A 57671-nucleotide genomic window follows, 5' to 3' on the forward strand; every position below is an offset into this window, starting at 1 on the left:
TTTTCAAATTCGCATCCGGGAGCAGGATATTAGGTGATTTTCCGCCCAGTTCCAGGGTGACCCGCTTAATGCTTTTTGCCGCTGTGCCCATGATTTTCTTTCCGATTTCTGTTGATCCGGTAAAGGCAATTTTATCAACCGCTTCATGGTTGGTAAGTGCTTCTCCCGCATCCTCACCGAATCCCGGAATGATATTGATGACACCGTCGGGGAAACCTGCTTTATCAATTAACTCAGCCAAATAAAGAGCTGAAAGCGAGGTTTGCTCAGCAGGCTTAAGCACAATGGTACAGCCGGTTGCAAGAGCCGCACCCATTTTCCACATCGCCATAAGAAGCGGGAAATTCCATGGGATGATTTGCCCGACGACGCCGACAGGCTCATGGCGTGTGTAATTAAAATAGGAGCCGGAAACAGGGATTGTCTGCCCTGTTATTTTTGTACACCAGCCTGCGTAATAGCGCATATGCTCAATAGCCAGCGGAATATCTCCATTTGTTGTTTCGTTTATTGGTTTTCCGTTATCAAGGGTTTCAAGCTGGGCAAGCTCAGTTTTATGCTCTTCCATTAAATCTGCCAGCTTATACATCAGTCTGCTTCTCGATGCTGGAGACATTGTTCTCCACTCGCCTTGATCAAAGGCTTTGCGGGCAGCTTTAACGGCTTTGTCCACATCCTCTGCCTGGGCTTCATACAGCGTCATTAAGGTTTCGCCTGTCGCCGGGTTGGGCGTGTCAAAGGTTGCCCCTGAGGCACTCGGAACAAACTTTCCATCAATATAAAGCTTCTTTGTTCCCTGTAAAAATGTCTCCAGCCTTTTACTCACTTGCATCGTTAAAGAACTCATTCGTAACAAACCTCCAGTCATTTTTATGGTCTGTTCTGAGATTCTTGGTGATAGTATGGATATTGCTTCATTGAAGAGCAGGAATTAGCTGCGATCGTTACTGTGGAAGTAAGCGTATACAAACATTCTATACTAGAAAACAAGGCAAAATCAATGAATAACCGATATTGCAATTTACAAAAGAAAAAAGCTACAATAGGCTTATAGACAAGTAAAGGAGATTTCATCATGATACATAAAAATTGGCTTGAAAAAGAAACCATTAAAAAAGTAAAGTGTGTTCAGACAAACGCAAAAAAATACATTGTAAATCGCGTATTAACTCCAGGGAAAGAATATGAAGTGAAGAATGAAACAGAGGAATTTCTGTTTGTCGTCGATAATACAAATAAAATCGGCGGTTACTATAAAGAATATTTTGAAGAGGTATAATCACCGATCGAATTCCTGAGGGAGAAGAAACAGAAGATGTCACAATTGAAGATACGGATGGTTATGCAAAGGACCGCAGCTAAGCTGCGGTTCTTCTTTGATTCAAAAAGGGAAAATAAAACAGATACACAAAAGAAACATTAAAAAACTCATTTTTCAAAAAATATTTACGGAAAATGAAACTTTTTTCTCTTTTGGTGCGTACTACATGATGACAACAATTCAAAAGACAAGAAACAAATCAAAAATTTGAAAAATGTAATCTGTTCGTAATGGTTTAAATGTCTTCTATGTCGTATTCTTATATAGGGATAAAGGACTTATTTTATTTAATGTAATCTCGTCATAAGAAAAATAGATAAATGCAGAAAGAGGGGTTCTTCATTGGGTATTTTTTCTGTTAGCAGATCAACTGACGCAAAGAAGCTTGAAGCTTTGCTCGTTGAAGGGGAAAGAATAGAATCGATTTATAAGCTCCGGGTTGACCAAATTTGCTTTACAAACAAACGTATCATTTTCTTTGATAATAAGGTGTTTTCTAAAAAGAAGGTTCGTGTATTTCTTCCATATAAAACGATTGAAAGCTTTGCCATTCAAGAAGCGGGAATGTTTGATCCCGATACTGGACTTTTATTAATGACAAGAAGCAAAACCTTTGAATTAGAATTTGCGAAAGATACCGATTTAAGCGAAGTGCAAGCGGTGCTGACAAAGTATTTATGCAGCTGAATAAAACTGACTGAGGCCAGCCGTCCCAAAGAATGGTTTGGCTTTTTTTGTGCCATAAAAACGCTTTTTTGGTTTGTCAGTATTCAAAACTGGGAACAGAGAAAAAAAAGGAGAGGATACACATGGCACTGACTAAAGAACAAACTCAGCATCTCTACCATAAATTGCTTGATATGCAAAAAGAATTGTCTGGCGAAAAAAAGAAAACACAATCAATGACTGAAGAAGTAGGAGAGCTGTCTAATGGGGTCGATAACCATATGGCTGACCACGGAACGCTTGTAACAGACCGCATGACAGACCAAACGGTAAAAGAAATAGACCGGGAACTTTTGGAGGAGGTTAATCAGGCTTTACAAAAGATAAAAGACGGAACGTACGGCATTTGTGAAAAAACAGGTCAAGACATTCCGTACGAAAGATTGGAAGCTGTTCCGTACGCAAAAATGACAGTGGAAGCCCAAGCTGATGTAGAGGACGATTTGGAAACGGATGCTCCGTCATTCGAAAGGGAGTTTCATGAACAGGTCAAAGATCTATCTAATAAAGAAACAATTGATCAAAAAAGCTCTCAAACGTATGAGATTTTAGACCGTGAGCAGGATTCAAACTGAAAATGGCAAGCAAGTACACCGATATGAAGTGTACTTGCTTTTTTTTATGAAAAAAATCTCATATTCGAAATAAAGTGATTGACTTTGCATAAAAAAGAAAGTAACATACTATTTGTAAGTTAATATAAAAAGTTTACCGGGAGGAATACAAATGTCTACAGTTTTATTTGTAAAATCAAGTGACCGTACAGCTGAAGAAGGTGTTTCAGTTAAACTATACGAAGCATTTCTAACTGCATATAAAGAAAACAACCCTAATGATGAAGTGATTGAATTAGATCTTCATAAAGAAAACCTTCCTTACCTTGGAAGAGATATGATTAATGGAACATTTAAAGCAGGTCAAGGTATGGAAATGACTGAGGAAGAGAAAAAACAAGCTGCAACAGCTGACAAATATCTGAACCAATTTGTAAAAGCTGATAAAGTGGTGTTCGCATTCCCGCTTTGGAACTTCACAGTGCCAGCAGTGCTTCATACTTATGTGGATTACCTGTCTCGCGCAGGCGTTACATTCAAATACACACAAGAAGGACCAGTTGGTTTAATGGGCGGCAAAAAAGTTGCACTTCTTAACGCGCGCGGCGGCGTTTATTCAGAAGGGCCAATGGCTTCACTAGAAATGTCATTAAACTTCATGAAAACAGTTCTTGGTTTCTGGGGTGTTCAAGACTTGCACACAGTTATCATCGAGGGACATAACGCAGCTCCTGATAAAGCACAAGAAATTGTTGAAAAAGGTTTACAAGAAGCGAAAGAGCTTGCTGTTAAATTTTAATGAATGAAGACTCCTATCCGTGAGATAGGAGTTTTTTTGCGTGTACATATTATATAGAAGAAAGTGATGACTTCTTGCCGCCAAAAAACGCCGTTTTTTTATCGTAATATATTTTTTGTTTGTCGAGTTATTAGATATACTAGCGAAAAAAACAGTTTTATGGACGCAAAAAAGTTTTTCTGAACAATTGATCTACCCCTTGATTAAATATGTCCGATGGTGTACTATATAAAAGAAGCTACTTTGTACGTATTGTTAATTAAGTTTTAACCTTTAAGCTGTAATAGGGAGTTTTATATCGAAGCCGGAATGTCATGCCTCCATTGTAGAGGACGACAGGAACGTTTCTGCAAACACCCACTTTGAGGAGTGGTGGTTTAAAACTTTCTTACTTGCATACGGCAAGATGTAGCGAAAGTCATTTCCTTTATGGAAATGGCTTTTTATTTTATCTGAAAAAGGATTTTTATATCGAAAATTCAATTTCCATCCGAGAAGAAATGCAGGGTTATTTTTTGTGATATGATGGGAGAAATTGAAGGAAAAGCGAGGGTTACACGTTATGTTACATAAAGCCCAATCTCTTTTGTCGCATTATTTCGGCTATGAAAAGCTGCGCAGAGGGCAGGAGGAAGCCATCCGTTCGGTGACAGAAGCGAGACAAAACACGGCCTGCATCATGCCGACGGGCGGGGGGAAATCAATTTGCTATCAAATTCCGGCTTTGATATTTGAAGGAACAACTATTGTCATTTCACCGTTAATTTCCTTAATGAAGGATCAGGTTGATGCTCTTGAAGAAGCGGGAATCAAAGCCGCTTACATCAACAGTTCGCAAACCAATCAAGAAATATATGAAAGGCTGAACGGCCTGAAAGAAGGGGCCTATAAGCTTTTTTATATTACACCAGAGCGGTTAACCTCAACAGAATTTATTCGTATTTTGCAAAGCATTGTCGTTCCTTTAGTAGCAATAGATGAAGCGCACTGTATTTCTCAATGGGGCCATGATTTCAGGCCAAGCTACAGAAACATTGAAATTCTGTTTCGTGAGTTAAATGACAAACCCGTCATCATGGCATTAACGGCAACAGCAACACCTGAGGTGCATGATGATATATGCAGCCAGCTGCATATTCAAAAAGAAAACACGGTGTATACCGGTTTCTTCCGTGATAATCTGACTTTAAAAGTTGCAAAAGGGGAAAACAAAGATCGTTTTATTGAAGAGTATGTAAAAAGAAACAAACATGAAGCAGGCATTATCTATACCGCGACAAGAAAAGAAGCAGATCGGATATATGAGCGATTAAAACGAAATCAGGTCAGCGCAGGGCGGTATCACGGGGGCTTACAGGACGAAGTCAGAAAAGAACAGCAGGAAAGGTTTCTGAACGATGAGCTGCAGGTCATGGTTGCCACATCTGCTTTCGGCATGGGCATCGATAAATCAAATATCAGGTTTGTTCTTCATGCACAAATCCCGAAAGATATGGAAAGCTACTATCAGGAGGCAGGACGAGCTGGCCGGGATGGCCTCGACAGTGAATGTGTGCTTTTATTTTCTCCGCAGGATATTATGGTACAGCGCTTTTTAATCGAGCAATCGGAAAATGAAGAGAAGCAAAAGCAGGACTTGAAAAAACTGCGGCAAATGGTTGACTACTGCCATACGGAAGATTGTCTGCAGCGATTTATTCTGATGTATTTCGGAGAAACGCAGCCTGAAGCCTGCGGACAGTGCGGAAACTGCACAGATACAAGAACAGTCCATGACGTGACGAGAGAAGCGCAGATGGTCTTATCGTGTATCATTCGCATGAATGAACGTTTTGGGAAGACGATGGTTGCGCAGGTGCTCGCTGGATCAAAAAATAAAAAAGTACTCGAAAACGGCTTTAGCAGCCTTTCAACATACGGAATATTAAAGCACCGATCAGTCGGTGAAATCAGCGACTTCATTGAATTTCTGATCGCTGACGACTTTATTAGGATGTCAGATGGAACATTTCCGACTCTTTTTGTAAGCGGCAAAGGGAGAAATGTGCTGAGAGGCGAATTATCGGTAGCGAGAAAAGAAGCATTAAAAGCAGAAGCCATTACGGAAAATGACGAGCTATTTGAACGGCTGCGCACCTTACGCAAGCAAATTGCGGCGGAGCAGGGTGTTCCACCTTTTGTCGTTTTTTCTGATCAGACGCTGAAAGATATGTCAGGAAAACAGCCTGTAAATGATGAGGAACTTTTGTCTATAAAAGGAGTCGGAGAACAAAAAAGAGCAAAATATGGCCGGCTTTTTTTAGAAGAAATACAAGCTTATGTACAGGTGACAGACTCAAAAAAAGCATAAATCAACCTTTTTTCTTTGAAAAACACATTTTCTTTTCTTTTTTTTGACCCAAACTTAAAAGACTTGAAAAGCCTATTATATCAAGGGTTCAGTAAGACTTTCCAACGGAGAGAAATCCTTCATGTAAAGGAACTGTAATCTAAATCATATCTTTTTGTTATTGATTTGACATTTACATGTGTTACGATATCACCTGTTAGCCGCCAATAAAAAGCTAACAAGGGAGGATTTACTTATGAAGAAGACGATTATGTCCTTTGTAGCAGTTGCAGCACTTTCAACAACTGCATTCGGAGCTCACGCTTCTGCAAAAGAAATCACGGTGCAAAAGGGTGATACGCTCTGGGGGATCTCTCAGAAAAACGGAGTGAACCTAAAGGACCTAAAAGAATGGAACAAGTTAACTTCTGATACAATCATTGCGGGAGAAAAACTGACCATTTCTTCAGAAGAAACAACCACTTCTGGGCAATATACAATTAAAGCGGGAGATACGCTTTCTAAGATTGCTCAAAAATTCGGTACGACAGTTAACAACCTGAAAGTTTGGAATAACTTAAGCTCTGACATGATCTATGCTGGATCTGCACTTTCAGTAAAAGGTCAGGCAACAGCAACAAACACAGTGACTGAGAATGCGCAAACAAGCGCACCTCAAACTGAAACAAAACAAGAGGCTGTGCAAAAAGAGCAACCAAAACAAGAAGCTGTTCAACAGCAACCAAAACAAGAAACAAAGGCTGCAGCAGAAACTTCTGTTAAAACAGAAGAAAAGGCTGTTGAATCTAATACAAATCAACAAGAAGCGGCAAAAGAACTAACTGTTACTGCTACTGCTTACTCTGCTAACGACGGCGGCATTTCCGGCGTTACAGCAACAGGCATCGACTTAAACAAGAACCCGAATGCTAAAGTTATTGCGGTTGATCCAAACGTGATTCCGCTTGGTTCTAAAGTCTATGTTGAAGGTTATGGAGAAGCAACAGCAGCAGACACTGGCGGCGCAATAAAAGGAAATAAAATTGACGTATTTGTACCAAACAAAAGTGATGCACATAATTGGGGCGTCAGAACAGTAAGTGTAAAAGTGTTAAATTAATAGAATAGATGAAGATAAAGGACATGTAGCTCTAAGCTCGTGTCCTTTTTTTGTTTTTTAGAGACGTAAAACATAATACGCTGATAAAAGAAAAATTGTGCTCCTTCTGATTTCGATGAATAGAAGGTAAACGCTCCTGTCATCTACTGTCTTTGCAGAAGGTGTGCTGGCTTTTACTTTGATTAATGGACAAAGCTACGCGGGCTCTATGACAGCATGTCTTGGGAAGCAAGTGCGCCGCCCGCGTTACTTAAAAACAGGAGTCATGGCGATACCTGATTTTTTGGAGCAGCGATCATAGGTTATGCTGTTTCATTCCAGCAACAGTGCTGTATTCAAGGCTCTTGTCTTCCGCATTACGGAGACGTTTGGCATCAGCACGTTCATGGCGGTTTAGCTGATTTCCTTCATTATTGCGTAACGACTGCTACATTTTTTTGGCGGGCTGATAGCAGCTGCTTTTAGCAGATGTGATATACGGAATTGGTTTAATTTTAGGCGATTTTTTTATTGTGGTTCTCGGTGTTCTTGCAGTCGAAGATGGCAGCTTTGGGAGCAGAATTGCAAGACTGACTGCATTACATAATTGAAAAACCCAATCAATCGATATTCGTAATTCGGCAGATGTATCCCGGCCGACGATTTGAACAGGTTTATTAGTGAATCACCTGTATTATGAACCATGCAATTTGTTCAGCGTGCGTTAGACGCTAAACATTCAGATGAAGGCCAGAAGGGGGCTTTTAAACTGATCGGAGTGTATTATATAGTAGTTCCGGGAGTGACTGCCTTTTCATTTGTATGGCTTCGGAATAGAAATGCTGACAGTGTATACCCTCGATTGATCATCGACTTATCGCCAGCGTCACTTACTGGTGTTTTTGCCGCTATTTTATTCAGGGCGATTTTAAGCTCTTTCAGTGGGGCTTTAAACAGTACAGTTACCTTGTTTACATTAAATATATACAAGCCAATGTTCAAGCCAGATGATGGTAAAGGTGAAATTGTCAAATCAGGGCGCATTTTTGTTGCAGCCTCGGGATTGTATCCATGTCATAGCACCATTTGTTTTATACGCGCCATAGAGCTATACAGCTATCATCAAGAGGTGGACGGTATGTCAATGAACAATGAATGGCGAAAATGACGCCTTGGTTTATCAAAGAAAACACCAGACTATGAAGAAGTGAAGAGGCAAGAAACTAATTAGAGGAGTAGATCATGTGTTTACTCCTCTTTTCTTCTGTCTATAAAAGTTCCGTGTGTTATGCCTTCCAGTATAGAATCTTCAAGAGATGATCAGGTTCTTTAATGTCCCCGTGGCTTCTTTACGAAAAAAGTACCGGCATTTGCTGCGGTTTCAAAATTGAATACAAGCCTGATTATGACCCGCAGGTTGATATTACACCATGGAAGCACGTCAAGCTGGCGTCATGTGATGTGTTATTTTCATTCTTGGAGCGGCAACATATCTCCTGTTTCAGCGTGGGGAGTAGCAGATGAACAAAAGAGGATTTTGGACATATGCCAAGATCCTCTTTTACTTAAACCAGCCTTTTTCCTTTGAGCGCGTAATGGCTTCTATACGGTTTTTCACTTCAAGCTTTTCCAGAATCATAGAGATATAATTTCGCACCGTCCCGCTTTTAATGCTGAGTTCTTGGGCGATTTCTTTTGTGTTTTTTCCGTCAGCCACAAGTTCGAGCACTTCTTTTTCTCTATCTGTGAGAGGGTTGGCCTCGCTATACATATCCTCCATCAGCTCAGGTGCGTAGATACGCTTTCCGTTCATGACGCTTCGGATGGCGCTCGCGAGCTCTTCACTCGGACTGTCCTTCAACAAATAGCCTTTAACACCGGCTTTAATGGCTCTCTGAAAGTAGCCGGGGCGGGCAAAAGTGGTTAAGATAATAATTTTGCAGCCTGTATCCTTTAACTCCTCAGCAGCTTCAAGGCCTGTCTTTCCGGGCATTTCAATGTCCATAATGCATACATCGGGCTGATGTTTTTTTGCGAATTCGACAGCATCCTGTCCGGTTGTTCCTTTGCCGACAACTTTCATATCGTCTTCTAAGTTCAATAGTGATCCTAAAGCGCCCAGCAGCATCTGCTGATCTTCCGCAATAAATATACTAATCATGTAAGCCATCCTTTTTGTTTATTTTGAGTTATTAGGAATCGTCATGGTAAGCTTGGTTCCGTTTTTGGTGTCGATGTGAAGGCTCCCGTTTGCAAATTCAAGACGCTCTCTCATACCGAGTAAGCCATGTCCTTTTGAAAAGCACGTGTCTCTTCCTTGAAATGTTCCATCGTCAGACACTGTAATAACAACTTCCTTCCAGAGCTCCTGAATATCAACTCGGCATGTTTTAGCCTGACTGTGTTTCACAACATTTGTGACAGCTTCCTTTAAGCACATGCTCAAAATATTTTCATTAAGCAATGAGATATTTTCGGGCAATTTCTCAACTTCGTAGATAAATGTAATGTCAGCAGCTTCGAGAATTTGTTTGATATTTATGATTTCATCCTTGAGCCGGATGCCTTTCATAGAGGATACGATTTTTCTTACTTCATTTAAAGAAGTTCTCGCTGTTTGCTGAACGCTTTTCAGCTCACGCGCTGCTTGTTCGGGATCTTTGTATATTAATTTTCTCGCCAAATCGCTTTTTAAACCGATAAGAGAAAGCTTTTGACCAAGCGTATCGTGGAGATCGCGGGCAATCCGCTGCCTTTCTTCTAATTTTACCAAATCGGCAATCCGTTCATTTGCAAATTCAAGTTTTTCTTCCAGCCGTTCGCGCTCCTTGCGGCTTCTGACACTGAACGGCAATAAAATTGCACTGATGAGGGTAATGACTACAAAAGGAATTTGTGTCAGAAAGAATTCTTTTTTTAACACAAGACTGAAATTCGCTGCGACAGCTGCGCTTATTAAATGTACGTAATATAAAATGTGGAAAGGGACACGTTCTTTTATGTTTCCAATAAAATACGCAATAAAAAAAGCAAAATAAATATAACTGAACAGCGTAATGGAGGCGGTTGAAATGCCGATTAGCAGAAACGCCCACAAATAAATGGCCCAGCCTTTTGAGACAAAAGCAAATCGATAAACCGAAAAAAATAAAAGCGTCAAAATAATTCCGACGATAATAACAAATGTAGAAGATGATTTAAATATAAAGTAGAAGGGCAGGATGAAAAATATCGTCCATATATAAGGCGTGATCCCGCTTAGTTTTTGAAATGTAAAATGCTTTTTGATCATGATATAACCTCATTTTCAGCTTTTCATCTTAAATGTAACTTTACCATTGTAAAAGCCAGATTGCACCACCGAACAATAAAAAGGAAGTCTTCTTGTTGTATAAGAAGACCTCCTAATTGTCAGGCGTTCTCCCGCAGCTTTTGTTTTTCTGTTGAATCAGGCGGAAGGCGGAAAGATATTTGTTTGATATCCCGAAATGACACAAATTGTTTTTTGTCTTCATCCCAAAGACGGAATGCGAGTGATTGCAGGCTTGTTTTTAAGGTGATTGTCGGTACGTTTTTTAATGGTTCGTGATGTTCATGAGCAACTTCAAGCTTATAGTTCGGCACCTTTGGGCTCAAATGGTGAACATGGTGGTAACCGATATTGCCTGTCAGCCATTGAAGGAGTTTCGGGAGTTTATAAAATGAACTGCCTTCCACAGCGGCTTGAACGTAGCTCCAGTTTTCATCTGCTTCAAAATAAGAGTCTTCAAATGTATGCTGTACATAAAACAGCCACACGCCGATTGAACCTGAGATCAGAAAGATAGGGCCTTGCACCAGCAAAAACGATTGCCAGCCAAAGATCAGGCAGCAAACAGCAGCCAATGACACAATTGCCAGGTTTGTAAGGTACGTGTTCATACGCTCCTTACGTCTTGCACCTTTTTTGTTAAAACGGTTGGTGATCAGAAAAACATAAATTGGTCCGAGAATAAACATGATAAACGGATTTCTATAAAGTCTGTATGCAAGTTTTGTGCGTCTAGATGCGGCTTTATATTCGTTTACCGTTAACAGCCAGATGTCACCTGTTCCGCGTTTATCCAGATTGCTGCTGGTCGCGTGATGAATCGAATGGCTGTGCTGCCATTGAAGGTAAGGGAATAAAGTCAGAACACCTGTCAGAAAACCGAGAATATGGTTATAGCGCTTTTGTTTGAAAAATGATTGATGGCAGCAGTCATGAAAGATAATGAAAATTCTTGTCAAAAACCCTGAGGCAACCACTGTTAATGCTAAAGTAAGAAGATAGGAGACATTGAGGCTGAAATAAGCAAGAAACCACAGTCCGAAGAAAGGGATAAACGTGTTTAAAAGCTGAATCAGACTGTTTTTTGTTTCGGGCTGAGCAAAAGCAGCGACTTGCTTTGTCAGCAGTTTTTGTTTGTGTTTAAGGGTTGGTTCAGTCATAGTAAAGGATCCTCTCATTGTGTGTCTCGCTTAAGTATACGAAAGAGAAGGATGTCTTTGTAGTAGCACACATCATACATCATATATGACATTTGTCATGTGGACTGAGATGACGTGCAGATGTGAAAACAGCTTGTAAAAAGATTTTACAAGCTGTTTAATGTTTGTCGATCCATATTCGTGATGTACCCGAAACAGCTTCAAGCCTGCATGTTCCCCCAATAGGGAACGTGGCAATTGGAGAGGTATGCCCGGCATTTATGTTTGCGATGACGGGGAGGCCGGATAATTCTTTTTTTGTACCAACTATCGCTTTTACGTGATCTATTGATACGTTTGATGCTTTTTGGAACCTGCCGATCAATATCCCCTTTACATTTGAAAAAGAAGGGAGGTGGATGAGCGATTGTAAATCGCGGTCAAACATGTTTGCGTCCGACATATAATCATCCTCAATCAGTAAAATTGTATTTTCTGTTTCCGGAAAATACTCCGTTCCCTGCAGCAAATTAAGTGTACACAGGTTGCCGCCAATCAATGTGCCTTCAGCATAGCCATCCTGGATCACAATAGGACCGGAATGGTGATAAAAGTGCCTGTTTTCTTGATCTGAAAACCATTGGTCATCACTCCACTCTTGTGATGGCAGGATTTCAAAGGCTTCATCCGAAGCGCAGCAAGCCAGAAAATAATCTTTTATATAGTCCAATCCTTTTTTCATTGCAAACGTAGAAAAGTGGGGGCCTGAATATGTAACGAGACCGGTTTTTTGATAAATGGCATTGGCGAGAGCCGTAATATCGGAATAGCCGCAAAGAATTTTTGGATTCTGTTTGATTTTCTCGTAATCAAGATAACGCAGCAGCTGATTGCTGTTGAATCCGCCGAGTGTTGTTAAAATAGCTTTGACTTCGGGATCAAAAAAGGCGCTGTGCAGATCACTTACTCTTGATTCGATAGAGGATGACTGGAATTCGTTTAACTCCTCTGCGTATTCAGCAATGGTCACCCGAAAACCCAATCGTTCTAATGTCGTTTTTGCGTGCAACTTTGCTTCATTTGTTAATACGGACATGCTGGTGGCGGGAGACACGATTCGAATTTCGTCTCCCGGTTTCAGTTTGGGTGCAAACACTTCAGGTCCTCCTAAACAGTTTTACACCATTACAGCATATCTCGGCATATTCTTCCAGACTTTTTTAGAAATCCGTCCATTTAATGCTTCCTGATTGTGTATCGTAGTCAATGGATACTTCAAATTGATGCTTTTCATAAAAATGAATGAGTCTGTCCACATGATTCCAATCCCGTTTGGCTATGTCGCCGGTAACTTTCGGGATATTGCAGTCTCTGGCAATATCTTTTAAATATTTCATACAAATAGAACCGAAGCCGTAATTCGGAGGCCCTTTAATATCCCCAATATGAATGGCATCGTCCTGATAGGATGCTACAAGTGAAAAGCAGCTTTTCCCTCTATAAGCTGTTTCACAATCTGTGAGCATAATTTTGCATGTTTGGCCATCATCAATCGAGGAAACAATCATCCAATCTTCATCTTTCGATTGATCAATACCAAGCACTCTGGCATCTTTCGATAGATCCTTTATATTTTCCTGCATGCGATAAATTTGAAATTCTAAATGATTCAGCTCTTCTTCAAGCTCTTGGCGGTTTTTTTCCTTAGTGGTAATCAAAATCAAACCCCTTTCAAAAAATAGTTAGAAACACAGTAACCAATTGTAGTAGATAGAAGAGGCGTTTGTAAATGATAAATCCATAATTGCTAGAATTTAGTGCAAGGAAGGTTTGATTGGTTTTAAGAGAGGAAAAAGAAAAGTAACCCGTTGCAAAAGGAGGAATATGAATGCCGATTGATTCATTGATTAAGAAATTGCGTTATGTCCAATTGGAATCCCCGGACAAAATTCTCTCATTATATCTCAACACAGATATGAGGGATCCAGAGCAGCAAGGGGGAGAATGGAAAATTGCCCTTAAGTCAGGGTTCGGCAGATTAAAAGAATATCTGGCAGCAAGTGACCCTGAGGAAGAAAAGTGTCTGAATGCAATCACGGACAAAATCTATCAGCACCTTAACGGAATAGGAAAAAACATGCCGCGCAGCCTCGTGTTTTTTGTTTCGAATAGCGGTATATGGGAAGCGATCAAGCTTCAAATTCCTGTTGAAACAAAATTTTACTGGGAAGAGACAGCTGTACTTGATCAGCTGGAGAATTTGCGCAAAACGTATCCAAGCACGGCTTTTATTTTAACGCAGCAAAATGAAGTGAAAATTATAGAAACCGTTTTAGGCAAAATTGAAGCGGTGGAACATTATGAATATGACGTAATCAATGAATCATGGGAGAGCAGCCAGTCTTCTAAAACCACATCGGCTTCATTAGAAGAGGAACAGCTGAAGAATCATGTAACGGAGAATCAAACGAGACTGTACAAGCGGCTGGCGGCCAACCTCGACCAAAAGGCCGCGGCAAAAAAATGGGAGCGGATGATCATTGCCGGTGATAAAGAAACGGCTGACATCCTCGATCAGCATATGAACAAACCCGTTCATTCGAAAATCCAAAAGAATTTGCTGAATGAAAATGAACATAAGGTTGTTGACCATTTAATGCAAGAGGCATAAACCAAAAGGCTGGTGCTATTAAAGCGCCGGCCTTCTGAAGTGTGTCTAATTTCTGACGAAGCCATCGAAAACGTTGACATCTCCGTTGAATTTGCATACGATTTGGATAGCCAGTACAAATTAGGAGAGGTCACCAAATGAATCAAACAGAAAATAAACCGAAAAATTATACTGGAATTGTCCTAACACTGACAGTTCTGATTAACGGTTTAATCGCAGTGCTGTTTTTTATGCCCAAATTAGATCAGTTCAGCCATGCGAATATTCACATTTTGCCAATGCTGAATGCGATATTCAACAGCTTTACGTTTATCTTCTTGTTGGCGGCACTGATTATGATTAAACAAAAAAACATTAAGGCGCATAAACGCTTTATTTTAGCTGCTTTTACGACAACTTTATTGTTTTTGATTTGCTATGTCACATACCATTCGATTGCGGAGAATACGCTGTATGGCGGAGAAGGTATTATGCGTCCGATTTACTTCTTTATTTTAATTACGCATATCTGCCTTTCTGCAATTATCGTGCCGCTTGCGCTGTTTACGCTGATCAGAGGCTTCAGCATGCAGGTTGAGCGCCATAAAAAAATTGCCAGATGGACAATGCCGCTGTGGCTGTATGTCAGCCTTACAGGCGTTATTGTATATTTGATGATATCACCGTATTATTAAAAGCCATACTTTGTATGGCTTTTTTGAGGTTGGTAAACATAACAAAAGCCCAAATATCGTTTTGGGCTTTGTCAGTAAATTGACAGGCTCCTTTAATGAGCCGTTGATTCCATGGTTTCAAGTGTTGCAACTTGTAAAGATTTTTCAACAGTTTTCGTTTTTTCTTTTACTTTTTCCGCGTACGTGTAATCACCGTAGCAATACGGATAACGGAAATTGTTTTCATTTCCTCCGCAAGTATAAAGCCCGGGATTTTTTTCGACTTGCTGCTCGGAGTATTGTTTTGCCAATTCCTCAGTATGCGTTCCTCCATGTTCAGCTACAAAATCAATATAACCTGCCCCCATGTTGTAGCTTTGAATAATCGTATCCAAATCCACACCTTTTTCTTTACCGGTTTTGTACATGAGGGTAAATTGCTTGATGCCTTGTTTAATACTGAGTTGAGGGTCTGTTATCTCATTACGCTTTAACCCTAGAGATTCAGAGGACTGCATCGGATCATTGCCTTTTCCTTTTGACTCCTGATACATCATGCCGAGTATCAGCGATGTGTAATTGGAGAGTCCCCGATTTTCAAGCTCGTCCTCAACCAGCGGTTTATAATCAGTTAAACGTTCGAGGACAATTGTTTTCGTGTCAATCGGAAGTTTTTTGATTAAATCGCGGTTGAACAAAAGCAGGACCAATAAAAAAGAGGCCATGACAAAGACAGAAATCATCATAAAACCCGCAGCAGCGAAACAGCCTTTTCTCTTTTTCTTCACTGTGTTTCACCCTCAATGTTTGCAGCAGTATGACTTTTTCATTATGACACAGAACGTATACCAGACCAAGTGAAAACCTGATTTGAAACATAAATTTAAACTATGAGATTAAATTGGAACAAGAAGAGACAGGTTTGCATGAAAGGTCATTTGTTATAAGATAAAACTATGAAATAAGAAAGGTGAGACACATGACTGAATTTCGAGAAACGGACCGTGCGAATGAAACGGTGACCGATTTGGACGAAGAAACTTTATTTCTAGTCGCACAAACCTTCAAAGCGCTTTCTGATCCTACGAGAATCAGAATTCTCCATTTGCTTTCTCAGGGTGAACATGCTGTGAACGGGATCGCTGAGAAACTGAATTTACTGCAATCAACAGTATCCCATCAGCTCAGGTTTTTAAAAAATCTACGGCTCGTGAAATCGCGCAGAGAAGGAACATCAATCTACTATTCTCCCGAGGATGAGCATGTTTTAGATGTGCTTCAGCAAATGATCCATCATACAAGACACGATTAAAAAAGACATCCTTGCTGCCGCATGTCGCGATTAAGCAAGGATGTCTTTTTCTTTACTGTGCCCATTTTGTTCCAGCCCGTTTCTGCTGATTTTGATGACAATAGAGGAAAAACCGATATAATAGACGGCGATCAGAAAACAGACGCCAATCGTGAAAGGATCAGTACCGATAGATTGGCTGTAAGATCCCAGGCTGTGTAAATCAGGCGCGGCAAGGTACAGCTCTGTTACACGATAAAGAAATCTAGATAGAAATAGGGTTAGCAGAATAAGCTCTACCCAAATATGAGTCCGAAAATAAATTTTTCCTCTGCGTTTTTCAAAGGAGAGATTTTTCCTGGCGAAAAAAACCAGCAGACATCCGCCGAGAATGCCGATAATGAAATATCCGTATAAAAAAGGATGAATGAGACTGAAGATGGTGAGACCGAATGCAAACATTGAAAAAAGAATCATACGAGTAAAAAGCCAGCGAGGCTTCAGCGGCTGATATCCGATGGATCGCTTGATTTTTTTATACAGAAAAAAGACGATAATCACGACAGGATAAACGCTTTGAAGTGTAAGATGCATGATGTGATATCCCCTCCGTTGAGAAGTGTATGCTTATCCGTTTTGAAATAGTAGTCTAAATAAACAATGCCCATAAAAAAAGAAGGGGAGGCCCCTGTTTTCATAACATATGCACGATGCCTTTAGGCTGCATAATAGATATGCCCAAGCCTCATAAAATGGTATGATAATATTGGAAAATAAAAGCAGGAGACAAGGTGCGAAAAATGAAACTGGAACGTATGTTAGCGATGGTGATGTTATTAATCAGCAAAAAACAAGTGCAGGCTGCTGAGCTAGCTGATTTGTTTGAAGTATCAGTCAGAACGGTTTACCGAGATATTGATACGATCAGCAGAGCGGGCATTCCGATTGTAACCTCACAAGGCGCCGGGGGCGGGATCAGTGTGATGGAAACGTATCGGCTTGAAAGAGAGTGGCTGAAAGAAGAGGAGCTATTTGCTATTGCTTCCGCTTTGCAGAGTGTCTCATCGATGTATGAACCCGCTTCTCACAGCGCGGCTTATCAAAAAATAAAACATCTCATACCTGACCAGGCCGCAGAGGCATTTAAGCGAGAAACGGAAAAATGGTTTATTGACATGACGGCATGGGGACAAACAGAGGACCAAAAAGCGCTTCGAGAAAACATCAGTGATGCAATCGATCGGTCGTCAACCATATCATTTACATATACAAATGCAAACGGGGAAACACTTCTCCGTGAAACAGAGCCTTACACGTTGGTGTGCAAGACAGGCCGCTGGTATTTATACGCCTACTGTCTGGTTAGAAACGATTTCCGTTTTTTTAAATTAAGCCGGATGAAAGATCTGACTGTTTTACATCAATCATTTAAGAGAAAAGACATACAGCTGGAGACTCTGCCTTGGGATGCGAATTGGTATCGAAAGGACCGTTTAACTGAACTGGTCATTCTTGTCCAGCCCGGTGCGCATCAGCGTATAAGTGAATGGTTTGGAAATGATGTCCTTCTATTTAATGATAATGAAGCCTGCCGAGCGGTGATATCTCTGCCTGAGGATCAATGGCTGATCGGTTTCTTGCTGCAATTTGGCAAGGATATTGAGGTCCTGGAACCCCTTCATATCCGGGAAAAGGTAAAAGAAACGATTTTTCATATGCAAAAAATATATGAAACCTGACACAATGCTGTCAGGTTTCTTCTTTTATAATCTAGGTAAAAGGAGGTATCATATGAGCTATTCACATATGACACATTTAGAACAAAAGCGCTTTTCAGGGCTGTCACAAAGAACAAGCAATGCATTGGAAATGACGGAAAAAAGACAAATCCCGCTCTTATGGAATCGATTTTGGCAGCAGGATACGAGCGTGTTACTTCCGCCTAATAAAAAAGATCAGAGCATTATCGCTTTATACTCTCATTACGAACAGCAGGAGAATGGGTTGTACACATTTTCTGTCGGCGCTTTTACCGAGCATAGCGACATGCTTTCGGAACCTTATGAGGATATATATTTACCGGCTTCCGCTTATGCTGTTTTCACTTCAAGAATCGGTCCTATTGAAGACATTGTACTCGACACATGGAAGGAAATCTGGTCTTGGGATAAGCGCCATTTGCGTACGTTTTCAGGAGACTTTGAGCAGTATGATCAAAGTGCGCTTTCACCGCAGCGGGCGCAGGTTAAAATATTTGTCGCCATAAACTTGGTATAACACTCTTGAAAAACTAATGGTATTAGTTAATAATAAAACTAACACCATTAGTTTTTTATTCAGGAGGAGTTATCATATGAGAATGATTCAGAATCAAACTGTGCGGCAGCTGACGTTTTATCCGACATTATTTCCGGTCAATTGTTATCTTGTAGAGGAAGAAAATGAAGTAACCTTAATTGATACTGGTCTTCCGAACAGCTATAAAGGGATTATCCAAGCAGTGAATCAGCTGGGAAAACCGTTACAACACATTTTATTGACTCATGCGCACGGTGATCATGTCGGTTCGCTGGATGCACTGTCCCAAGCCTTTCCTCATGCAAAGGTTGTCATATCCGAGCGTGATTCATTCTTGTTAAAAGGTGATGTTTCTTTGCGGAAAGATGAACCGCAGACGCCTATAAAAGGAGGAATTCCAAAAAATATCAAAACAAAGCCTGACGTTTTGCTGGCGGGTGGCGAAACAATCGGTTCTCTCCTTGCGATTTCAACCCCAGGTCATACCCCGGGAAGCATGTCGTTTCTGGACACAAGAAACGGAATTGTAATAGCTGGGGATGCATTTCAACTACGCGGGGGAATAGCCGTCTCCGGCCAGATGAGATGGACATTTCCTTTTCCTGCCTTCGCCACTTGGAATAAGGAGGCTGCTGTAAGAAGCGCGGAATGGCTTGTTGACAAGGCGCCGAGCTGTCTCGCGGTCGGACATGGGAATTTCCTTGCTTCACCAGAACAGTCGATGAAATTAGCAATTCAAAAAGCAAAGAAGGGGGTCTGACCATGTCACCGAGAGCAGGATTACATCAAAAGATGATTATAGAAGCGGCGGCAGAGATTGCTGATCAGGAAGGAATAAACGGCGTAACACTAGCCGCACTCTCTAAAAAAATGAATGTACGGCCCCCGTCTCTGTATAATCACATAAGCGGGCTGCAGGGAATCAGAACAGAGCTTGCCGTTAGCGGTTTGACAAGGCTTTTTGATACGATGGCTGATTCCGTCAAAGAACAGAAGGGGGAGTCCGCCTTGCTATCTTTAGGCGATGCATATGTTGGGTTTGCAGTTGAAAATCCGGGTTATTATGAAGCGACTTTACTTAAAATTCAAGATGAAAGAGCTGAAAGCCTGTCAAACCAGATTGTCCGTCTTGTCACGAAACTGCTAATTGACAGCGGTTATGCAAACGAACAGACTGTGATCCATGCAACAAGAGGGCTGCGAAGCTTGCTGCACGGATTCGCGACTTTAATCGGAAAAGAAGCGTTTGAATTAAAGGAAGACATTTCAGAAAGCTTAGCATTTTCAATTCGATTATTTCTATCGGGTCTGTCAATAAACAATAAAAGTATTATGTAAACTAAATAATGTATGTCTTATATTTCTGAATATTGTATAATATATCATGCAGTATATATAAGGGAGAGCAAGAGGCGATGCATGATATTTACAAAATTGAGCAATTAGCGGCAGCATCATGGCCGTCTTATATTCAAAAAAGAATGGGGAAATGGCTTCTCAGAGCGAACTTTGGCGTAACCAAACGGGCGAACAGCGTATGGACATCGGCGGACATGCCAGAAGGAGATTACCAAAAAGAGATCGAGCATTTCTATAAAAGTTTAGGTCTGCCCGTTTGTATTCAAATCAGTGACGCATCTCCGGAAGGACTGGATGATGCATTGGCAGACAGCGGATATGAAAAGATTGATGAATGTTTTCAGATGACAGCATCATGCTGCGATATTTTAGATCGTACTTTTGACAACAGCCGATTTACATATAAGTGGGAGCAACAGCCATCGTCTTCATGGATTGATGATTTTATCCGATTAGAAGAATTTTCACCAGAACGGCATTGCGGCTATACAAGCATTTTCAAACGAATACAGCCGTGTAAAACCTTTTTCACTATGTATGACCAAGGCAGCCTGACAGCAGTGGGCACGGCTTCCGTTATCGATGGCTATGGCGGACTCAGCAACGTTGTAGTAGCAAAGGAACATAGAGGAAAAGGGGCAGGGACTCAAGTCATCAGGGCTCTGACTGAATGGTCAATGAACCATGGAGCTAAGTATATGTACTTGCAAGTGATGAAAGAAAACTCAGCCGCCGTTTCTTTGTATGAAAAAATTGGGTTCTTGCCTATATCGGAACACCATTACCGGATCAAAAAGGAGGATGGCTGATGAATTCGCTTCAAGAGATTATCTGTGAAAAACGGACATATACACGCCTTTATTCCTCACATAAGCACACGTACAGCCAATTTCTTTTTCCCCTTGAAGGGAATATCGATCTTGAAACAGAGGATCGGCAGGTCAAATTAAAGCCGGATCAATTTTTATATATTCCGCCAGAGTGCGAGCACCGGTTCCGCTCTATTGGCAGAAATGAATGTCTTGTGCTGGATGTGCCGCTTCAGGCGATGAAAATTGAGGAGCATCATGCAGCCGCAGGGATTGAAGCTGCAATCGATCCTTTTTGGTCTTCGATCAGGCACTTATTAATAGAGGAAGCAAACACACGCTCAGCGCACACGCTCCACCTGCTTGTTCAATACATAAAAGAAAAACTGCAAACCCATACTCATGCGTCAATCGCATACATCCATAGCCATTTGTCTGAGCCGCTGACAATACAAAAGCTGGCGGAAATTGAACATTATCACCCAGCTTACTATTCAAGCTGGTTTAAGAAACAGACCGGTAAGTCCCCTAAAGCCTATATAGCTGACCTCCGTCTTGAGGAAGCGAAACGGATGCTGATTGAGAAAAATGTTACGCTGACTGTCGTGAGTCAAGCGCTCGGCTTTCAAAACCTTTCTTCTTTTACAAGATGGTTTGTAAAAAGTACAGGTGTATCACCCCGAATATACCGGAACACCTTTCATTCGGATAAAAAAATATGAGCTTTTGGTTAAACATTTAGCAGGTGTCTCTTTTAAAATAGTAAGAAAAAGGAGATATAATGATGGCTGTAATTGAAGATTTTGAAAAACTGGATATCAGAACTGGCACCATTATCAAAGCGGAAGAATTCCCTGAAGCAAGAAATCCGTCAATTAAACTGTTCATTGATTTTGGAGAAGATATCGGCATTAAACAATCAAGCGCGCAAATCACAAAGCGCTATTGCCCGGAAGAACTGACCAACACACAAATTATCGCTGTCGTGAACTTCCCGCCGCGCCGAATCGCAGGTTTTAAATCCGAAGTCTTAGTCCTCGGCGGCATTCCCGGCCAAGGTGATGTCGTCCTGCTTCAGCCTGAACAACCATTATCAAACGGAACAAAAATCGGATAACACAAAAAAGACGTTTGCCTAAGAGGCAAACGTCTTTGCGTATTGAGGCGATGCACCACACGCCACATTCGTGTGTGCCGCAAAGGGCATGTACATCGGCTTACACAATTCAGCTCATCGCTATATGAATATAGCATGACGGTTGAGGAAATGCAAGGAGTACTTTGTTATTGTAATTGAAAACGTAATAAAACTTGTCTTATTTTGTATGATGTTGTCGAAAGTAAGCGAAAACACAAAATTCAATCGTAATATTGTTAAATTGTATGACGATATTAAGCTGGTGTTTTATTGTCCAAACTCAGAAAATTGACTTAACTGTGACCCGTACTGTGACCTGATTATGACCTGAAACACCGTTTTGTGGATGTGAATAAATGCTGTTAAATCAATAAAAACGTACTAAATAATAAGGTGAATACAGGGGAGTAATGTGACCTGGATTTTTAATTCAGGTCTTTTTTATGCACAAAAAAATGCCTATTATCTCTAGATAGGCATTAAATATTATTATCAATATCTTCATTTATTTTTTGGCTAAGTTTCTGAACCTTCTTTTTAACATTTGAAACAGCTCTTTTTTGAATTTCATCAAAGTTCTCCTGAATATAGTCCATGATACTTCTTATTAAAACTTCACTTTCATAATTGAATATCTCATTTATTTCTGACTGTTCTTCATCTGTCAGGTGATGGTATTGAAGTTGTTTAGCATTTACTTCAGCAGCTACATCAATCCTCACTTTAGTTGTTCTGGTTGTACAATTTCATATTCACCTTCTGCATACTCTTGCTCCGCATAATGGCCTCCCCATTGACAGAGCTCCTGCAAGATAGGTTTAAGAGATTCTCCAAGTTCAGTGGATGAATATTCAACCTTCGGGGGTACTTGATTATACATCTTTCTGCTCACAAGTCCACTGGCTTCAAGCTCTCTAAGTGTTTGAATCAGCATTTTCTGAGTTATATTTGGGATAATGCGCTTTAATTCACTCGTTCTCTTTGGTCCATTCATTAAAAAGTATAATACAAGGCCTTTCCATTTTCCGCCAATAACTTCCTTTGTCACTTCAAACCCACAGCTAAATTTTTTCATGTCTAAAGCTCTCCATTCCACATTTATTACTTTTTAGTTACTATATCACAAAAAAGTGGGTACTTCCGATAATGTGCTTACTGAAGGATACTATATCTTGTAAGTTGTTCTTCAAGTACTTAAAGGTACTAGACATAAAATAAAATTAATTCTAAAGGAGTGTTAAGTATGGGTAAATTTGAAGGTGAAATAGCGCTTGTAACGGGTGGAACAAGTGGGATTGGTCTTGCTACAGCACAAAAATTTGTAAACGAAGGTGCATATGTTTATATCACGGGACGTAGACAAAACGAACTTGATAAAGCTGTTAACCAAATTGGCAAGAACGTAACCGGTGTTCAAGGTGATATTTCTAAGCTTGAAGACTTAGACAAACTATATGACATTATAAAGCAGGAAAAAGGTAAGTTGGACATTCTTTTTGCTAATGCAGGCACCGGAAACTTCCTTCCATTAGGTGAAATTACTGAAGAGCAGGTTGATAGAACGTTCGACATTAACGTTAAAGGAACCATCTTTACTGTTCAAAAAGCGTTATCACTATTCCCGGACAAAGTAGGTTCTATTATTGTAACGGGCTCTACTGCTGGATCAATTGGCAACCCAGCGTTTAGTGTATATGGAGCATCTAAAGCAGCATTAAGAGCACTAGTTCGCAACTGGATTCTTGACCTAAAAGGTACTGAAATCCGTGTAAATGTGGTTAGTCCAGGAGTTATTCTTACACCTGCATACGATGAGCTTTTTGGTGATGCACTTGAAGGAGCAATGGAAAATACCAGAAATACTGTTCCAACTGGAAAAGTTGGGACACCTGAAGAAGTAGCAAACGCTGTATCTTTCCTTGCTTCAGACGAAAGCAGTTACTTGACGGGTATTGAATTGTTCGTAGATGGCGGGCTAGCACAGGTATAATTTCACTGCGCAGAGAAGGGGTACTTTGGATACTTCTATAATTCACAGGAGGGCTATAAATGACTAATCAATTAGAAGAAAAGGTTGAACTTCTTGAACAAGAAATTGAAGAGCTTAAATGGCAAATCTTAAAGCTTAGTAATGCAAAACTGAATGATCCAAGATACCCTTATTCCAATTGGTTAATTCAACATAATATTTATAGTGAGAAAAGAAGAGAATTGGAATATATCTTATCAGTCTTAAATGATCGTGTTCTAAATAGTCCTCAGCCACCAGAACAGTATCGAAAAGAGGTTGAAGGCATTTCAAGTCAGGAGTTACATAATGAGAAAGTCCCTGACTTTGCAGAAGTGCGTGATATCTTATCTAAAGTTCTTGGAATTAAAGAAAAGAAAGTGATAGCGCTTCTTAATGCTCTAAAAGATGAAGGTAAATTTAAGGATTTAAGCGAGAAACTTTTAGATGAAGTTTATTAAAAACTAGACTCCCTTTAGCTGGGGGTCTTTTTTATGCAGTGTGTTAAAATATGGATGGGTATTCTTGTTATCACAAGGGAAGAGAGGGGCGTTAAAGGGTCGGAACATTCTTCCGAACCTAGTGTGCTGCTGTCCACTCTATATATTGTGTGACTTCTTATAAGCATGTCATTATAATTGTCTTTAGTACGTTTTCCCTTGTGTTCACTTAAAAAGGTGAGCAGAATGACAAAAGTTAAAAAAGATGAAAAATCAGGAACATACTATTTTGTTTATTCAGGTGGAACGCATCCAATAACAAAAAGAGAATTCAGCGTAAAAGAAAAGGGATTAAGACTTATAAAGAAGCTCAAGAGGTACTTAGACAGGTAATTCTTGAGGTTGAAGAAGAAAAGAACTACTTACCTGAGATACCTGAATCATTTGGAACGTATGCTGAATCCTGGTTAGAATCAAAAAGAGTGAAGCTTAGACCAAGTACATTTAACAACTATAGAGAGATACTTCAATACAATGTTCTTTCTTATTTATCGGTATACAAATTCGATGAGATCACAGAGGATGTATTGCAGCAACACATAAATACACTCCACTTTGAACGAAAAGTATCTGCTGACACAGTAAGAAGAGCAGTACAGGTAACCAGGAGCATATTCAAAAAGGCATCACGAAGAAGAAAAATTGATATGGCCATCTTTGATGAATTGAACTTACCAAGAGAAAAGAGCATAGTGGAGACTTGGACTCCTGAAGAAATTAAACGTTTCCTGGATACTTCAAAACTTAAACGCCCATCAAGACATTACATTGCTTATGAAATATCCATTAAGACTGGTTTGAGAATGGGTGAGGTTCTGGGGTTAGAATGGAAGAGTATTAACTGGGAAAAACGGTATATCACAATACGCCAAACACTATGTAGGATAGATGATAAAGGTAACTATGGGTTAGAGCCAGAAGTTAAAACAGTTAACTCATACAGAAATGTTAATATACCTGAGTCACTATGTGAAAGCTTACGGAAACATAAAAGGTTGGTTGAAAGGGACAAGATAGAAGCAGGAGTAAAATACAATGATCTAGATTTAGTGGTATGTACGAAAATGGGGGATTGGTTGCCGCCTTGTAATTGGAGAAGGGGATTTCACTCAATACGCAAACAGCTAAGATTACCAAAGATTAAACCTCATGCACTGAGACACACACATGCTACGTATCTAATCAGTATTGGAGTAAGTCCAAAAATAGTACAAGAGAGGTTAGGTCATTCTGATATTAAACAAAGATTAGGAACATACAGTCACGCTCTTCCATCAATGCAACTAGAAGCAGCAGATAAGATGGATTTATTATTAAAATCGTGACCTCACCTGTGACCTGACAGAATTAAAAAAGCGATGAGCTACGCTGTGTAAGGCTTTGTAGTACCTCTTTGAACACGCCACATTCGTGTGTGCTGCAAAGGGCATGTACATCGGCTTACACAATTCAGCTCATCGCTATATGAATATAGCATGACGGGTGAGGAAATGCAAGGAGTACTTTGTTATTGTATGTTTGAATTTGTTGTGAAAATATGAAATGAAGAGAAATAGGGGAGATTACTGTACAATGATTAGTTTGTATTGGATGATTTGAAACCGGTAAAAGTCATGTTATGACCTGAGTGTGACCCCAACTGTGACCCGAAGTATACATTTAAGAGTTGTCATAAACGTAGTTAAATCAACGAAAACGTACTAAATATCAAAGCGAATAGAAGGAACCAGTATGACCTAGACTTTTTGATCTGGGTCTTTCTTTGTTGCACAAAAAAATGCCTAGGAACTCTCAATAGGCATTAAATGTTAGTATCGATATCTTCATTTTTTTTTGACTTAGTTTCTGAATCTTCTTTTTAACATAAAAGGCCAGGGTGCTACCAACACCCCGGCTCTGTACAAAAAGCTGCCCATCATAGGGCTTGCTCGATATGGTTTCTTGGTAGACCTATCCCTTTAGGTTCTGAGGCTCAAGGGAGGTCTATTTTTTATTTATATACGTCAACAGGGCGATTATAAACGACTCGAATGAAAGACATTAGCATTAATGCCTGGAATATTGACATAGCATCACCCCCTTTCATTAGGGGATGATCAAGACTCCCTTGAGTGAGCAAACTTTATAGGAAATATTTATACATAAATGTCCTTGTCGTTAAACATTCACAATATATTGACAACGTGAAAGGAGCTTGCAAAATGCAGGTTCTTTTTTGTATTCGGTTATAAAACCTTTGATATATTGTCTATAAAAATTCAATTTGAATATGGAAACAATACAAGAATAAAAGTTGGATGTTGCTTTGTTTATTGGTCATTTTTTCTTGTAAATACTTTTCATGTTCTTTCTATAGAATAAAGTTCCGACTTTTTTGTGACTAATGATAGCGGGAAATTAAAAAAGAACCTGTTGAAATAGCCCAGGTTCTTTTTATATTGCACAAAAATAGACACGGTGATATAATCAGACTACGTGTGCTTTCTGTGTAAAAAGTTATAGATATCCATCTTATATTTTTATTATATCATGCTGGAAAGCTCTTTGTCAATTATTATTTTTGAAGGGGAGATGTAGAATGAGTTCTTTGGTTCTTGGTTTTCACGAAATTGAAAAAACACAGCATTTGCTTGTTGGAGGAAAAGGGTTAAATTTAGGGGAATTATCAAAAATTCAAGGTCTGCAAGTACCAGAAGGATTTTGTGTCACAACTATAGGATATCAAAAAGCCGTCGAACAAAACGAAACGTTACAAGTGTTGTTGGATCAATTGGCCATGCTAAAAGTTGAGGATCGAGATCAAATTGGTAAAATCAGCAGAAAGATTCGACAAATCATTATGGAAATAGAAATTCCTTCCGATGTTGTGAAAGCAGTTGCTCACTATCTCTCCCAGTTTGGTGAGGAACATGCCTATGCCGTACGTTCGAGTGCGACTGCTGAAGATTTACCACATGCTTCTTTTGCCGGTCAGCTAGATACCTATTTAAATATTATCGGCAAAGAAGCGATCTTGCTGCATATCAGCAAATGCTGGGCTTCCCTATTTACGGATCGCGCGGTAATCTACCGCATGCAAAATGGATTCGACCATACCCAAGTTTATTTATCCGTTATCATTCAAAGGATGGTTTTCCCACAGACTTCGGGGATTTTATTTACCGCTGATCCAATCACTTCCAACAGAAAGGTGTTATCCATCGATGCCGGTTTTGGACTTGGTGAAGCACTGGTCTCTGGCTTGGTATCTGCCGATTGTTATAAAGTACAGGATGAGCAAATCGTCGATAAGATGATAGCAACCAAAAAATTGGCTAACTATGGACGAAAAGAAGGAGGAACAGAAACACAGCAGATCGAGCCTACTCAGCAAAAGACTCAAACACTGACTGATGAACAAATTTTACAACTGGCACTCATCGGGAGACAGATCGAAGTTCATTTTGGTTGCCCGCAAGATATCGAATGGTGTTTGGTTGACGATACTTTTTATATTGTCCAGAGTCGTCCAATCACAACTTTATACCCTATCCCTGAAGCGAGTGATCAAGAAAATCACGTCTATATCTCTGTTGGTCATCAACAAATGATGACGGATCCCATAAAACCACTGGGATTGTCTTTTTTTCTGTTGACGACTTCTGCACCCATGCATAAAGCTGGTGGAAGGTTATTTGTTGATGTCACACATAATCTGGCATCACCTGACAGCAGAGAATTTTTATTAAATGGCATGGGACAACACGATCCGCTCTTAAAAGACGCACTTATGACAACAATTGAGCGACGGGATTTCATTAAGTCGATACCAAATGATAAAACAGCAACGATTCCCAACCGAAGTAACAATACAGATATGCTGGCACAATTCGAGAACGATCCAACAATCGTTTCTGATTTGATTAAGCGTAGTCAAACATCGATAGAAGAGTTAAAACAAAACATCCAAACGAAATCGGGATCGGATTTGTTTGATTTTATTCTCGAAGATATCCAGCAATTAAAGAAGATCTTATTTGACCCACAAAGTTCGGCTGTGTTTATGGCTGCTATAAATGCTACATCATGGATTAACGAAAAAATGAACGAGTGGTTAGGCGAAAAAAACGCAGCAGATACGCTTTCTCAATCTGTACCTCATAATATTACTTCAGAAATGGGTCTTGCGCTATTGGACGTCGCAGACGTGATACGTCCTTATCCAGAAGTAATTGCTTATTTACAGCATGTAAAAAATGATCACTTTTTGGATGAGCTGGTTGAGTTTGAAAATGGACAGAAAATCCAAGACGCTATCTATGCTTATCTCAACAAATACGGAATGCGGTGTGCCGGAGAAATTGATATTACAAGAACTCGGTGGAGCGAAAAACCAACTACACTTGTCCCAATGATTCTTAATAATATCAAAAACTTTGAGTCTAATGCCAGCCATCGGAAATTTGAACAAGGGCGACAGGAGGCTTTGAAGAAAGAACAAGAGTTATTAGATCGATTGAAGCAATTACCGGATGGTGAACAAAAAGCCAAAGAAACCAAACGAATGATCGACATAATCCGGAATTTCATCGGTTATCGGGAATATCCAAAATACGGCATGGTTAATCGCTACTTCGTTTATAAGCAGGCTTTACTGAAAGAAGCCGAACAACTCGTAAAAGTGGGCGTTATTCATGAAAAAGAAGATATATACTATCTCACTTTTGAAGAACTTCACGAAGTCGTACGCACAAATAAACTGGATTACCAAATCATAAGCAAACGAAAAGACGAGTATAATTTATATGAAAAACTATCTCCACCACGTGTTATCACGTCTGATGGTGAAATCATTACAGGCGAGTACAAACGAGAAAATCTCCCAGCCGGAGCGATTGTAGGTCTACCTGTTTCCTCCGGAGTTATAGAGGGGCGAGCACGTGTCATCTTAAACATGGAAGATGCTGATCTAGAAGCTGGAGATATATTAGTCACTTCCTTTACTGATCCTAGCTGGACACCATTGTTTGTATCCATAAAAGGCCTAGTCACCGAAGTTGGTGGACTGATGACCCATGGAGCAGTTATAGCGCGTGAATATGGCTTACCTGCAGTTGTTGGAGTTGAAAATGCTACCAGACTAATCAAAGACGGGCAACGAATTCGTGTGAATGGAACAGAAGGGTACATTGAAATATTGTAATGGCTTATCAATTAAGATCTTATCATAATGGACGCCTTAAATGGATAAAAGAACGGTTATACTGTTCATTCTTTTATCTTCTTGAGCAGAGATAAGGACACTTAGTGAATGTTGAATATTTGATGGCTTGCTACACACATTGAGGCCTTAGCTATTCTTCGACAAGATTAGAGAATCGATGAAATATAAAAAAATGAAAAAATAATACTCTAACAATAAGTAAAGTCGGATCCCCATAGAGTGGGGATCCGGCTTTTTTATGTAATAATTGCTTAGCGTGGGAAATCTGCATTGCAGAAAAAGAAGATCCTGAAGAAATGGTCAAAGCAATTCAAAGTAGCATGTGGAGAGAATTTGGCCAATGTGCACAGTAGGCATTGGAGATAACATGTTACTCAGTAAGCTTGCGCTTGACCTGGAGAGTAAGAAAACAAAGAGTGGTATTGCACGTTGGAGATATGAAGATGTACCAAATAAACTCTGGAAGGTTCACCCGCTGTCTAAAATGTGGGGAATAGGAGGGAGGATGGAAAGAAATCTGAATCGGATGGGAATATCAACTGTAGGTCAGTTGGCTAAATTTCCTTTAGAGCTGCTTGAAAAGAAGTTTGGAATAATGGGAAACCAGTTGTACTACCTCTCACGGAATTGATTTATCAGAAATAGGTGCTCCGTTGATGCAAGGTCAGATTAGTTTTGGTAAGAGTCAAATTTTAATGAGGGATTACACAAGAAAAGAAGAGATTAAGGCTGTTCTTCTGGAGATTTGTGAGGAAGTCGCAAGAAGGGCACGTGCACATAATAAAGTTGGTCGAACAATTAGCCTAGGAATTGGTTACAGTAAAGATGAGCTTGGCGGTGGTTTTCATCGATCCAAAACAATTGATCTACCCACAAATATCACAATGGACATTTATGAATGTTGCTTGATGCGCTTTTATAAGTTTTACTCGGGTAAAACAGTGAGTAATATCTCAGTCACACTATCAAATATTGAGGGTGATGTTAATCAGCAGGTTAGTTTATTTGAAGTGGATAATAAAAAGAGAAGAAAGCTTGGATTCGTTATGGATGGAATTAGAAGCAAATACGGATCGAAAGCGATTCTGAGAGCAGTTTCTTATACACCTGCAGGGACAGCACTTCACAGAGCTAGGCTAACAGGTGGACATAAGAGTTAAAACCCTTCTCAATGAGAAGGGCTAAACATTAAACAAAAAACTTGGTTGGTTGAATAGAAGTAATGTTCCTTTTAGCTTCATGGAATTCTTGGTCATTCGAGGATGAAAAGCCACTAAACACTGCTAATCCAACGACAACTGACAAGGTGGCTAATGCAAGTTTAAATTTCATATAAACACTCTCCTCTTTGTATTTGGATTCGGGCATCCACCATGACGTCAAAAAAGGTGGTTGAGTTTTCAAATTGCCCTATCTCCTTACAATAATTAGCCGTGTCGAGTGCTAATTCCTCTAAATCTGGATACATAACATTATCTTTAAGTACAGAAAAAGTTCGGAAAACTGTGCGTTTATCTATAGAGTCGATATATAAAGCCTTTAAGTAATTAAACTCAGCAATTAAGACATCGTCATTTATTGCTTTTGCTTTCTCGTTTCCTTTTTTGTAAAGAACCAAGGCTTTTTCAATATCCTTCATTTTAAAGTGAATTTGTGTCAGCGTAAATAACGTGTGAGGGAGGAGATCGCTTTTATCTCTTTCATACAATGAAACTGCTTGTTCAATATATTCAGCAGCTTTGTCATACTCTTTCATCTTATAATAACAGTTTCCCAAATTATATAATGATGCACCAATTAGTTTGTGTTTGTTTATGGCTTTTGAGTCTTTTAGGGCTCTCTGAAGATGGGGAACTGCTTTTTCATGACTTTCCAGATCATCAAAGTTGCCTGCTACAACAAATGCACATTGTATTCGGCGAACAGTATAAGTTTTTTGGTCTTTATAAATGTTAAGGGCTGCTTCAGCATAGTGCATTGATACATGGGTTTGTTTCATGTGATAATACACTTCAGCCATTTTGAAATAAAACTCAGCTCGTTCAATTTCATCTGTTACTAAAGCGAGCTTTTTCTCAGCAATTTTATATGACCTTATTGCATTTATATAATCCTTCTTATCAAATTCATACATTCCTCTAAAGAAATTGCAGTAGTATTCCAGGACACCTTTAAGCTTTGTTTGGCTGCTTTCGATCTTTTCTAATAAGTCTGAAATTTTAGGACGTGCTTCATTCAATGACTTAGGTTCAAGGTAATCCAGCATTAGCTGATGACGAAAACACATTAGAGAATAATACAGCAATAAGTCTTGATCTTCCTTCATATGTTTTATTTCTTCTTCAACCTCTGCTTTTAATATCTCAGCATCTGGAACGGCGAACATCCGTATGTATTTATACCACTCATTGATTTTAACTCCAACCGTGGATGACGGAATTAATTGCTCCATTGAAATCCCTCCCTCTATGTATCCAATAGACTAAATATGTAATATTTTATCATATTTAAGTGTTTAAGGAAGATTAACGTTTTCTTAAAAAGCGAAAAAAATACCCTCCTCGATTAAGAGAAGGGTAGGGGTTTTATCTCGGTGAATCATAATCCATTGCTTGTTCACTATCAGAAATACCTTGAGAGTTGTCGGGTCAACAATGATTCCCATTGCAGTTAAAAAAGTTAGAAGTGCATTAAATTTCTCTGTCAAATTGTCACCTAATACCGTCAAGTCGTATATCGTACACGATCCTAGTACTTATATTACATCTAAGGGTTAATCAGTCGAGATCATTGAGGAATCAAAATATAGCCAAGTGATTGTTATTACTCAGCGCAACAGAAAAGAAGGAACCAGCAAAAGTAGATATTACGGTTGATTTCATACATAAAAGATCACATAGGAAGAAACACCTTGCTTAAAACAAGAAAAAGGAGCTAAAAAGCCCCTTATAAGTTTAAATAACTTTTGTATAAATAGCCTTATAAAACCCTATTGAGTAATCAAAATAATAATTTGTAAGAGTATAAGTATAACCATTGTATTCAAGAGAAGGCTTGAAGTTTGGTATGGGACTAAGCTGATATATGGTATCGTACTCATATTCATCATTTTTCACAACAACTTCAGATGAAACATTCGTTGCCAAGGCAGGAACAGCGGATATTAGCATGCCGAATGTTAAAGCAGAACTCAATAAAATTTTTCGAGGGTTCAATTATATCAACTCCATTTACATATTATGCATTTATTATGCAATATCTGGAGTTTATTTGGAAGTGAATGAAGGATCATAAAAGCCTATTTATTTTCAAAATCGTGGTTTTAAACAAATTAGGGGGAAACGAATGAATCAAGATATTCAGCTTTTGAAAGACCTCCAAACTGAATTGAAAACGCAGGATCATGGCTCTCAAGCTGCACCGCGGTTTGTTTATAGGAGATTATAAATGAATTAGGACTTCAGATGATGATGATGCGGAACGCTGTTCTGTTTACATCCCTGAAGATGGCGAATCTTATGACCTGGAAAGTTATCTAAAGGACATCAAGGAGAATGATGAATTGTCTTCAGAAGCGGTGGAAGATATAGAGTGTGAGGCTTCCGCATTAGATTGGATATATGAATATGTAGACAGTGGCGCTGATCTGATACCAGAAACAGAGGTTCATTACATTTATCAAAATACAATGTTTCTAACTAAAGCAGAGGCAAAAGAGAAAGAAAATGATTCAGAAGTAATCGCAGTTCACCAATCCTTATTCAAAGACAGCCTTCCTTTTGGAGATTTTTATTAGTATCAATTCTGTATAAAACATGTATTTTATTCTAAACAAAGAGAGATGTGAACAATAGTAAATATCTTAACTAATATATTGAAAAGTGACAGATTGGATGAATATCCATTATTTAAAAAGTTCTGCTCTCTCAAAGAAAAAGGGTTACGTAAGGAATCCTTTAAACCATTATCTTCCTTTATTGATGAGGCAAAGACATGGGATCATAATGCACAACAGAATTTTGCTTGTTGGCTATTTGCTTTATTTGAAACATCAGATGATATTCATCATACACTCGTTCATCCTTTGGAAAAGGAACTTTTAAAGCCTTTACTTGAGGTATGGATGAAGAGTAACCCCGAAGATCCAAGACCACATAGGTGGTATGGCGTGTTTTTAAATGCTAAACGTGTCGATTACTTATACAATGCACTTAGACTTGGTGGCAGCAATGAACAATTATCCTTATTAACGCTAATCGATATTAATTTGAACGCCCTTTGGTATTCATTTCATTATATATCCAAGATTTGTATCTTGGCGATATTAAAGAAGATACAGCACTTATTACTAAGTCACGGCAGTTAAACAACAAGGTAGAATGTCAACAAACAAGAAATAACAATAACGAAGCACTTAACTATTATCAAGATCTGTTGAATGACTGGGTGTTGTTTACAGAAAAACAATCAAAGGGATTTATTGAATGGTGTGAAAATAAGGGTAGAAATTATCATTGGGTCAAATCCTATTATTACGAAAAATAACAATAGAGGCAGTTTTTATTTGTTTATTGCTTGTTTTAAATTTACATAAAAACACCATTTGATATAGACATTTTAATCGTGAATTGATCACTTTTGCGATTGTCAGAAAGCTATACAGGTATGAAATGGAGCGGTACCCAAGAGAGCTGTTAGATAACTCTTCACATACCTAAACATTGAGCTGCATGAGTTGTTGCTATTTCAAAAAGATCATAACCATATCGATCACTCAGGATAATAATGGTAAACTAAAGTTATAAGGTTGGGAAAGAATTACAAGTTTTCTAGGACAGTGAGCAAATGTAAATATAACGGCGAATGGGTTACTGATAGTCAAGGTGGAAAAATGATATTGATTTAATGGAGGATGTATGAAAAGGAACATTTAAGTACAACAAACCAGGTGAAAACAGATCCGAACAGAATTTATTATCAAGAGTTCACATAAAGAGACAAAGCTTAAGAGACGTTTGGATAAAGAATTTATGGTTTGAGTTTAATGATATGAATTATTTCGTAACGCGGTGGTTATTTTCAGAGGTTGAATAATGCTCAATCTTTTATACTCTGGATTTATGGCAATCGCATTAGTCACTATTGGCATCATAGGATTTTACGCTTTAATCACTTATTTGGTGTTTGCTGTCCCTTTGCAATTTGCAAGTGCTGCTGAGAAAAAGAGGAAAAAAGTTTAAATTAATCTTTTTATCTACACAGCTATAGCTTTTGTAGCTGCGTTATCGTTCTTTGTTGTGACTAATCCAACAAGTGCTCTTGCTTGCTGTGCTAAAAAGCTTAAATTATTTCATTATGAGCATTGTTGCAGCTTTCATTTATTGGTTCTGGGACTCTATATTCTTACGGAATTAAAATAAGTTTAAATCATGAATTTCACACCGTTTACAACAAGTAAGAAGGCTGCTGTTCCAAACAATAAATATCCAGACAGTTTTTGTTTGCTTAATATCGCTTCAATTCCGACTACTGATAAAAGTGCTGCAACAAACAATTGAACAACCAGCAACAATAATTCATTTTGATTAAACAGTGAGTATACGCACAAGACTAATGCAATGCAAGAAACCGAAATTTTTGCAACTTTTAGCAAGGTATCACTCCTTATGCAGTCATGAATTAACCTTAACACGATTACGTGTCTTAATCCGAGAGCATAAAGAATCAAGATAAAAGAAGTGTTTTATTTAAAATTGGGGAAGTTGCCTTGAACATTTTTATTTGGATTGCCATGTTTATAGCTATTTTTGGCGGCTCTTATGCAGGTTACAAAAGGAATAAAAAGAAAGAGCTCAAACAAGAAAAGTAAGTATATAAGAAAAGCCAACAGAAGATATTTTTATTTTGATTATGGAACAATTCCTGAAATTTAAATGAAGAAAAATAAGTGAGTTATAAGCTACATTTGAAAACATTTATAAATACCTAAAAATAATGAGAGGAAGATAAATTATACAGTTCTTGAGTTAAGGTTGCGATCTTTAAGGAACCTACACTGTCATATTTAATTGTGAATATTTAGGAACTTTGTTCGAGTTAACTGAATATGTTGATTTTGGTCATTGACCTAAATTATTTACTGAGGTGTTTTGTTGTGTATAATTATCAATTCCAAAAATTCTATCAAAATTGGGACGACGCAATGTATCCTGTATCGTTTGACTACAGAAATGATTACTTAAACTTTAATCCTTACGTAGAAAGTATTGAAAGTGATGAGCGTGTGACATTTCCTTTACGGGGCTCACAGCATACAGAATTAGGGGATCATAGACGAATGGCAACCAATATTATTATATCCTCAAGTGGAAGATTAGATGCAACCACTAAAACATGGACTAGTAAAAAGTGGAAAGGGTTCACCGGCACAGTAGTTGTTTTCTTAACTGATTCAAGGGGGAACATTCTGTATGCAACAGCTCCACGTAGGTATGGTGTAAATGGTACAGCGTTGGGAGGACATAATAGAACTGACACATGGTATGAAATGATTCCTAGAAGTGTTTTAAATAAAACAACTGCGTATGCAATTCATCACGCTTACACTCCTACTCCAAGAATAAACCCTACGGAATTTAAAAAATGGTCAGATGCCATTGCTCCATTGGTTAAAGCATACAGTGAAGGGCAACAGAGAGAAATTTATCTTTTCCCAGAAGTACATGAGGCCATTGAGTTAGAACCTTTCACTTCAATCGACACAGAGGAAAGCTACTAATGTAACAGTTTCAAAGCCCTATAGAAAAATAACTGTAGGGCTTGACCTCAATGTCTTTAGATTATACATACACTGGAATTAATTAACCTAAATGCTCTTTTTCATCCCACAGCACCGGCATTCACGCAAGAATATTCCACTCTTCACAGAGCTTTTGAAGAGTGTGTAATCGCAATTGTCGCAGCGTCCGTATTTTGTATCTGGATATTCTTTGTAATCATAAACGATTGAAGTATCATACCCGTTTGTTTCCAACTTCTCTTCCACAAGATCACCCACATAATTTATTCAACATACTCAAGAATAGCAAATTTCGTTCGATATAGGGAGGGAACAAATGATTGGATTAGCTTATTCTTTAATTATTTGGCTTGGAGTTGGATTATTGACTGGCATTAAGTTTATTTTTGTTGATCAGGTCTATGATGAAGTATTTTAAGGACTCATGGATAAAGAAACAGCAGCGAGCATGGAAAGGAATTTGGCCAGCCTGTTTTTCAAAAATAAGCTTAACGTTATTGCCTTTTACATGTTAATGGGGCTACTGCCATTAGCTATGAGGATTACAAAATTATTTAAAAGAGGTTGATTTATGCCTTTGATTGATTATTTTTATGTACTGCAGTTTGAGAACAAGGAATACTTCAAATCATTTAAATTAGATGAGGACGGTTATTTGACATCTAGCGACCTCCACGGCGCTTCTAAATTGCAAACAATGTATGAAGTCATTGAGGTTGCAAGCGAGCTCAAAACGAAGTGTAATGTGCAATGTGAGGTAAGGGAAAATTCAAGTGGTGACACGCTAAAAGTTTAATAAATGTGCACCAGATAAAAGATGAGTCACAATAAATGAAAAAGCCTTGTGGATTTAAGTTTCCACAGAGGGCTTTTTGTTAATACAAAGTAGGAATCGGATAACACGCAACTCTTTCAATTAATCTTTCATCAAATCCATAGAATGTCCAAAAAGTACCGTTCCATCTATATCCTGCAACTTCACCATACTGGAGGTATGTGGGGTAAAACCAAAATCCCTCACCATTTACCAACCAAACATAAGTGTAATTATTTAAACAGTCAACTAAATAATGTGAAGGATAGGGTTTTGGTGGTACGTAAGACGGTGGAGGGGATTGTGGTTGTTGTCTCATTAAACTATGGGTCGGATAATATCTCATATGTTTCACTCCTTATCAGTCAGTACTTCAACATTATATGAATAAACACCCAAAAGGTTAAAAACACTAAGGAGCAGTTCTGAATAGACTGCTTTTGGTTTAGTCTGACCATGGAAAATTGTAGTATAATAGTAATAAAATAATCACTTTATTATGAGTGGGGTTTAGAATGTGCTTAAAGAAAGAGGTCAAATAGGTCAAGAATTTGGCGCTGAAGAAATTGCCGAATATTTAAAGTCAAAGGGCTATAAACCAAAGCTTAATGTTAATCACTATCGGAATCACTTTGGTGGCTCTATAACCTTTTGGCGCAGACTAAGGAGATACTACATAGCTCTTATACAGTTTGATAAGCCAGGGGACGGAGATCCGCTAAGTAGTAAAAATGGTTTTACGCAGTTAGGTATGGACTCTAAAGGTCAAGCTGAGAAAATAATGATTCAGTTAGTTGCTCATTTTAACGGATGGTATAGAACAACCAAAAAACCATATTCTGATGATGAAGAATGGATTAAATTAAGAGTCAAAAGAAAGGAATAAAAATAATTCAGAATTGCTTGACTTTACTTTATTTTGAAAGGGGTCGAGTAAGATGAATAAGAAAAAAGAAGAAATACAAAGGAAATATAGGGAGCAAATGAGAGATAAGACTGAACATGATAAAGAAGATGCAAGTTCACATACTTTTGAGATTGTTATTGTACTAGCAATCATTATTTTGTTGTTTTTCTTTAATTCAGTATTTAAGGCTTTTTAGGTGAATGAATCCTTTTATGTATTAGAGGTGTAAGAGTGAATAAATATCAAAAATTATTTGATGATACTTTGATGAATATTTTTAAAGAAATGCTTGAAGAAGGAAAAAAAATCGATGATGAAAAATTAAATAAAACAATTTATGATTTTTATCTAAATGCCCCAAAAAGTTTATCAAATATACTATATGAAGATTTAAAAACAGACATGTCTAGAATGTCTAGAGAAGAGGAGTTAATAACTGAAGAGTTTGAATCTCGATTACATAGAAGATGGTATCAGGGATTTTTAATATTGCAGGGTATCATTAAGGTTTGTGAAGAGATATCTGTAGATTTACTGGATGAATTTTATGTAGAAGAGCATGAGGATAAAAAAAGACAGTTAATTCTTCAGGTTCTTTTTAAACTGCACTCAAAAAGTGTACAACTAGCTAAAGAAATCTTACGTTTATTAAAATCTGGGTTTTCAGATGGGGCACTAGCAAGGTGGAGAAGTTTACATGAATTAAATGTGATTTTTAAAATATTAGCTTACGATTATCAGAATATTGACTTTACGTACGAATTGGTCAATAGATTTCTTGATTATAGCTCCATTGAAAGTATAAGGGAAATGAACACATATAAAATAGCAACAAAGGTATTAGATTTGGATCCACTTACGAAGGAAGAAGAAAAAGAAATTAGAATAAAGAAAAATGAAATACTAAAAAAATATGGGGAAGATTTTAAGGAGCCGAATAATTGGGCAAAACCTTTGTTCCCCAACATAAATAATAGACAACTTTACTTTTCTGATTTTGAAAAATTGGTTCGGATTGATAGATTAACTATGTACTATAAGAAAGCTAATTCTCAAATCCATGTAAGCCCTAAAGGTATGTACCAAAGTCTATCTTTACTCAATGATGTAAAACAAGATTCTTTTTTTCTTTTTGGTGCTTCAAATTACGGTTTATCTTTGCCAGGACAGCTCACAGGAATATCTTTAAGCCAAATTACAACAAGTTTAATTTTACTAGAACCGAACCTGGACAGCTTAATAATGGGAGCTACACTGCAAAAAATGTTGGATGATTGTAAATCGATTTTTGACGAGATACAAAATGAAATTGTTAATGAAGAACAAAATAACAAAATAAAATAATTGTTTTATGCAAAAGCCCGTATTAGGACTAAAAATTAGATAAATATAGTATTATATTTTCAACTAAAGTTTTTTGAGGTGAGCATTTTGGCTACTACATTGAATAGAAGTTTTTTAACCGAAATCAGAAACAGACTAAACAACCAAGGAATAACTTCAGATGACTTTCATATTATTCAACAAGAACAGAAGGCAAGGAGAATAAACTTAAATATTAAATATTTATATGATGATTATTATTACAATGCAACAATTGAAGGAGAGGGCTCTCGTATATCAAGCCAATATAGTCCAGGTGAAGTAGTTTTAACTCAAAATAAACATAATATGAATTCTAACGATCTTTTAGACAGCATCGAAGGATGGGTTAATGCATTACGAAAGGAAATAAGGAATACAATTTTAGGAAGACAAGCTGAGGAAACAGAAGAAAAATTAGCTGAGCTTGAAAATTTGGTTCGAGAGAAATTTAAAGAAGATGTAGAAACCTTTTTTACTAGGAAAGAAGCTAATGAATTAAAAGAAAAACTCAGTCAACTTGAAAAACTTTATAACGAAGCTATTAATAAAAACGAAACTAATAAGAATCAATCAAGAGAAGAATATACAAAACTACATGATGAAGTTGAATTATTAAAGGAACAAGTCGAGTACTTATCAAAAAAGAAATGGGCAACTGCTCTAATGATAAAAATAATGAATTGGACTTCACGAAATCCTGCCGCAGCTAAACAAATAGGGCAAGAAGCAGTAAAAGCACTTCTCCCAAAAGAAATTGAGGAATCACTACCGCCTAGCCTACTGCCACCTTCAGACGAACAATAAAAAACTGATTGTGAAAAAAGGCGAACTTTTCTTCATTATTGTATTTTTATAAATAGAAAACATCCTGCTTCCTTTGTTTTGATTACAAAGGAAGTTTTTTGTGAAAAAATGTTGTGATCTTGTGGTTTTTGTTAGGTATTTACACTTTTGTGTATAAATTTAATCTTAACTGATTAATTAAAAAATAAATGAGTTTTAAATAAATTAAGAATTTTAAAGAAATTCATTTGAATTGGAGACTGACTCGGTTACATTCCACAGTTACCTGATTGTCAAATTTTAGTTTTTTCAGAGCCCTTTCAACTAGCAATCTTGCAGATTATTATCCGAAGTTTGGTTTTAAGCCAGCTAGCTTATGGAATATAAAAGCGCCCTTTGAGGTGCCTGATGAAGTGTTTATGGCTCTGGAATTAGCAAATCATTCTCTTGAAGATGTGCAAGGTGTCGTTCATTATTCAGAAGCTTTTATGGAGTGAAAGCTAGATGATTGATTAGAAATTGATAAAAAAGAGGTTATCCCTGAAATTGTCATTTTGTGGATAGCCTCTTTTTTGTGTAAAGAGCTTTAAAAATGAAAAAGAAAGCTGCAAAGGGATATGAATGAAAATAAAAAAGACGCGATTATCGAATCATTAAACCGGAAAGTCAAGCGATTAGAGCAAGGATTTACGTGACCAATTAAAGGCGTACACAGAAGTCTACAAGAAGATATAGCTGAGACGCCTACCCTTTGTTGTTTGTAAGGGGCCCAGATTGTTGTATAAGGATAGTATTTAAAGAGGTTATTATTGTCTTAATATCGAATAAAGATTAAGTGAAATTATTTTTGATGGGAGTTATTTTAATGCATATAACAACAAAAAGGTTATTGATACGTGAATTTGAATTCAAAGATTGGAAAGCTGTATATGAGTATACGTCAGATATGAATGTTATGAAGTATATACCAGAAGGGGTTTTTACTGAAGAAGATGCAAAAGCATTTGTAAATAAAAACAAAGGTGATAACGCAGAAAAATTTCCTGTAATACTAAAAGATGAAGATTTTCTTATCGGCCATATTGTTTTTTATAAGTATTTTGGTGAACATACATATGAGATTGGGTGGGTGTTTAATCCGAATTATCAAAATAGAGGATATGCTTCTGAAGCAGCACAAGCGATCTTGGAATATGGATTTAAAGAAATGAACATACATAGGATTATAGCTACGTGTCAACCTGAGAATATTCCATCATACCGAGTTATGGAGAAGATTGGAATGAGAAGAGAAGGCTTTTTTAAAAAATGTATTCCTAAAGGCAATGAATGGTGGGATGAATATTATTACGCTATTTTAGAGGAAGAGTGGAATTGAACTATATTGAAGGCAGAAACATTGGCGATACAAACAAAATACCATCTCCTATTTAGAACATAAGCGATGATATATAAAACAATGAAATGGCAGGAGACATTCTTAAATGCAGGGCATTTTATTTGAGACAATTCTAGGAGGATTAAAACTATATATTTACTAATGTGTAAACCAACGCAACGGTGAACAAGAAATATGAAATATAAGAACTTGCTTTATGTTTTTGGAAAGTATATATAATTGCAAAACCCAAAAAGAAAACAGTCACAAACCAAGAAGTGTATTCAGGAAAGATTGCGACCAGCAACACGATGATCGTTGAAAAAATAAATGAAGAGTATTGAGAAACTTTTTGATCATTATTCAAAGAAATCACCTGATAAATTTTTACCCATTTTAATGTGTATCAAAACATTATTCAAAAAGGAGATTAGAAAAATGCCAGATATTATTTCTGATGTTAATAACATTGATTAAATGAACAAAAGCAAAAGGAAAGAGCATGTTTTGAAAAAAAATTATCGAAACATGCTTTTATATTTTGTAATAGGTTAACTTCGTTATAAAGGCTGCTTACATTTGCGGGGGTTCCAAACCGAATTTTGTCCATTCCTCTTTAGCTGGACCATAAATACCTGGAACAGTTAATCCTGCTTGTCTCATAAGAACAGTCATTTGTCCTCGATGGTGATTTTGATGTTGGATCAAAAACATCAAAAGTGAACCATTTAGCAATTGTTGACCAATAAAGTTGATACGTTCTTGAAGTGTATGATCAGTCCATTGGGTTTTTAATGCCTGTACAAACGCATTACTGGCTTGATGATAGCTGTCTGCTATAAACTGAGCCGAAGTAGGAACAGGATAATCTTCAGCAGGGGCATGAAACGTTAAGTCTGTGTTTGAGGTAATAATGCGAATGGCAGCAACAGTATGCCAAGCAATACGGCCTAAAGTCCAATTTTGTGAAGTTATTTCTTGTTTAAGTGATTCATCAGTTAGACTATTTAGTAGTTTCTGTGTAACGTCAGCTTCGAACTCCCAAGATTTTAAAAAATGGTCTAAGGTTTGAAACACAAAAATCCTCCTTATGATGTTTTGTTTTCTTTTTATAGTTTAATTATACCTGCCCGTTTAGTTAAAAAGAACAAAACTTTAGACAAGAATTTTCTGAGGAAAAGAAGGCATCGCAACATTCTTATAGACGTCACGACTTTATTTCAAAGTCACATGAATTTTAGCTACCACTGAAGATTGAATAAATCCTTTTGTTAGTTATTAGGGGATTAAGAATATACCGCTGGGTTGAATAATAATGCAGATGATATGTGTTAAAGCAGAGATTGAAAAAGAGTTCGCCATCTGTGATTACATTAAAAAGCTATATGAAGAACAAAAGAGCTTGGAAGTATGAAGTTCTTTAAGTGTAACGCCATCAAAAATAAAGAAGGAGTTTACCTGACATATAATGAATTATTATAGTAGGAAAGAGAAAAAATTTACAGCAAAGGGAGGAATGAGTTGGTAATGAAGGGTTTTATCAAAGGCGCTGTTCTAACTGCTGTTCTAAGTGTGGGTGCTACTTTATTTGCAGGTGATGTATCTGCACACGGGTATATAAAAGAACCTGCTAGTAGAGCGTACATGGGATCATTAGAAAAACAAATAATTGGTTGGACAGCAGCTACACAAAAGTATGGTTCTGTAGTTGATAATCCTCAATCGGTAGAAGGACCTAAAGGGTTTCCAGCCGGAGGTCCGCCAGATGGAAAAATTGCATCGGCAAATGGAGGCTTTGGTCAAATTGACTTTGGGTTAGACAGGCAGACTGCAGATCAGTGGGTAAAACAAAACATGCATGGAGGTCTAAACACCTTTACTTGGCACTATACTGCTCCTCACGCAACATCAAAGTGGCACTATTATATAACCAAGAAAGATTGGAATCCAAACAAACCATTAACAAGAGATGAGTTTGAATTAATTGGAACAGTAGATCACGATGGTTCAAAGGCAGATACTAATCTTTCTCACAAGATTTATGTACCAACTGATCGCAGTGGTTATCATGTCATTTTAGGGGTGTGGGACGTTGCGGATACCTCTAATGCCTTTTATAACGTAATTGATGTAAACCTAATACAATGATGTTGAACCTCCATCGAACAAATCTTAATCCCAATGAACAAGAATATGAGGCTTAATCAGAAAATTGCCATCAAATCTGGCACAGTGTATACCGCTGAGGTTTTAACAGCTGCCAATAGTTGTGAAGCCATCACCAGCTAGTGAAACGTCTACAGTACAATGAAGGAAACTGTAACGGAACCGGGAGAACACAGAGTGTTTGAGTGTGGAAGTACGAGAATCAGCTATCTATTGCAGATCGGTTAGATGTTCGTGCATCTGCCGATCTTTTTTAAATTTTAATTGAAGTCTACTCAATACATAGAATAGAATGGCATTAAGTTTCTTCACTTCCTTGATAATAACGAATAGAAAACCATTAAGATAAACCCTATTTTCGGGATATGAGAAAAGAATTAAGCTCAGTGTGAACTGAGGCAAGGTTTGAAGCATCTCTCAAAATTAAATAAAGCGTTGTTGAAGCAATAGCACGGAGACAATGACGTCTTAATATATTTTTTAATAAAAATACGATTTTAAAGAGAACGGAGATTTACTTTTAATATGAATTTTAAAAAAGCTGCAGTCATCTTTTCATTTGCTTTTCCAATTATCTCAGCTATATTAATAATTAATTTTTTGACTGGGATTATTTCAATGCCGTGGCAAGGAATGCCGGTATTGTTCCCTTTATTACTCTCACCTATAGGGATAATGCTCGCGTTAGTTTCAATCAAGACAAATAAACGGTGGGCTATATGGGGAATCATTTTAAATTCAATTTTGTTACTATTCCCTTTCTTCTTTTTTATAGGTGGAACTTTGTTATTCGGAGTCTAATTTTTAAAAAGACGTGAAAATCGATGAAGATTTTGAACAATTGGATAACTGGTTGATACATGGTAGGGGGTGCTGATTTGAGCCTCAATCAAAAGACGTTAAACAGTTATGTTTATACTCTGGTATTCTCGAGTTTGTCATATGGTCTAGTCTTTGGCTTGTATATGTTTGTTTATTCGGGATTTATGGCGATCGCCTTAATCACAATAGGCATCATTGCATTCTACTCTTTTATCACTTACTTAATCTTTGCTTTTCCCTTACAATTATTACTAAGAAGAAATCCCAGAAAGTTCAGTTTGATCCATTTTTTAATTTATACTGCAGTAGCTTTTTTGGCTGTGTTCGTGTTCTGGTTTGTTGATTATCCGCCTAGTGCTCTTACAGTGTTCAGGAGCTTAAATTATTACATAATGAGCATTGTTGCTGCGTTAATTTATTGGTTCTGGGATTCCATATGCCTGCGGAATTAGTTTATTTACTATTTAAATCATGCATTTCACAACGTTCACAACAAGTATAAAAGCCGCTGATCCAAATACGCAGACCTTGTTTGTTTCTTTGAAAGTGTCTCCACTCCCATTAAAACAAAGAGAAGTGCAACTAATACTTGGAGAGAAACCAAGAGGAATTCACTTTGATGATATAAAGAATATACGCATAGGATTAAAGCTGCACATGAGATCAAAATTTTTGAAGCTTTAAGCAAAGAACCACTCCTTGAAAGTTTTTTTAAACCATAACACGGTATGAGCTTTTATTGGAGAGGAAAAAGCAAAAGAAGTGTTTTATTTAAAATTGGGGGAGTTGACTTGAACATTTTTATTTGGATTGCCATGTTTATAGCTATTTTTGCCGGCTCTTATGCAGGTTACAAAAGGAATAAAAAGAAAGAGCTTAAATAAGAAAAGTAAAGTATATAAGTTTCTGGAAACGGACTGTGAGAATTCTGAAAGAGTATTAAGTTAAATGCTCTTTTCTATTCCACATCTCCGGCATTCATGTAAGAATACACCGCCTTTGCAGAGTTCTTGAATAAAGCTAATCGCCATTGTCGCAGGGTAAGGAGTGTTTATTTGTATTGGAATAGAGCGGAAAGAGAATGGTGAGTCAAAAAGCATGGCAGCTGAGAGGGTTTGTAGAGCGGGCTGCTATACTTGTAGACCTGTATCAAAAGCGGTTTAATATTGGAAACGGATTTAAAAAGGGGTGAAAAGCTATCAAAACATTAGTTGTATTATCCAGTTTTATGGGGATTGTGTTATCAATTATTGGACAAATATTTGGAATCCTAACCGATTTCTTTATTCCAGGCATTGCTCGATTTATAGGGGTTTTAGCGGGTATTCTAGTATTACTTAGTTTGAAGTCAAGAAATACAGAAATGCAGGCTTTTATAGTAGGTTCAAGCACTGCGTTAGGAATAATGGGAGCAGGAATTTTATATTTTCCAGCTGCGATGATCAATGTCTTAATTGGTTTCAAGCTAAACAAAAAGTTAAAAGAAGAGAACACTAAGGAGCAGTTCTGAATAGACTGCTTTTTGTTTTATTCAAGTGAAGTTTATATGAATTTAAAATTTTACAGGGTTCTTAGAAGGAATGAAATCTTTTTGAAGAGAATAATCAGGATATTTGAGAAACTGACTGTTAAAAAAAGCAATAATCAATATTTGCTGCAGGAATTTAAATTTTCTGAAAAAACATTGAAAAAGTTGATAGGATTTTATAATATTAAGTCAAGTTAGTTTGTCCAGTCAACAAACTAATGAAGGTGACTTTATTAGTTCCATAAGATAAGGTTATTTCTAAATATAAAGGGGGAATAAAAGGCTCGATTTAATTGGAGCTAAACAATATATATAACAAAAGAGTGTATCTTTAATCCTTTCCCAAGTATAGGAGTGCAACGAAAAAAGATGAATTTACTGCTTGCTGATCAGATCATTTTGTTCGATGAAGAATAATCTGTGAAGTTAAACCACTCATATTTTTTGTGATTTTTTGAAAGCGCTTTTATAAACGATTACCGGCCGAGGTGAGTTTGAGAAATTTTTATACCATTTCATACTGTGCCTTATTTAATGATCGAAAAGGGAGGAAAAATCATGGTCAGTGAAAATTTAAAGAAGATTAGCATGACTGAAAAAGTTGGCTATGCTTCTGGAGATTTTGCATGTAATTTAATTTATGCAACGGTGTCTACTTATCTTTTGTTCTTCTATACAGATGTATTTGGTTTATCGGCAGCAGCAGCCGGTACCATGTTCTTAGTGGTTAGAATCATCGACGCTCTAGCTGATCCTTTTATTGGAACAGTAGTAGACAGAACAAATAGCAGGTTTGGACGCTTTAGACCGTATCTTTTATTCGGAGCTTTCCCATTTGTAGTACTTGCATTACTCTGTTTTACAACTCCAGATTTTTCAGACATGGGGAAATTAATATATGCCTATATGACCTATGTTGGTTTGTCGCTTACATACACAACCATAAACGTTCCATATGGCGCGTTAACTTCTGCAATGACTAGAAATAATCAAGAAGTTGTTAGTATAACATCTGTTCGTATGTTATTTGCGAATCTTGGGGGACTTGTCGTTGCATTTTTTGTTCCCTTATTGGCTGCCTATTTAAGCGATACTTCCGGCAACGAATCTCTTGGCTGGCAGCTAACCATGGGTATTTTGGGAATGATAGGTGGGTGCCTTTTAATCTTTTGTTTTAAAAGCACAAAAGAGCGTGTCACTCTTCAAAAGTCTGAGGAGAAAATTAAATTATCGGATATATTTGAGCAATTTCATGTGAATCGTCCACTTGTTGTATTAAGCATTTTCTTTATTATTATTTTTGGAGTGAATTCAATAAGTAATTCAGTTGGCATCTATTATGTGACATATAACTTGGGAAGAGAGGATTTAGTGAAGTGGTACGGTTTGATTGGAAGTTTGCCTGCTTTGGTCATTTTACCGTTTATTCCAAGGCTTCATCAATTATTGGGGAAGAAAAAACTACTAAACTATGCATTATTACTGAATATTATCGGCCTCTTAGCTTTACTATTTGTTCCGCCAAGTAATGTATATCTAATACTCTTCTTTCGATTAATTGCTGCTGCCGGAAGTCTCACTGCCGGGGGATATATGTGGGCGCTCATTCCTGAAACAATAGAATATGGAGAGTATAGGACTGGGAAAAGAATGGGTGGGCTCATTTATGCTATTATCGGATTTTTCTTTAAATTCGGTATGGCACTGGGAGGGATTGTTCCTGGGTTGGTTTTAGATAAGTTTGGATACGTGGCAAATCAAACACAAACCCCGGAGGCATTAACGGGAATTTTAATTACAGCAACAATCATTCCCGTGTTCTTGCTGGTTCTAGCCATGATTGATATTAATTTCTATAACTTAGATGAAGAGAAATACAAAAAAATGGTACGAGAATTAGAGAATAGAGATAAAGTTTATTTGGATAATATTGAGGAATTCAAGGCATGAAAATGGCACCAAATAAGAGAAGCCTATTAAGAAAATAGCTGAGGAGGAGTTCAAATGAAGATTATCAATCCAGTACTTAAAGGATTCAATCCCGATCCAAGTATTTGTAGGGCAGGAGAGGATTATTATATCGCTGTATCTACATTCGAGTGGTTTCCAGGTGTCCAGATACATCATTCAAAAGATTTAGTGAATTGGCACTTAGTCGCACATCCATTACAAAGAGTTTCACAATTAGATATGAAAGGAAACCCTAATTCAGGCGGAGTTTGGGCACCATGTTTAAGTTATAGTGACGGTAAGTTTTGGCTGATCTATACGGATGTTAAGGTAGTAGATGGCGCTTGGAAAGATTGTCATAATTATTTAGTTACTTGTGAAACGATTAATGGTGATTGGGGGGATCCGATCAAATTAAATAGCTCAGGATTTGATGCTTCTTTGTTCCATGATACGGATGGAAAAAAATATTTATTAAATATGTTATGGGATCAGCGTATTGATCGGCATTCATTTGGAGGAATTGTCATACAGGAATATTCTGATGAGGAGAAAAAATTAATTGGTAAACCGAAAGTTATTTTTAAAGGGACCGATAGAAAACTAACAGAAGCTCCGCACCTTTATCATATCGGGAACTATTATTATTTATTGACTGCAGAAGGAGGAACACGGTTTGAACACGCTGCTACAATTGCCCGTTCTACAAATATTGAGGGTCCATATGAAGTTCATCCCGATAATCCAATCTTAACATCATGGCATGATCCTGGAAATCCATTGCAAAAATGCGGTCATGCATCCATTGTTCAAACACATACAGATGAGTGGTATTTAGCTCATTTAACGGGCCGTCCTATTCATCCTGACGATGATTCAATTTTTCAGCAGAGAGGATATTGCCCTTTAGGTAGAGAAACAGCTATTCAAAAACTGGATTGGAAAGATGATTGGCCTTATGTAGTAGGTGGAAAAGAAGGAAGCTTGGAGGTAGAAGCGCCTTCTATACCTAATACAATGTTTCAAGCAACGTACCCGGAAGTTGATGAATTTGAGGACTCAAAGTTAAATATAAATTTTCAAACTTTAAGGATCCCGTTTACGAATGAATTAGGTTCATTAACTCAAGTGCCAAATCATTTACGATTATACGGCCATGAATCATTAACCTCGACATTTACTCAGGCATTTGTAGCCAGGCGTTGGCAAAGTCTCCATTTTGAAGCAGAAACGGCTGTTGAGTTTTATCCGGAGAATTTTCAACAAGCCGCTGGATTGGTGAACTATTACAATACAGAGAACTGGACTGCTCTTCAAGTCACGCATGATGAAGACCTTGGCCGTATTCTTGAATTAACAATATGTGATAACTTTTCTTTTTCACAACCATTAAAAAATAAAATTGTTATTCCTCGTGAAGTAAAGTATGTATATTTAAAAGTAAATATTGAAAAGGAAAATTATTATTATTTTTATTCTTTTAACAAAGAAGATTGGCACAAAATTGACATTGCATTGGGATCGAAAAAATTATCAGATGATTACATCCGTGGAGGAGGATTTTTCACGGGAGCCTTTGTAGGGATGCAATGCCAAGATACCAGTGGTAATCATATTCCGGCCGACTTTAGATATTTTCGCTATAAAGAAAAATAATTGTTTCATGAAAAAAGGAGACTTCTATTTTAGAACTCCTTTTTTCATATCCTTCAGAAATACTCCTATTCAACATCAATATAACAAACAAAAAGCTCATCTTTAAAGATGAGCGCAGGACATAGAGATCTGTACATTTTAATAATAAATTACATTGTAACCATATCCAGAAAATGATCAATAACAATGGAGGACATTCCTAATGCCGGTGCATTTTTTCCTAAGAAAGACGGTAATAATTCATAGCTATTGCCTAATTGGGAATAAACCCTGGACGACACTTCACTTCTAATTGAATTTAAAACCATAGGATGCGATTCAATTATGCTGTTTCTTAAAATGATGGCTTGAGGATTGAATGTATTTAGAATATTGGTAAGGCCTATTCCTAAATAGAATCCAAAAGTCTGTAATGCATTTAAAGTTCCGATATCATTCCGGTGGGCAAGGTCTATAATATCTTGATAGGACACTTTTTTCTCTTTAGTCTGAAGAGATTTTAATAAAGCCTTCTCTGAAGCATACAATTCCCAGCAGCCTCGGTTTCCGCAACTGCATTTAGGGCCATTAAAGTCTATTGTCATATGTCCCATTTCTCCAGAGAATCCGCTTACCCCTCTATATAAATCATTGTTGATAATAACACCGATCCCTATCCCTGTACTGACACTTGCATAAATAATGTTATCGTGATTTTTTGCAGCACCGAATACTTTTTCTCCATATGCTCCAGCATTCGCCTCATTTTCTATAAAAACGGGCACATTGAACTTCTCTTGTATGAAAGATTTTAAGTCAATATCTCTCCAGTTGGAGTTCGGAGTGAAAACAATTTTTTGATTTTTATCAACTAGTCCAGGCACGCATATGCCTATACCAGTAAGCCCGTATGGAGATTGTGGCATATGCGTAATCAAGTGATGAATCATATCAATTAAAATGTCTTTGGTTTTTTCTGGAGAATTCGATTCCAAATGATGGTGTTGATCAAGAACGATCGTTCCTTCAAGATCTGTTAAAATGCCATTAATATAATCCACACCAACATCTATTCCTACGGAGTATCCTGCCTTTTTATTAAAAACAAGCATGACAGGTCTTCTTCCGCCACTTGATTGTCCCTGACCTATTTCAAAAACAAGATTTTCTTTCATTAACGTGTTTACTTGTGATGAAACAGTTGATTTATTTAATCCAGTCTTTTCAGATAATTTTGCTCTTGAAATAGGTGAATTTTTAAGAATTTCTTTTAATAATAACTTTTGATTTACTTTTTTGACAAAGGTTTGATCAGCGATAACCACTTAATCCACTCCATTTGTATAATCTTTAAATTAAGTTGAAATGTATTGTTTTCAGTATGAGACATAGTACATAGCTAATCTTACCTTTACTATAGCTAATGTGTTCATAAAAAACAAAAAAAATATTGAAAATACTGATGAGGTTATATAAGATTAAAATAAGTTAGTTTGTTCGAACAACAAACTAATAGACAACTTACTTACAATATGAAATAAATTGCACTGTATTGAAATGATTTTTAAGGGGGAAATAACATGGCTCAATCTCATTCTAGTTCAGTCAACTATTTTGAAAGCGTAAACAAAGTGGTTTACGAAGGGAAAGATTCCACTAATCCTTTAGCATTTAAATATTATAATTCCCAAGAAGTAATCGGCGGAAAAACGATGAAAGAGCACTTGCGGTTTTCTATTGCCTATTGGCATACATTTACCGCTGATGGAACAGACGTTTTTGGGGCAGCTACGATGCAAAGGCCATGGGATCACTATAAAGGAATGGATCTGGCGAAGGCGAGAGTAGAAGCAGCATTTGAGATGTTTGAAAAACTAGATGCACCATTCTTTGCTTTTCATGACCGAGATGTTGCACCAGAAGGAAGTACGTTAAAAGAGACAAATCACAATTTAGATATCATCGTGGGCATGATTAAAGAGTATATGAGAAATAGCAACGTTAAGCTATTATGGAATACTGCAAACATGTTTACGAATCCCCGTTTCGTCCATGGTGCGGCGACTTCCTGCAATGCAGATGTGTTTGCGTATGCTGCAGCACAAGTAAAAAAAGGGTTAGAAACAGCAAAAGAGCTTGGCGCCGAGAACTATGTATTTTGGGGCGGCCGTGAAGGATATGAAACATTGTTAAATACCGATTTAAAATTGGAGCTTGATAATTTGGCGAGATTCATGCATATGGCAGTGGATTATGCGAAGGAAATCGGATATACAGGGCAGTTTTTGATTGAGCCAAAACCAAAAGAGCCGACCACTCATCAATATGATACAGATGCAGCAACAACCATTGCCTTCTTAAAGCAATATGGCTTAGACAATCATTTTAAATTAAATCTCGAAGCCAATCATGCCACATTAGCAGGGCATACATTTGAACATGAATTACGGATGGCAAGAGTACATGGTCTTCTTGGCTCTGTTGACGCGAATCAGGGTGATCCTCTTTTAGGCTGGGATACAGATGAATTTCCGACGGATTTATATTCTACGACATTAGCAATGTACGAAATCCTGCAAAATGGCGGCCTTGGGAGCGGTGGATTAAACTTCGATGCGAAGGTCAGAAGGTCTTCTTTTGAGCCTGATGATTTAATATATTCCCATGTTGCGGGGATGGATGCATTTGCAAGAGGATTGAGAGTAGCCCATAAATTAATCGAAGATCGTGTGTTTGATGATGTGATTCAACATCGTTATCGCAGCTTTACTGAAGGAATAGGTCTTGAAATTACAGAAGGAAGAGCTAATTTCCATACTCTTGAGCAATATGCGCTAAATAATACAGCAATCAAAAACGAATCAGGAAGACAGGAGCGATTAAAAGCTATATTGAACCAATACATTTTAGAAGTATAACAGATAAAGAGAACCGCTATAAAAAGGTATAGCATGATAGCTAATACCTGAGACTGCCCGTCATGATTCCTTACCTTTTGCTTATTGTTATGACGGGTAATTTCTATAATTGGGATTTATTTAGAGTGAATGGTTTTTTTATAAGGGTAAGAGGTGAAAAAATGAAGTATGTCATTGGAATAGATCTTGGAACGAGTGCTGTTAAAACGATTTTAGTTAATCAAAACGGCAAGGTTTGTGCAGAAACGTCCAAAAGTTATCCGCTCATTCAAGAGAAGGCAGGGTATAGTGAGCAAAATCCTGAAGACTGGGTGCAGCAAACAATTGATGCATTGGCTGAATTGGTTTCCATATCCAACGTTCAAGCCAAGGATATTGACGGGATAAGTTATTCAGGACAAATGCATGGGTTAGTACTGCTTGACCAGGATCGGCAGGTGTTACGTCATGCGATTCTTTGGAATGACACCAGAACCACGCCTCAATGTATTAGGATGACCGAGAAATTCGGTGATAATCTGCTTAACATCACAAAAAACCGTGCTTTAGAAGGGTTTACATTACCTAAAATCTTATGGGTGAAGGAACATGAGCCTGAACTTTTTAAAAAAACGGCTGTTTTTTTGCTTCCGAAAGACTATGTGAGATTTCGTATGACCGGTGCCATTCACACCGAATACTCCGATGCAGCAGGAACGTTACTTTTACATATTACTCGCAAGGAGTGGAGCGATGATATTTGCAATCGATTTGGTATTTCTGCAGATATTTGTCCTCCGCTTGTTGAATCTCATGGTTGTGTAGGATCGCTGCTTCCGAACGTTGCGGCTGAGACAGGGCTGTCGGAAAAAACAAAAGTGTACGCTGGGGGAGCAGATAATGCTTGTGGTGCGATTGGAGCCGGCATTCTTTCTTCCGGAAAAACATTATGCAGTATTGGAACGTCAGGGGTCATACTTTCATACGAAGAAGGCGAAGAAAGAGACTTTAAAGGGAAAGTGCACTTTTTTAATCATGGAAAAAAGGATTCTTTTTATACGATGGGAGTCACGCTCGCTGCAGGGTACAGCTTGGACTGGTTCAAAAGAACGTTTGTCCCAAACGAATCGTTTGAGCAATTATTGCAGGGGGTGGAATCTATTCCAATAGGAGCAAATGGACTGCTATACACTCCTTATTTGGTAGGTGAAAGAACGCCACATGCTGATTCTTCTATTCGGGGAAGCTTAATTGGAATGGATGGAGCACATAAAAGAGAGCATTTTTTGAGGGCGGTTATGGAAGGCATTACATTCTCTTTACATGAATCAATTGAGCTATTTCGAGAAGCGGGAAAATCAGTGCATACCGTTGTTTCTATTGGTGGAGGAGCTAAAAATGAAACGTGGCTTCAAATGCAAGCTGATATTTTCAATGCGAGGGTGATAAAGTTGGCAAATGAACAAGGCCCAGCCATGGGTGCTGCTATGCTAGCTGCCTTTGGAAGTAGGTGGTTTGAATCTCTTGAAGAGTGTGCAGAGCAGTTCATTCGTGAGGCTGCTACATTTTATCCAAAGGAACAAAATGTTCAAAAATATAAAACACTATTTGATGTGTATAAGAAAATTTACACTCACACAAAGGATCTAAATACAGCCTTGAAGAGCTTTCGAAAAAACTAATTATAAGTGTGGTTCGTAAAGAGTGTATTTTTTTGTCAGGGGATCAACGAAAAAACAATTAACGACTAATCATCAACAAAGGCATTTGATGACAAAACTACAGCTCAAATCGGCTCCCTAGCTATGAATATGAATGGAAGGATTATGGGAACACAAGTATGACGCTCAATAGCGGCGGCGCATATAGTGCCCAGTGGAGTAGCATTGGGAATGCTTTATTCCGAAAAGGCAAAAAATTTGATACAACCAAGACTCACTCATAACTTGGAAACATGTCAATTCATTACAACGCAACCTTCAATCCGGGAGGAAATTCAAGCAGTAAATCAACCTTTTAAGTTTTAATTCAAATCCTGATTTGGTATCAGTCCAAACTCTGGATTTACGATCAAATCTGAAGTATTGTCTACGCACAAATAACCCCTCACATTAAATGTGATGGGGTGTTTTTGATAAGCTACACGATCTAATTGCTATTTCTATAATATTCAACAAAATCAATGTTCGTCATTAAAAAGCAATATCAAATCTATCTATAGGAGTCACTAAAACGAATATAAAAAACGTAGGATTTAAGTTATACGATTCACTTCATACGCCGTTCGTATTCCGGATTCAATTGCTCCTTGCATCCATCCGTGAGTAAGTGAGGCGTGTTCTCCAGCGAAATGTATTTTCCCTTCAGGGGCAGGGATGTATGGATACAGCTGTAATTCCTGTCCTGGTTCGAAAGCTGTGAAACCCCCGGCTGAATATGGATTTTGGGTCCAGCTAAAAGAAGCGCCGGTCACAAACTCTGACCATACAACATCACCATAGATTTCCGATAAATTCATTAATGTATAGCGGAGGCGCTCTCCCTCTGAAAGACTGTCCCATATCAGTGCCTCATCCGCCCATGTGTAACTCGCTACAACGACAGCATGTCCATTCGATCCAATGTCAATGCTGGGATAATACGAAAATCTAATCGGAAGATCAGTTATCGATTTGCCGCCGCGCTGCCCAGCTTTTTCCCAAAAACGGCTCTTAAACTCTATTCCGATTTTTGTTGCGGCAATATAGTTGAGTTCACGAATGGCCCGCCGTTTATAATAGGAAAATGAATCATATGGTTCAACTTGTACAAAACGCAATGTTGAAAATGGAATGGTTATGATAGCGAGATCGCCTGTCACTGCCAAATGTTTTGCTGTCTGTTGATGAATGCAGTTAACCGTAACATTGTTTTGGTTTTGAGATATTTTCACCATTTTATGATGGAAGACAATATGTTCTTTTAATTGAGGAAGAAATGCTTGAGGAAGCCGATCCATGCCGCCTGTTATTTCATAGAAGCGAGTTGGCGACGTATAAAAGATGGATTCCCGTAACACTTCAACAAGGGACATCCCCATATATGCTTCCATATCCAAAAGTACGCCGATCATATCGATTGCACCGTATGAAAAATAAGTATTCAAGTAAGAGCCTAACGAATGGTTCCGGTATTGTGTTTCAACAATCCGCCAATTTCTCGCAGGATCTACATAAATAAAATTGAGGATAGGCTGCAATACAGAAAGCATCAGCTCTTCGGCCGTTTTTCCTTGTTCATTTGCTGCAACTGGGTATCTTAAGATACCCGGATTGCTTTCAAAATGATGAAGACGTGTTTGAATGCCATTAGCGTAAATGATGTCCATTGGAGTTCTGTTCAAAAATACACTAGTTGGCAGGCTGAATCTTTTTATATATTCCAAGGTTAGAGTATGGATATCCGGAATGCGCATTGGTCCAACATTGAAATACAGCCCGGCACTGAAGGGAGATCGCAACGTGCAAACTCTGCCCCCGACTCTATCACTCGCTTCCAGAATCGTCACTTTATGTCCCGCATTCTTCAGTAAAGATGCAGAAACAAGCCCGGCCAACCCAGCGCCAACAACAATTATGTTCTTTGGGTATTGTGATGTGCTAAGACCATTTCTAATAATCGCAATCATGTCTTCGTTCTTTAGTAGAGAATTCATTTTTGTGAGGCACCCTCTTTTTTGATTTATTGCATTATATTCATTCAAAAGGGTGTCTATCACGAACTATATCTTTTTTTTACTTGTGTTTTTCAGTTGAGTGCTGCTTAACACAGCCTTTAAATCCTCTGGCATTCACATAACCGTTTTTACTCCAAATAGAACGTTTTTTCGTTTGTGCTTCCTGTTCATCTTTTCTAAACTGGTCTATGTATTTCGTATTTGGCTCATAAACATATGCTACTCTGGCTAATCCTTCTTTTAACAGTGTTTCTTGAACAGACTTGCCATCGACATAAACGTAAGCTAACAGCCTTCCGAATTTATCTCTGCGCTCTCCTTTATCAAATTCTAATTGCAGCTTGCCGCCGCTAACCAATTCTTTGTTTCGTTTAGATGCATCCTCGCCATATGGCTGAACACATGAATGTGGCTTTTTAGTCTCTGGAGTATCAATGAGCAAGTAGCGAACCGTGTCAATATTGCCGTTATAGCTAACTTTGATCGTATCTCCGTCAACAGGCCTTTCTAATACAGCATCCACCAAGCCTTTTTTTGCTTCAGAATTAGAATTCTTGGCAACTGGCTGTTTAAGATCTGAATGGCTTTTTTCAGCAGTATCATTTAATCCGCAGGCTGCCAAAGAAAAACTCAAAGCTAATAGACTAAAGCCTAACATTACTTTCTTCAATTCCATTTCCCCTTCTTCTGTTTCTATCTCAATCAACCAACATTCATTATAATGATATCGCTATTTATTGTGAATGTAATTTTTCTTAACACGTTTATATTAGAGTACTAGCTTTTGATCAGTATTCAAATATCACAAAAAGGTTTCAAAAACATAACCATAACATAATGAAAATAGAACATGTTCAGCTGAATTTCCTGAAATCATTCGGAGCATAAGGGGATTAGTATGTAATCCTGGTGTTAGGCGTTTTATCTGGGAAAATCCTATGATTGCTAAAAAACTTCAGAAGTTTTTTATTGACTGAAAACGCTTTTAAAATTATGATAATATCAAACCTAACAAGGATGTAACAAAAATATAACTAGAACATAACAAAAAAGTGGATATGTTTCTTGTGAAAAAAATGAAAGCGATTTCAATTAGGTTGTTTCTGTAAAAGCCTCATTCGCTGCATTGAGTATTGCTAATTTTCAGATTGATAAGGTCTCGGGAAATAAAAAACCTGGCTGAAACGAGTATTGCTCTTTAAAAGAGAAAGGGTGAATCCAGCACACTCGGTTGACAAGAATGAAAAAATGTATAAAGCATTCTTCATAAAGGTGGGGAAAGGGTATGAAAGAACAACGAAATCCTAGGTCGTTTTTGCAGTTGATAATGATTTCAGCAACATTTGGCGGGCTTCTTTTTGGATATGACACCGGAGTTATAAATGGAGCCTTGCCTTTTATGGCAAGATCTGATCAACTTAACTTAACACCGGTCACAGAAGGGCTGGTTACAAGCATGCTTCTATTAGGAGCAGCGTTTGGTGCATTGCTGTGCGGCAAATTGGCTGACCGCTATGGCAGACGTAAAATGATCCTTAATCTTTCCTTTTTATTCTTTCTGGCATCACTCGGAACAGCAATTGCGCCGAATGTTTTAACGATGGTTATCTTTCGGTTTTTGCTGGGACTGGCTGTCGGTGGGGCATCATCAATGGTACCGGCCTTTTTAGCAGAAATGGCGCCGTATGAGAAAAGAGGGCGTATG

General features: G+C 37.8%; 62 protein-coding genes, 1 other RNA gene and 9 pseudogenes (2 of these 72 running past the window's edge). 49 read left to right on the plus strand and 23 right to left on the minus strand.

Annotation, left to right across the window (positions count from 1 at the left end):
* On the minus strand, nt 1-847 hold the 5' portion of the coding sequence (gene dhaS / locus KXD37_RS17890) for an aldehyde dehydrogenase DhaS (protein WP_255002755.1). Its footprint begins 641 nt before the window's first position; only the first 847 of its 1488 coding nucleotides appear in the window; it begins with the start codon at nt 845-847; the stop codon falls past the left edge of the window.
* Nucleotides 848-1075: 228 nt separating this feature from the next.
* Between dhaS and KXD37_RS17895 the strand changes: the two genes are divergently transcribed.
* From KXD37_RS17895 to KXD37_RS24150, 9 genes and pseudogenes are all read left to right on the plus strand, one after another.
* Nucleotides 1076-1279: a DUF6501 family protein gene (locus KXD37_RS17895; protein WP_024121722.1), complete on the plus strand. Its 204-nt coding sequence runs from the start codon at nt 1076-1078 to the stop codon at nt 1277-1279.
* A 384-nt stretch (nt 1280-1663) separates the two neighbouring features.
* Nucleotides 1664-2008 (plus strand): PH domain-containing protein, encoded by a 345-nt coding sequence (locus tag KXD37_RS17900; RefSeq protein ID WP_024121720.1) that lies wholly within the window; start codon nt 1664-1666, stop codon nt 2006-2008.
* A 122-nt stretch (nt 2009-2130) separates the two neighbouring features.
* Nucleotides 2131-2622, plus strand: coding sequence for a TraR/DksA family transcriptional regulator (locus KXD37_RS17905; protein WP_255002754.1), 492 nt, complete (start codon nt 2131-2133; stop codon nt 2620-2622).
* Nucleotides 2623-2773: 151 nt separating this feature from the next.
* The gene (azoJ, locus tag KXD37_RS17910) at nt 2774-3400 is read left to right on the plus strand and encodes an FMN-dependent NADH-azoreductase AzoJ (RefSeq protein WP_255002752.1); all 627 of its coding nucleotides are present in this window, start codon (nt 2774-2776) and stop codon (nt 3398-3400) included.
* A gap of 232 nt (nt 3401-3632) precedes the next feature.
* A non-coding RNA gene (gene ssrS / locus KXD37_RS17915) (6S RNA) lies at nt 3633-3819 on the plus strand.
* 143 nt (nt 3820-3962) lie between these two features.
* A complete protein-coding gene (gene recQ / locus KXD37_RS17920) occupies nt 3963-5750 on the plus strand; it encodes a DNA helicase RecQ (protein ID WP_263463391.1) in 1788 nt (595 codons plus the stop codon).
* Between the two features lie 235 nt (nt 5751-5985).
* A complete protein-coding gene (locus KXD37_RS17925) occupies nt 5986-6849 on the plus strand; it encodes a LysM peptidoglycan-binding and 3D domain-containing protein (RefSeq protein WP_095713095.1) in 864 nt (287 codons plus the stop codon).
* A gap of 682 nt (nt 6850-7531) precedes the next feature.
* Nucleotides 7532-7996, plus strand: a complete 465-nt coding sequence (locus KXD37_RS17930) for a sodium:solute symporter family transporter (protein ID WP_255002748.1) — start codon at nt 7532-7534, stop codon at nt 7994-7996.
* Nucleotides 7983-8059: pseudogene (locus KXD37_RS24150) on the plus strand (lipoprotein); the annotation flags it as partial. The gene KXD37_RS17930 and the pseudogene KXD37_RS24150, both read left to right, overlap by 14 nt.
* A gap of 330 nt (nt 8060-8389) precedes the next feature.
* On the opposite strand, the gene desR reads toward KXD37_RS24150, so the two are convergent.
* The 5 genes from desR to KXD37_RS17955 form a co-directional block, all read right to left on the minus strand.
* Entirely contained in the window at nt 8390-8989 is a 600-nt protein-coding gene (desR, locus tag KXD37_RS17935; RefSeq protein WP_010334571.1) for a two-component system response regulator DesR, read from the minus strand.
* An 18-nt stretch (nt 8990-9007) separates the two neighbouring features.
* Nucleotides 9008-10120: a two-component sensor histidine kinase DesK gene (gene desK, locus KXD37_RS17940; RefSeq protein WP_024121713.1), complete on the minus strand. Its 1113-nt coding sequence runs from the start codon at nt 10118-10120 to the stop codon at nt 9008-9010.
* 119 nt (nt 10121-10239) lie between these two features.
* Nucleotides 10240-11298, minus strand: coding sequence for a fatty acid desaturase DesE (gene desE / locus KXD37_RS17945; protein WP_106021272.1), 1059 nt, complete (start codon nt 11296-11298; stop codon nt 10240-10242).
* Nucleotides 11299-11455: 157 nt separating this feature from the next.
* Nucleotides 11456-12433: a S66 peptidase family protein gene (locus KXD37_RS17950; RefSeq protein ID WP_263463392.1), complete on the minus strand. Its 978-nt coding sequence runs from the start codon at nt 12431-12433 to the stop codon at nt 11456-11458.
* Between the two features lie 64 nt (nt 12434-12497).
* The gene (locus tag KXD37_RS17955) at nt 12498-12995 is read right to left on the minus strand and encodes a hypothetical protein (protein ID WP_024121710.1); all 498 of its coding nucleotides are present in this window, start codon (nt 12993-12995) and stop codon (nt 12498-12500) included.
* A 170-nt stretch (nt 12996-13165) separates the two neighbouring features.
* On the opposite strand from KXD37_RS17955, the gene KXD37_RS17960 reads away from it, so the two are divergent.
* Nucleotides 13166-13948, plus strand: coding sequence for a VLRF1 family aeRF1-type release factor (locus KXD37_RS17960; protein ID WP_024121709.1), 783 nt, complete (start codon nt 13166-13168; stop codon nt 13946-13948).
* Between the two features lie 137 nt (nt 13949-14085).
* Nucleotides 14086-14622, plus strand: a complete 537-nt coding sequence (locus KXD37_RS17965) for a DUF420 domain-containing protein (RefSeq protein ID WP_003231280.1) — start codon at nt 14086-14088, stop codon at nt 14620-14622.
* A 92-nt stretch (nt 14623-14714) separates the two neighbouring features.
* Here KXD37_RS17965 and KXD37_RS17970 read toward each other — a convergent pair whose 3' ends face one another.
* On the minus strand, nt 14715-15389 hold the full coding sequence (locus KXD37_RS17970) for a lysozyme family protein (RefSeq protein WP_024121708.1): 675 nt from the start codon (nt 15387-15389) through the stop codon (nt 14715-14717).
* 191 nt (nt 15390-15580) lie between these two features.
* On the opposite strand from KXD37_RS17970, the gene czrA reads away from it, so the two are divergent.
* Nucleotides 15581-15913: a Zn(II)-responsive metalloregulatory transcriptional repressor CzrA gene (gene czrA / locus KXD37_RS17975; RefSeq protein ID WP_024121707.1), complete on the plus strand. Its 333-nt coding sequence runs from the start codon at nt 15581-15583 to the stop codon at nt 15911-15913.
* Between the two features lie 30 nt (nt 15914-15943).
* Here the strand turns inward: czrA and csk22 are convergent, their stop codons facing one another.
* Nucleotides 15944-16486, minus strand: coding sequence for a mother cell-specific sporulation protein Csk22 (gene csk22, locus KXD37_RS17980; RefSeq protein WP_095713089.1), 543 nt, complete (start codon nt 16484-16486; stop codon nt 15944-15946).
* A 206-nt stretch (nt 16487-16692) separates the two neighbouring features.
* Here csk22 and KXD37_RS17985 point away from each other — a divergent pair, with 206 nt between their 5' ends.
* The 7 genes from KXD37_RS17985 (at nt 16693) to csaA (ending at nt 21475) form a co-directional block, all read left to right on the plus strand.
* Complete coding sequence (locus tag KXD37_RS17985; RefSeq protein ID WP_106022150.1) at nt 16693-17631, plus strand: helix-turn-helix transcriptional regulator; 939 nt, start codon at nt 16693-16695, stop codon at nt 17629-17631.
* A 52-nt stretch (nt 17632-17683) separates the two neighbouring features.
* Nucleotides 17684-18169: a GyrI-like domain-containing protein gene (locus tag KXD37_RS17990; RefSeq protein ID WP_188323051.1), complete on the plus strand. Its 486-nt coding sequence runs from the start codon at nt 17684-17686 to the stop codon at nt 18167-18169.
* Between the two features lie 76 nt (nt 18170-18245).
* Complete coding sequence (locus KXD37_RS17995) at nt 18246-18950, plus strand: MBL fold metallo-hydrolase (protein WP_106021266.1); 705 nt, start codon at nt 18246-18248, stop codon at nt 18948-18950.
* A 2-nt stretch (nt 18951-18952) separates the two neighbouring features.
* Entirely contained in the window at nt 18953-19528 is a 576-nt protein-coding gene (locus KXD37_RS18000) for a TetR/AcrR family transcriptional regulator (RefSeq protein ID WP_263463393.1), read from the plus strand.
* A gap of 77 nt (nt 19529-19605) precedes the next feature.
* Nucleotides 19606-20358: a GNAT family N-acetyltransferase gene (locus KXD37_RS18005; RefSeq protein WP_106021262.1), complete on the plus strand. Its 753-nt coding sequence runs from the start codon at nt 19606-19608 to the stop codon at nt 20356-20358.
* A complete protein-coding gene (locus KXD37_RS18010; protein ID WP_263463394.1) occupies nt 20358-21080 on the plus strand; it encodes a helix-turn-helix domain-containing protein in 723 nt (240 codons plus the stop codon). Before KXD37_RS18005 ends, KXD37_RS18010 begins: the two co-directional genes overlap by 1 nt.
* 62 nt (nt 21081-21142) lie before the next feature.
* A complete protein-coding gene (gene csaA, locus KXD37_RS18015) occupies nt 21143-21475 on the plus strand; it encodes a chaperone CsaA (RefSeq protein ID WP_188323048.1) in 333 nt (110 codons plus the stop codon).
* 500 nt (nt 21476-21975) lie between these two features.
* Here csaA and KXD37_RS18020 read toward each other — a convergent pair whose 3' ends face one another.
* Nucleotides 21976-22218 (minus strand): hypothetical protein, encoded by a 243-nt coding sequence (locus KXD37_RS18020; RefSeq protein ID WP_049809936.1) that lies wholly within the window; start codon nt 22216-22218, stop codon nt 21976-21978.
* The gene (locus KXD37_RS18025; RefSeq protein WP_024121697.1) at nt 22215-22571 is read right to left on the minus strand and encodes a winged helix-turn-helix transcriptional regulator; all 357 of its coding nucleotides are present in this window, start codon (nt 22569-22571) and stop codon (nt 22215-22217) included. Before KXD37_RS18025 ends, KXD37_RS18020 begins: the two co-directional genes overlap by 4 nt.
* Before the next feature lie 168 nt (nt 22572-22739).
* On the opposite strand from KXD37_RS18025, the gene KXD37_RS18030 reads away from it, so the two are divergent.
* The 4 genes from KXD37_RS18030 to KXD37_RS18045 all read left to right on the plus strand — a co-directional run bounded on the left by KXD37_RS18030 (nt 22740) and on the right by KXD37_RS18045 (nt 25329).
* Nucleotides 22740-23486 (plus strand): SDR family NAD(P)-dependent oxidoreductase, encoded by a 747-nt coding sequence (locus KXD37_RS18030; protein ID WP_188323047.1) that lies wholly within the window; start codon nt 22740-22742, stop codon nt 23484-23486.
* A 59-nt stretch (nt 23487-23545) separates the two neighbouring features.
* On the plus strand, nt 23546-23965 hold the full coding sequence (locus KXD37_RS18035) for a hypothetical protein (RefSeq protein ID WP_024121695.1): 420 nt from the start codon (nt 23546-23548) through the stop codon (nt 23963-23965).
* 225 nt (nt 23966-24190) lie between these two features.
* Nucleotides 24191-24337 carry a hypothetical protein gene (locus KXD37_RS18040; protein ID WP_223203879.1) on the plus strand — a complete coding sequence of 49 codons (147 nt, stop codon included), beginning with the start codon at nt 24191-24193 and terminating at the stop codon, nt 24335-24337.
* 89 nt (nt 24338-24426) lie between these two features.
* Complete coding sequence (locus KXD37_RS18045) at nt 24427-25329, plus strand: tyrosine-type recombinase/integrase (RefSeq protein ID WP_240671131.1); 903 nt, start codon at nt 24427-24429, stop codon at nt 25327-25329.
* A 658-nt stretch (nt 25330-25987) separates the two neighbouring features.
* Here the strand turns inward: KXD37_RS18045 and KXD37_RS18050 are convergent.
* A pseudogene (locus KXD37_RS18050) lies at nt 25988-26072 on the minus strand (putative holin-like toxin).
* Nucleotides 26073-26582: 510 nt separating this feature from the next.
* On the opposite strand from KXD37_RS18050, the gene ppsA reads away from it, so the two are divergent.
* Both ppsA and KXD37_RS18060 read left to right on the plus strand, forming a co-directional pair.
* Entirely contained in the window at nt 26583-29186 is a 2604-nt protein-coding gene (ppsA, locus tag KXD37_RS18055) for a phosphoenolpyruvate synthase (protein WP_188323046.1), read from the plus strand.
* A 293-nt stretch (nt 29187-29479) separates the two neighbouring features.
* Nucleotides 29480-30367, plus strand: a pseudogene (locus KXD37_RS18060) (DNA polymerase thumb domain-containing protein); the annotation flags it as partial.
* Between the two features lie 28 nt (nt 30368-30395).
* Here the strand turns inward: KXD37_RS18060 and KXD37_RS18065 are convergent.
* From KXD37_RS18065 to KXD37_RS18080, 4 genes are all read right to left on the minus strand, one after another.
* Nucleotides 30396-30539 carry a hypothetical protein gene (locus KXD37_RS18065; protein ID WP_024121692.1) on the minus strand — a complete coding sequence of 48 codons (144 nt, stop codon included), beginning with the start codon at nt 30537-30539 and terminating at the stop codon, nt 30396-30398.
* Nucleotides 30529-31659 (minus strand): tetratricopeptide repeat protein, encoded by a 1131-nt coding sequence (locus KXD37_RS18070; protein ID WP_188323045.1) that lies wholly within the window; start codon nt 31657-31659, stop codon nt 30529-30531. Before KXD37_RS18070 ends, KXD37_RS18065 begins: the two co-directional genes overlap by 11 nt.
* Before the next feature lie 133 nt (nt 31660-31792).
* Nucleotides 31793-31837, minus strand: a complete 45-nt coding sequence (locus KXD37_RS24155) for a hypothetical protein (protein WP_372588338.1) — start codon at nt 31835-31837, stop codon at nt 31793-31795.
* A gap of 324 nt (nt 31838-32161) precedes the next feature.
* Nucleotides 32162-32422 carry a hypothetical protein gene (locus KXD37_RS18080; protein WP_081638323.1) on the minus strand — a complete coding sequence of 87 codons (261 nt, stop codon included), beginning with the start codon at nt 32420-32422 and terminating at the stop codon, nt 32162-32164.
* Nucleotides 32423-32769: 347 nt separating this feature from the next.
* On the opposite strand from KXD37_RS18080, the gene KXD37_RS18085 reads away from it, so the two are divergent.
* The 5 genes and pseudogenes from KXD37_RS18085 (at nt 32770) to KXD37_RS18105 (ending at nt 34622) form a co-directional block, all read left to right on the plus strand.
* Entirely contained in the window at nt 32770-33003 is a 234-nt protein-coding gene (locus KXD37_RS18085; RefSeq protein ID WP_106021718.1) for a hypothetical protein, read from the plus strand.
* Nucleotides 33004-33096: 93 nt separating this feature from the next.
* Nucleotides 33097-33573, plus strand: coding sequence for a hypothetical protein (locus KXD37_RS18090; RefSeq protein ID WP_223257246.1), 477 nt, complete (start codon nt 33097-33099; stop codon nt 33571-33573).
* Nucleotides 33574-33844: 271 nt separating this feature from the next.
* Nucleotides 33845-33990: pseudogene (locus tag KXD37_RS18095) on the plus strand (XRE family transcriptional regulator); the annotation flags it as partial.
* A gap of 337 nt (nt 33991-34327) precedes the next feature.
* On the plus strand, nt 34328-34447 hold the full coding sequence (locus tag KXD37_RS18100; protein WP_254518301.1) for a UPF0715 family protein: 120 nt from the start codon (nt 34328-34330) through the stop codon (nt 34445-34447).
* 115 nt (nt 34448-34562) lie between these two features.
* The gene (locus tag KXD37_RS18105) at nt 34563-34622 is read left to right on the plus strand and encodes a hypothetical protein (RefSeq protein WP_255004945.1); all 60 of its coding nucleotides are present in this window, start codon (nt 34563-34565) and stop codon (nt 34620-34622) included.
* A 7-nt stretch (nt 34623-34629) separates the two neighbouring features.
* On the opposite strand, the gene KXD37_RS18110 is transcribed toward KXD37_RS18105, so the two are convergent.
* Complete coding sequence (locus tag KXD37_RS18110) at nt 34630-34860, minus strand: hypothetical protein (protein ID WP_127696872.1); 231 nt, start codon at nt 34858-34860, stop codon at nt 34630-34632.
* Nucleotides 34861-35361: 501 nt separating this feature from the next.
* Here KXD37_RS18110 and KXD37_RS18115 point away from each other — a divergent pair.
* Nucleotides 35362-35985: a hypothetical protein gene (locus tag KXD37_RS18115; RefSeq protein WP_024571441.1), complete on the plus strand. Its 624-nt coding sequence runs from the start codon at nt 35362-35364 to the stop codon at nt 35983-35985.
* An 87-nt stretch (nt 35986-36072) separates the two neighbouring features.
* On the opposite strand, the gene KXD37_RS18120 is transcribed toward KXD37_RS18115, so the two are convergent.
* Nucleotides 36073-36252 (minus strand): hypothetical protein, encoded by a 180-nt coding sequence (locus KXD37_RS18120; RefSeq protein ID WP_106022516.1) that lies wholly within the window; start codon nt 36250-36252, stop codon nt 36073-36075.
* Nucleotides 36253-36322: 70 nt separating this feature from the next.
* Here KXD37_RS18120 and KXD37_RS18125 point away from each other — a divergent pair.
* From KXD37_RS18125 to KXD37_RS18165, 8 genes and pseudogenes are all read left to right on the plus strand, one after another.
* Nucleotides 36323-36574: pseudogene (locus KXD37_RS18125) on the plus strand (hypothetical protein).
* A gap of 3 nt (nt 36575-36577) precedes the next feature.
* A pseudogene (locus KXD37_RS18130) lies at nt 36578-36794 on the plus strand (hypothetical protein).
* A 543-nt stretch (nt 36795-37337) separates the two neighbouring features.
* Complete coding sequence (locus tag KXD37_RS18135) at nt 37338-37706, plus strand: hypothetical protein (protein ID WP_106022517.1); 369 nt, start codon at nt 37338-37340, stop codon at nt 37704-37706.
* Nucleotides 37707-37758: 52 nt separating this feature from the next.
* Nucleotides 37759-37923 (plus strand): hypothetical protein, encoded by a 165-nt coding sequence (locus tag KXD37_RS18140; protein ID WP_151175084.1) that lies wholly within the window; start codon nt 37759-37761, stop codon nt 37921-37923.
* A 35-nt stretch (nt 37924-37958) separates the two neighbouring features.
* Entirely contained in the window at nt 37959-39071 is a 1113-nt protein-coding gene (locus KXD37_RS18145) for a DUF5677 domain-containing protein (protein WP_263463670.1), read from the plus strand.
* 78 nt (nt 39072-39149) lie between these two features.
* A complete protein-coding gene (locus KXD37_RS18150; RefSeq protein ID WP_223255286.1) occupies nt 39150-39896 on the plus strand; it encodes a hypothetical protein in 747 nt (248 codons plus the stop codon).
* A gap of 314 nt (nt 39897-40210) precedes the next feature.
* Nucleotides 40211-40372 (plus strand): annotated as a pseudogene (locus KXD37_RS18155) (N-acetyltransferase); the annotation flags it as partial.
* Between the two features lie 368 nt (nt 40373-40740).
* Complete coding sequence (locus tag KXD37_RS18165) at nt 40741-41253, plus strand: GNAT family N-acetyltransferase (RefSeq protein WP_263463671.1); 513 nt, start codon at nt 40741-40743, stop codon at nt 41251-41253.
* Nucleotides 41254-41401: 148 nt separating this feature from the next.
* On the opposite strand, the gene KXD37_RS18170 is transcribed toward KXD37_RS18165, so the two are convergent.
* Entirely contained in the window at nt 41402-41620 is a 219-nt protein-coding gene (locus tag KXD37_RS18170; RefSeq protein ID WP_106022521.1) for a hypothetical protein, read from the minus strand.
* Between the two features lie 206 nt (nt 41621-41826).
* A complete protein-coding gene (locus KXD37_RS18175) occupies nt 41827-42330 on the minus strand; it encodes a DinB family protein (protein ID WP_151175083.1) in 504 nt (167 codons plus the stop codon).
* A gap of 450 nt (nt 42331-42780) precedes the next feature.
* Between KXD37_RS18175 and KXD37_RS18180 the strand changes: the two genes are divergently transcribed.
* From KXD37_RS18180 to KXD37_RS18185, 3 genes are all read left to right on the plus strand, one after another.
* Nucleotides 42781-43401, plus strand: a complete 621-nt coding sequence (locus KXD37_RS18180; RefSeq protein ID WP_106022534.1) for a lytic polysaccharide monooxygenase — start codon at nt 42781-42783, stop codon at nt 43399-43401.
* A gap of 543 nt (nt 43402-43944) precedes the next feature.
* The gene (locus KXD37_RS24045; protein WP_024121681.1) at nt 43945-44220 is read left to right on the plus strand and encodes a hypothetical protein; all 276 of its coding nucleotides are present in this window, start codon (nt 43945-43947) and stop codon (nt 44218-44220) included.
* A 77-nt stretch (nt 44221-44297) separates the two neighbouring features.
* The gene (locus KXD37_RS18185; protein WP_024121680.1) at nt 44298-44693 is read left to right on the plus strand and encodes a UPF0715 family protein; all 396 of its coding nucleotides are present in this window, start codon (nt 44298-44300) and stop codon (nt 44691-44693) included.
* 12 nt (nt 44694-44705) lie between these two features.
* On the opposite strand, the pseudogene KXD37_RS18190 reads toward KXD37_RS18185, so the two are convergent.
* Nucleotides 44706-44929: pseudogene (locus tag KXD37_RS18190) on the minus strand (hypothetical protein).
* Between the two features lie 540 nt (nt 44930-45469).
* On the opposite strand from KXD37_RS18190, the gene KXD37_RS18195 reads away from it, so the two are divergent.
* The 3 genes from KXD37_RS18195 to xynB all read left to right on the plus strand — a co-directional run bounded on the left by KXD37_RS18195 (nt 45470) and on the right by xynB (nt 49375).
* Nucleotides 45470-45751, plus strand: a complete 282-nt coding sequence (locus KXD37_RS18195; protein WP_105955059.1) for a permease — start codon at nt 45470-45472, stop codon at nt 45749-45751.
* A 576-nt stretch (nt 45752-46327) separates the two neighbouring features.
* Nucleotides 46328-47719, plus strand: a complete 1392-nt coding sequence (locus KXD37_RS18200) for an MFS transporter (RefSeq protein ID WP_263463672.1) — start codon at nt 46328-46330, stop codon at nt 47717-47719.
* 54 nt (nt 47720-47773) lie between these two features.
* Nucleotides 47774-49375, plus strand: coding sequence for a xylan 1,4-beta-xylosidase (gene xynB / locus KXD37_RS18205; RefSeq protein WP_263463673.1), 1602 nt, complete (start codon nt 47774-47776; stop codon nt 49373-49375).
* A 149-nt stretch (nt 49376-49524) separates the two neighbouring features.
* Here the strand turns inward: xynB and KXD37_RS18210 are convergent, their stop codons facing one another.
* Nucleotides 49525-50679 carry a xylose repressor gene (locus KXD37_RS18210; protein WP_106022526.1) on the minus strand — a complete coding sequence of 385 codons (1155 nt, stop codon included), beginning with the start codon at nt 50677-50679 and terminating at the stop codon, nt 49525-49527.
* Nucleotides 50680-50934: 255 nt separating this feature from the next.
* Here KXD37_RS18210 and xylA point away from each other — a divergent pair, with 255 nt between their 5' ends.
* The 3 genes and pseudogenes from xylA to KXD37_RS18225 all read left to right on the plus strand — a co-directional run.
* Nucleotides 50935-52272: a xylose isomerase gene (gene xylA / locus KXD37_RS18215; RefSeq protein WP_101861431.1), complete on the plus strand. Its 1338-nt coding sequence runs from the start codon at nt 50935-50937 to the stop codon at nt 52270-52272.
* 161 nt (nt 52273-52433) lie between these two features.
* Entirely contained in the window at nt 52434-53933 is a 1500-nt protein-coding gene (xylB, locus tag KXD37_RS18220; RefSeq protein ID WP_151175082.1) for a xylulokinase, read from the plus strand.
* Between the two features lie 122 nt (nt 53934-54055).
* Nucleotides 54056-54193: pseudogene (locus KXD37_RS18225) on the plus strand (glycoside hydrolase family 11 protein); the annotation flags it as partial.
* 312 nt (nt 54194-54505) lie between these two features.
* Here KXD37_RS18225 and KXD37_RS18230 read toward each other — a convergent pair.
* Together KXD37_RS18230 and KXD37_RS18235 are read right to left on the minus strand one after the other, a co-directional pair.
* Entirely contained in the window at nt 54506-55945 is a 1440-nt protein-coding gene (locus KXD37_RS18230; RefSeq protein ID WP_127696880.1) for a flavin monoamine oxidase family protein, read from the minus strand.
* A 79-nt stretch (nt 55946-56024) separates the two neighbouring features.
* On the minus strand, nt 56025-56642 hold the full coding sequence (locus tag KXD37_RS18235) for a thermonuclease family protein (protein ID WP_373690228.1): 618 nt from the start codon (nt 56640-56642) through the stop codon (nt 56025-56027).
* A 609-nt stretch (nt 56643-57251) separates the two neighbouring features.
* On the opposite strand from KXD37_RS18235, the gene KXD37_RS18240 reads away from it, so the two are divergent.
* Nucleotides 57252-57671, plus strand: the beginning of a protein-coding gene (locus KXD37_RS18240; protein WP_127696881.1) for a sugar porter family MFS transporter. 996 nt of this gene lie beyond the right edge of the window; the window shows 420 of its 1416 coding nt (coding positions 1-420); the start codon lies at nt 57252-57254; the stop codon falls past the right edge of the window.

Origin of the sequence: Bacillus sp. XT-2 (assembly GCF_025696525.1) — a bacterium.
Classification (GTDB): Bacteria; Bacillota; Bacilli; order Bacillales; family Bacillaceae; genus Bacillus; species Bacillus halotolerans.

What these genes read in the sequence shown, in the direction of transcription:
- KXD37_RS18065 (WP_024121692.1), bottom strand. Translation starts at nt 30,539, where the DNA reads ATGAAATTTAAACTTGCATTAGCCACCTTGTCAGTTGTCGTTGGATTA.
- KXD37_RS17930 (WP_255002748.1), top strand. Translation starts at nt 7,532, where the DNA reads ATGCAATTTGTTCAGCGTGCGTTAGACGCTAAACATTCAGATGAAGGC.
- desK (WP_024121713.1), bottom strand. Translation starts at nt 10,120, where the DNA reads ATGATCAAAAAGCATTTTACATTTCAAAAACTAAGCGGGATCACGCCT.
- KXD37_RS18165 (WP_263463671.1), top strand. Translation starts at nt 40,741, where the DNA reads ATGCATATAACAACAAAAAGGTTATTGATACGTGAATTTGAATTCAAA.
- KXD37_RS18230 (WP_127696880.1), bottom strand. Translation starts at nt 55,945, where the DNA reads ATGAATTCTCTACTAAAGAACGAAGACATGATTGCGATTATTAGAAAT.
- xylA (WP_101861431.1), top strand. Translation starts at nt 50,935, where the DNA reads ATGGCTCAATCTCATTCTAGTTCAGTCAACTATTTTGAAAGCGTAAAC.
- xynB (WP_263463673.1), top strand. Translation starts at nt 47,774, where the DNA reads ATGAAGATTATCAATCCAGTACTTAAAGGATTCAATCCCGATCCAAGT.
- KXD37_RS18070 (WP_188323045.1), bottom strand. Translation starts at nt 31,659, where the DNA reads ATGGAGCAATTAATTCCGTCATCCACGGTTGGAGTTAAAATCAATGAG.
- KXD37_RS18035 (WP_024121695.1), top strand. Translation starts at nt 23,546, where the DNA reads ATGACTAATCAATTAGAAGAAAAGGTTGAACTTCTTGAACAAGAAATT.
- KXD37_RS17990 (WP_188323051.1), top strand. Translation starts at nt 17,684, where the DNA reads ATGAGCTATTCACATATGACACATTTAGAACAAAAGCGCTTTTCAGGG.
- KXD37_RS17965 (WP_003231280.1), top strand. Translation starts at nt 14,086, where the DNA reads ATGAATCAAACAGAAAATAAACCGAAAAATTATACTGGAATTGTCCTA.
- KXD37_RS17960 (WP_024121709.1), top strand. Translation starts at nt 13,166, where the DNA reads ATGCCGATTGATTCATTGATTAAGAAATTGCGTTATGTCCAATTGGAA.
- KXD37_RS18025 (WP_024121697.1), bottom strand. Translation starts at nt 22,571, where the DNA reads ATGAAAAAATTTAGCTGTGGGTTTGAAGTGACAAAGGAAGTTATTGGC.
- KXD37_RS18000 (WP_263463393.1), top strand. Translation starts at nt 18,953, where the DNA reads ATGTCACCGAGAGCAGGATTACATCAAAAGATGATTATAGAAGCGGCG.
- KXD37_RS18180 (WP_106022534.1), top strand. Translation starts at nt 42,781, where the DNA reads ATGAAGGGTTTTATCAAAGGCGCTGTTCTAACTGCTGTTCTAAGTGTG.
- KXD37_RS17895 (WP_024121722.1), top strand. Translation starts at nt 1,076, where the DNA reads ATGATACATAAAAATTGGCTTGAAAAAGAAACCATTAAAAAAGTAAAG.
- KXD37_RS24045 (WP_024121681.1), top strand. Translation starts at nt 43,945, where the DNA reads ATGAATTTTAAAAAAGCTGCAGTCATCTTTTCATTTGCTTTTCCAATT.
- ppsA (WP_188323046.1), top strand. Translation starts at nt 26,583, where the DNA reads ATGAGTTCTTTGGTTCTTGGTTTTCACGAAATTGAAAAAACACAGCAT.
- desE (WP_106021272.1), bottom strand. Translation starts at nt 11,298, where the DNA reads ATGACTGAACCAACCCTTAAACACAAACAAAAACTGCTGACAAAGCAA.
- KXD37_RS18010 (WP_263463394.1), top strand. Translation starts at nt 20,358, where the DNA reads ATGAATTCGCTTCAAGAGATTATCTGTGAAAAACGGACATATACACGC.
- KXD37_RS17905 (WP_255002754.1), top strand. Translation starts at nt 2,131, where the DNA reads ATGGCACTGACTAAAGAACAAACTCAGCATCTCTACCATAAATTGCTT.
- czrA (WP_024121707.1), top strand. Translation starts at nt 15,581, where the DNA reads ATGACTGAATTTCGAGAAACGGACCGTGCGAATGAAACGGTGACCGAT.
- KXD37_RS17925 (WP_095713095.1), top strand. Translation starts at nt 5,986, where the DNA reads ATGAAGAAGACGATTATGTCCTTTGTAGCAGTTGCAGCACTTTCAACA.
- azoJ (WP_255002752.1), top strand. Translation starts at nt 2,774, where the DNA reads ATGTCTACAGTTTTATTTGTAAAATCAAGTGACCGTACAGCTGAAGAA.
- recQ (WP_263463391.1), top strand. Translation starts at nt 3,963, where the DNA reads ATGTTACATAAAGCCCAATCTCTTTTGTCGCATTATTTCGGCTATGAA.
- KXD37_RS18140 (WP_151175084.1), top strand. Translation starts at nt 37,759, where the DNA reads ATGAATAAGAAAAAAGAAGAAATACAAAGGAAATATAGGGAGCAAATG.
- csaA (WP_188323048.1), top strand. Translation starts at nt 21,143, where the DNA reads ATGGCTGTAATTGAAGATTTTGAAAAACTGGATATCAGAACTGGCACC.
- KXD37_RS18030 (WP_188323047.1), top strand. Translation starts at nt 22,740, where the DNA reads ATGGGTAAATTTGAAGGTGAAATAGCGCTTGTAACGGGTGGAACAAGT.
- KXD37_RS18235 (WP_373690228.1), bottom strand. Translation starts at nt 56,642, where the DNA reads ATGGAATTGAAGAAAGTAATGTTAGGCTTTAGTCTATTAGCTTTGAGT.
- KXD37_RS18040 (WP_223203879.1), top strand. Translation starts at nt 24,191, where the DNA reads ATGACAAAAGTTAAAAAAGATGAAAAATCAGGAACATACTATTTTGTT.
- KXD37_RS17985 (WP_106022150.1), top strand. Translation starts at nt 16,693, where the DNA reads ATGAAACTGGAACGTATGTTAGCGATGGTGATGTTATTAATCAGCAAA.
- csk22 (WP_095713089.1), bottom strand. Translation starts at nt 16,486, where the DNA reads ATGCATCTTACACTTCAAAGCGTTTATCCTGTCGTGATTATCGTCTTT.
- desR (WP_010334571.1), bottom strand. Translation starts at nt 8,989, where the DNA reads ATGATTAGTATATTTATTGCGGAAGATCAGCAGATGCTGCTGGGCGCT.
- KXD37_RS18195 (WP_105955059.1), top strand. Translation starts at nt 45,470, where the DNA reads ATGGGGATTGTGTTATCAATTATTGGACAAATATTTGGAATCCTAACC.
- KXD37_RS18100 (WP_254518301.1), top strand. Translation starts at nt 34,328, where the DNA reads ATGGCAATCGCATTAGTCACTATTGGCATCATAGGATTTTACGCTTTA.
- KXD37_RS18200 (WP_263463672.1), top strand. Translation starts at nt 46,328, where the DNA reads ATGGTCAGTGAAAATTTAAAGAAGATTAGCATGACTGAAAAAGTTGGC.
- KXD37_RS17995 (WP_106021266.1), top strand. Translation starts at nt 18,246, where the DNA reads ATGAGAATGATTCAGAATCAAACTGTGCGGCAGCTGACGTTTTATCCG.
- xylB (WP_151175082.1), top strand. Translation starts at nt 52,434, where the DNA reads ATGAAGTATGTCATTGGAATAGATCTTGGAACGAGTGCTGTTAAAACG.
- KXD37_RS18005 (WP_106021262.1), top strand. Translation starts at nt 19,606, where the DNA reads ATGCATGATATTTACAAAATTGAGCAATTAGCGGCAGCATCATGGCCG.